This window comes from Aliiruegeria lutimaris (assembly GCF_900099935.1).
Taxonomy (GTDB): domain Bacteria; phylum Pseudomonadota; class Alphaproteobacteria; order Rhodobacterales; family Rhodobacteraceae; genus Tropicimonas; species Tropicimonas lutimaris.
In genome coordinates this window covers 1-54,707 of record NZ_FNEK01000004.1, presented here as the reverse complement: position 1 = coordinate 54,707, position 54,707 = coordinate 1, and the positions used below count along the sequence as shown (strand labels likewise).

The window sequence follows — 54,707 nt, the reverse complement described above, 5'->3', positions numbered from 1 at the left end:
ATAGGATGAGCCCATCAGCGCATATTGCAGCAGGTCGCTTTCATCGGCGCGGATATCGGCGCCGACATCGAGCATCACCGCATATCCGGAGTCGCTTCGCGACGGCCACAGGCACGCGATCGCGGGGCGGTTCACGCCGGGCAATTTGCGCAGGCGCACCATCGAGAGCGCCATAAGCGCACCAGTATTGCCACAGGAAACCGCAACGGTCGCCTCGTGATGACGCACAGAATCGATGGCCGACCACATGGAGGTCCCCTTGCCGCGACGCATCACGACCGATGGTTTCGTCTCCATCGTGACCACATCAGGCGCATCCCGGATCACGCAGCAATTCTTCAAATGCCGCTTCGTGACCAACGGTTCGAGGATCTCGCGATTGCCATGCAGGATGAAGCCGATCTCCGGGTTCTTCTTTGCAGACATGGCACAGCCGGCTACCACGGCAGCCGGCCCATGGTCGCCGCCCATGGCGTCGACCGAAATCACGATTTTTCCCACGAGCTCCGAAGGAGTCGTTCCCGGCAGATCATCCTGCGCGTCTGTTCTCATGATCAAAGCGCCTGTGACTGCCGGTAGGGAGTGGTTCAGGCCGCGTCTTCGTCGAGATCGACATCCTCGACCAGCGCGACAACTTCACGGTCATCGTAATGGCCGCAGGCGCCACAGACGTGATGCGGACGCTTCAGTTCGCCACAGTTGGGGCATTCATTCGGGTTGGCGCCAGAAAGCGAATCGTGTGAACGGCGCTGACCGCGGCGCGAGCGGGTGATCTTGTTCTGAGGGACAGCCATGTCTCAACCTCGGTTTTGGCCGGATAGGCAACCCAAAGGACAGCCCGACGGCAAGTGTTTCATTCGTCGGCGCGTCATACGCCGGCTTCGCATCCCGTGCAAGGGTGTGTGGAAGATGCGAGAACATACGCAATTCGGAGCCGATTGCAAGTCTGCATGCGGCAGAATGGCCCGGCTTGCGCGATGGCTTCCTCCCAGATCAGTCTTCGAACTTTTTTTTCAACGCGGCAAGGCCGGCAAAGGGTTTCGCGGCATCTTCCGTCAGCGGCTCCGCGCCGGGCTCGGTGAAGACCGACTCGCCCAGTTCGACCCCTTCGGCACGCGGGAAATCGGGCAGGGCGATGGCCAGCGCCTCGCTCAGCACGTCCCACAGATCGACCGACTCGGGTAGAGGCTCGATGCTGTCATCCTCCGGCATTTCCGCTTCGGATTCGGTCGGATTGGATAAATCGGCCATGTAATAGCGCAAAACGGGCGTGTCGATCCGGGTGGTCACCGGCGCAAGCGTCACCGAACAGGGCTGCACCGCCGTGGCGCCCAGCATCGCGTCCAGCTTCCAGTCGCGCCCGCCAACGGGCACAAACCGTCCCTCAAGGCGCACCTTTCGTAGCCCCAGAAGGTTCAGCTCCTGCTTGAGCCGATCGAGTCCGGCCTCTTCGGGAACCAGCCTGAAGGGCGTCGGCTCGCCCGTCTGCAGCCGGGCCAGGACGAAACGAGTCGGATTATCGGTCGCATTCATTCAACTCTTCCTTTCTTGAAGAAAAGGATGCCCTTGTTATAAGCCGGAAAGCAGTTCGACGAGCAAGAGGCGTGAGGGCAGTCATGGGCAGGCAAGGCCAAGGAAAATCTGGACGCTTTATGCGTGCCCTGTGCGTGGGACTGGGATTGCTGGCAATCTCGGCCTGCGAGCCGCTCTACGACTATCATGGCTACGTGCCAAGCGATGACCAGCTCGCCGAGATTATCGTGGGCAAGGATACCCGGGAATCCGTGACCCAGCTGATCGGGTCGCCGGGCTCCTCCGGCGTGCTCAAGGACTCGGGCTACTATTACATGTCGATGCGCAAGAGCTCCTATCTCTACCGCGCGCCGGAAGTGATCGAACGCGAGGTCGTCGCGATCAGCTTCGATGACAAGGGCGTGGTCACCAATATCGAGCGCTTCGGCTTGCAGGATGGCAATGTCGTCGCGCTCTCGCGTCGCGTGACCGCCAGCAATATCGAGGGACTGAGCTTCCTGCAGCAGCTCTTCGGCAATATCGGCAGCCTCGATATCGGCAGCAACATCTAGAGGGAGACCAGTTGCGCGGAGTGCTTCAATCCTCTTCCGGCTCGAAGCGCAGCGCGACCCCGTTGATGCAGTAGCGCAGGCCCGTCGGTGCGGGCCCATCGGGAAAAACGTGCCCCAGATGGCCATTGCAGCGGTTGCAATGAACCTCGGTGCGAACCATGCCATGGCGGCTGTCGCGGCTTTCGCCAATGGTCTCGTCCGCGAGAGGCCGGGTAAAGCTCGGCCAGCCGCAGCCCGCGTCGAACTTGTCCTCCTGCACGAAAAGCGGCTCGCCACAGCCCGCGCAGCGAAAGGTTCCAGCGCTCTGCGGAAAGTCGTCATGGCTGAAGGGGCGTTCGGTGCCGTGATTGCGCATGACCTCGTATCCCAACGGACCGAGTTCCGCGCGCCACTCTTCTTCTGTCTTGGCAATCTTGTCGGCCATGTGCGCGTCCTCCTGCGATGATGTCTCCTCAAGCTAAAGCGCTTTTCACGCCAGGGAAGCCTGTGACGGATCACGTTTTCAACAGTTTCGACAAAGCCATGCATGCGAATCCGCCACGGCCCCGCGGGGCTATGCGCGCGCGGGTAGAAATGTCAGATTTCCGTCACGCCTCGCGTGGTAGCCGGTCGGGCAAAAGATTCGCCCCGGAAGCCGGTTGAACCCGCGGGCTGAGGCAAGGAGCCGATCATGTTGAACCTGCGCCGCGGCCATTACCAGGCCCGCCTGGCCGAAAGCCGCGCCGATCTCGAACGGGCGCTGGATTTGCGCGCGCTCTGTTTCCGCAGCGGCCGGCCGGATGAAGACGCTTTCGATGCCGCCTGCCAGCACATGTTGGTCGAGGAGAGCCGTAGCGGAACGCTGGTCTGCACCTTCCGGCTGCTGCCGTTGAGCGCCGGGGCCGATATCGGTCAGAGCTATTCCGCGCAATATTACGAACTCTCGGCGCTTCGCGATTTTGAAGGGCCGATGATAGAGATGGGCCGGTTTTGCATCCATCCCGATTGCAAGGATGCCGATATCCTCCGCGTCGCTTGGGGGGCGATGACCGCCCATGTCGACGCGCAGGGCGTGGAAATGCTCTTTGGCTGCTCTTCTTTCAAGGGCACCGAGGCCGGGGAATACATGGATGCCTTCGCGCTCCTGAAGGAACGCCACCTGGCGCCGAAACGCTGGCTGCCGCTGGTCAAGGCGCCAAATGTCTTCCGCTTCGCCCAAAGGTTGCGCCGCAAGCCGGATCTCAAACGCGCCATGCTCGGCATGCCACCATTGCTGCGAACCTACCTGCTCATGGGGGGGTGGGTGTCGGACCACGCGGTCGTGGACCGCGACCTCGGAACACTGCATGTCTTCACCGGGCTGGAAATCCGCGCCATTCCTCCTGACCGCAAGCGGCTGCTGCGCGGGGTGGCCGGGTAGGAAGGGGGGCGCTGCCCTTCCCGGAGGAGCGCGCCGAAGGCGTGGTCACGGATGGTCCGCAGGCTGGCGGCACGAAGGACGCTTGATCTTGGACCCACGCTGGCATAGCTCGCGCCCATGGCACGTGCACCCCTTCTCCAGCTTTCCGATATCGCGCTGACCTTCGGCGGCGACCCTGTGTTTTCCGATCTCGGCCTTGTCATCCAACAGGGCGACCGGGTCGCACTCGTGGGCCGCAACGGTTCGGGCAAATCCACGCTCATGAAGGTCATGGCCGGGCTGGTGGAGCCGGATACGGGCGAGCGTATCGTGCCGCCCGGCGTGCATGTCGGCTACATGGAGCAGGATCCGACCATGGAGGGCCATGCGACGCTCGGCGATTTCGCCGCCTCTGGTCTTCCCGAGGGAGAAATCTACAGGGTGGAAATGGCGGGTGAAGGGCTCAAACTGGATCTGTCGCGCCCGGTCGAGACCGCATCGGGCGGCGAGCGGCGGCGCGCGGCGCTGGCCAAGCTGCTGGCCGAGGCGCCGGAACTGATGCTGCTCGACGAGCCCACCAACCATCTCGACATCCAGGCGATCCAGTGGCTCGAAGAGCAACTGGCCGAAACCCGCACGGCCTTCGTGCTGATCTCGCATGACCGGGCTTTTCTCAAGCGTTTGACGCGCGCGACCCTGTGGCTCGACCGCGGCGAGGTCCGGCGGCAGGAGCATGGTTTCACCTCCTTCGAGGAGTGGCGCGACAAGGTCTGGGCAGAGGAAGACGAGGCCCGTCATAAGCTCGACCGCAAGATCAAGGCCGAGGCGAAATGGGCCGTCGAAGGCATTTCAGCACGCCGCACCCGGAACCAGGGCCGTGTCCGCGCCTTGAAGGCATTGCGCGAGGAGCGTTCGGCGCAGATCCGTCGGCAAGGGACGGCGGACCTGGCGATCGACACCGGCAAGGCATCGGGTAAGCTGGTTGTAGAAGTTAAAGATATTACAAAAGCTTATGACGACAACCTCATCCTGAGGCCGTTCTCCATGCGCATCCAGCGCGGCGAACGCGTGGCGCTTGTCGGCCCCAATGGCGCGGGCAAGACGACGCTTTTGAAAATGCTGATCGGGCAGGAGCCGGCCGATAGCGGCAAGATCCGGCTCGGCACCAATCTCGACCTCGCCGTGTTCGACCAGAGCCGCGCCCAACTCGACCCGGACGTGACGCTCTGGGAGAGCCTGACCGGTGACAAGGCGCTGCGCGTGCAGGGACGGGGCGGCGATCAGGTGATGGTGCGCGGCACGCCGAAACATGTCGTGGGGTATCTCAAGGACTTCCTGTTCAACGAGCAGCAGGCCCGCGCGCCGGTTCGCTCGCTCTCGGGCGGCGAGAAGGCGCGGCTGCTGCTGGCCAAGATCCTTGCGCAGCCTGCGAACCTGCTGGTGCTCGACGAACCGACCAACGACCTCGATATCGAGACGCTAGACCTGCTGCAGGAGCTTATCTCGGATTACGACGGCACCGTGCTGCTAGTCAGCCACGACCGGGATTTCCTCGACCGGATCGCCACGACCACGGTCGCCATGGAGGGCGATGGCCGGGCGGTGCTCTATGCCGGCGGTTGGAGCGATTACCAGGCGCAGCGCGCCGAAAGGCTTGGGGCAGCGCCCGCGAAGGCGAAACCCGGCGGCAATTCTGCGAAGCCGTCGCCCCGGGAGGCAGAGAAGCCCGCCGCGCCCGCCGCGGCTCCAAGCAGGCTGACATTTACCGAGAAGCACCGGCTGGAGGCGCTGCCGGCCGAGATCGAACGCCTGGAGGCCGAGATCGCGAAGCTGGAGGAATTCCTTGCCGATCCCAACCTGTTCACCGAGCATCCGGTGAAGTTCCAGAAAGCCTCGGAGGCGCTGGTCGAACGCCAGCAAGCCCTGGGGGCCGCCGAGGAAGAGTGGTTGGAACTGGAAGAGAAGGCTGCGCAGTAGAGCGCGAGAATCCGGAATTCAATGATGGCAATTTGCCATCGCGGCGCATTTATTAATATTTCCTAAAGGTATGCGAACGGTTTTTCTTGTGACCAAGGCGTAGTTCTCCAATCCTGGCACGGATGGTTGGAGCGCGGTTCAGGGTGCCTAGATCTGCCATGCCTCCGCTTCAAGGGAGGCAGAATGGCTACATGAGCAGCCCAACCCCAAAAGGGAAACCGATGAAGAATTTCTCCTCCCGCGCCATCGGCGCCACCCTCGCCCTGACACTTGCCGCACCCGCCTTTGCCGGCTCGCTGGACCCGGTCGCGATCGAACCGGCCCCGACACCGATCCCCGTGCAAACAAGCTCCGATTGGACGGGCGGGCATGTGGGCCTGCAACTTGGCTACGGGGAGTTGACCGACGGTCTGGAGGGCGACGACATGATTGGCGGCGTCTCGGCCGGCTATGACTGGGATCTTGGAGACTGGGTTGTCGGTGTCCAGACGATGATCGGCGACACGATCAGCCTTACGGGTGAGATCGCCAAGCATCGCTTCGACGACTACCGCGATTTCGGAACGGTCAATGCCACCACCGCGACAGTGGGCGTGAATTACCGCTCCTGAGGCCTGACCGGCCTTGCGGCGCTAGATGTGCGCCAGGCTACGGGAGACGGGCTGGCCCTTGTCTTTGCAGGCAGAGGCCAGCCCGTTTGCCGTTATTGCTGCGCTCAGGACGCCACCGGCGCGCCGAGGTTCTTCTCTGCGCGCAGGTCGCTGATCCAGGGCTTGCCCATCGGCAGGACTTCGTGGCCGTAGACGTCTTTCAGGATGACCCCGATCATCATGTACCAGGCACCGAAGGCGCAGAAGAGCAGGTCGATCGCGGCCAGTGTATTGAAAGTGGGTGCGCCGAAATGGCCGATGACAAGGCCGACAAAGCCGATCAGCAGCGTCAGGAATGTGAAAGCCATCGCAGCGTGAATGCGGAAGGCGGCGATGCACATCATCACTGTGTAGATGGTCCACGCGGCCATGAACCAGCCGACATCGGTGGTGCTGGAGGTGAAGATGCCGAAATGGTTGGCCATCAGCAGCAGGCAGAGCGCGATCCAGAAGGCCCCGTAGGAGACGAAGGCGCTGTAGCCGAAGTGACTGCCGGTCTTCTGTTCCTGGAAACCCGCGATCATTTGTGCAAGCCCGCCATAAATCAGGCCGACCCAAAGCACGGGGCCGGCACTCATGAGTTCGAGATTGTGCAACTGCAAGAGGAAGGTGGTAAGTCCGAACCCTCCCAGGCCGACGACTGCGGGATTGGCGGCAGCGGTGCCGTTGTGGGACATGACGTTTACTCCAGTCTTGGAAGGGCGCGTTTTTCCTGTTGGCGCGCGTTTATTGGAATTTTTCCGGAGGAAAACCGGTCACCAGCGCCGCACCGGGCGTGATCGGCATGGGTGGCATGAAGGCGATGCATGGCACGCCGGCGACGAGTGTGGTCCCGCGTCATTGTACCGGTCCGGACCGGGCAATGAATTTCCTGGTCCAATGGCGGTGCCAAAGGTTGCCCCGGGATATTTTTTTGAAAGAGGAAGAAGGAGTGTCCCGTCACCCGGTCGAACGGCCCCCTGGGGCGCGTTCGTTCGGGTGCAAGGAGTGACACGTTCGCTCGCGGAGCACGTTGATTTCTGTGCGGCGCGACGGTTCGTTATTTGTCCGTATGCTGCCGATCGCTCCCTTGGGCCATGATCTCGGCCACCTCGCCGCCGGAGATATCCTGTCCGAGGGCGGTGAAGTCTCCGCTGCCGAACATCGCGAATGCGGCGTCGTGGATCAGCCGGTGTGTCGCCCGGGCCAAGGCCGAGCCGAGCGAGATCCGCGCCACGCCGATTGCGGCGAAGGCGTCGCGCGAGACGGCGGTGTAGGGACCGGCGGCCAGCGCGTTGACCGGCTTTTGGGTGGCGGCGCAGATTTCCGCGAGGTCGTCCATACTGGCCGGCAGCGGCACGTAGAGCCCATCGGCCCCGGCCATGTCGAAAGCCCGGATACGCTTCAGCGCTTCCTGCTGGCCATAATGTCCGTTCATGATGCCGTCGGCGCGCGCCAGCAGGAAGAAATCCCGCGGCAGGGCGCGTGCGGCGGCGGCCGCTGCGCGAATGCGCTCGACGGCAAGTTCGAACGGGTAGGCGCTGTCGCCGGGGAGTGCGGCATCTTCGATGGAGATACCCGCCAGTCCGGCCTCGCAGGCCAGGCGCACCGTCTCGGCGACCGTCTCGGGAGCATCGCCGAAGCCGTTCTCGAAATCGCCGGAGACTGGCAGCGGCGTGGCGGCAACGAGCGCCTCGGCATGGGCCAGTGCCTCGTCGCGGCTTACCTGTCCGCCATCGGGTCGGCCGAGCGTGAAAGCGTGGGCGGCGGAAGAGGTGCCAATCGCCTCGGCGCCCATGCCGGCCAGCAAGCGTGCCGAGCCCGTATCCCAGGCATTGGCGAGGATGAAGGGCGAGCCGGGGCGATGCAGGGCGCGAAAGCCGGGGCCGGGATCGTGGCGCATCTCAGGTCTCCTCGTAATTGGTCGGGGTGCCGCTCGGGCAGGTTTCGGCAAAACGGGCCAGTCGGGCGAGTGCCTCGGCAAAGGCCTCATCCTCGATTGTCATGGCGACGCGGACATGGCCTGCCGCCGCGTGTCCGAAGCTCTCGCCCGGCATGACAGCGATGCCTTCGGCCTCAAGGAGCGCTTCGGCGAATGCGCTGCCGCTCAGGCCAGTCGGTCGGATGTCGAGCATGAGATACATGGTGGCATCCGAGGGCAGGGCGCGGATCCGGTTGTTGCCGGCCAGCGCCTGTTCGGCCAGCGCGCGGCGGCGGCGGAAGGGGGCGGAAACCTCCGCCTCCAGATCCGGGCCCTGTTGCAGCGCCCAAAGCGCGGCGGCCTGCACGAAACCGGGCACGCCATAGGTGGTGTGCGTGGCGAGGTCGGCCATATGGGCGATGATCTCGGCCGGGCCGACGACCCAGCCGATGCGGCTGCCGGTCATGGCGTGGCTCTTGGACATGGAGCCGACAACCAGCGTCCGCTCGGCCATGCCGGGCAGCGCGCGCGGGCTGAGATGGGCGCCCTTCCAGACCTGCGTTTCGTAAACCTCGTCGCTGATCAGCCAGAGGTCGTGGGCGATGCAGGCCTCGGCGATGCCCTCCAGCGTCACGCGGTCATAGATCTGCCCGGTGGGGTTGTTGGGCGTGTTGATGAGCAACGTCCGCGCGCCGGGCGCGGCTTCGGCCAGCGCATCCCGGCTCGGGCAAAAGCGGGTCTCTGGCCCGGTGACAATGGCGCGCGGCAGCCCGCCCGCGCCCCGGATCGTGCCGGGATAGGTGGCGTAGTAGGGATCGACAAAAAGCGCGGTGTCGCCGGGATCGAGCGTCGCGATATGGGAGGCGAAAAGGCCGGCCTGTCCGCCCGGCACGATTAGCACGTTTTCTTCGGCTGTCGCGGTTCCTGTCATGCGCTCGATACGCTCGGCCACGCGGGCGCGCAGGGTGTTCTGCCCGGGCACCGGGGCATAGCCGGTCAGGCCGCGTCGGGCGGCGGCGTCCATGGCGTCGAGAATGGCCGGCGCGGTTCCGATATCATGTTCTCCGATAGTGAGCATCGTGACCGGCATGCCGGCGTTCTGCCGGGCCAGCGCCTTGCGGTAGAGGTCCCAGCCGTCATTACCGTCGGGCAGCAGAGTGGAGAGGCGTGCGGAAGCTTTCATGGGCCGCATCGGGCATCGGAGCCGGAAGATTGTCAAATCGGATGATCCGCGCCCGGCCAGCATTGGCCGACGCGAAAGGTCGCAGCCCGGCGGATTGTCGTCGCCGCCCGGGAGTGCTCTTTTGCCGGGCGAAATTGGGAGTCCGGAATGTTGCGTTTCACTGCTGACGAATTCGAGGTCGCCTCGGAACTGGTTCACCGTCTTGTCCCGCCCACGCCACAGCGGCATTGGCCCCTTCTGTCCAACCGTGTCGGGGCGGAGGTCTGGGTGAAGCATGAGAACCATGCGCCGACCGGGGCGTTCAAGGTGCGCGGGGGCATTACTTTCATCGACTGGCTCAAGCGGAGTCAGCCGGACTGCCCGGGCATTTGCACCGCGACGCGCGGCAATCACGGCCAGAGCCAGGCGCTGGCGGCGCGGGCGGCCGGGATGCGGGCGCTAGTCTATGTGCCGGAAGGCAACTCGGTCGAAAAGAACGCCGCCATGGAAGCCTTTGGCGCCGAGCTGGTCGTGCATGGCAGCGATTTCGATACGGCCAAGGAAGAAGCAATGCGCGTGGCCGAGGCCGAGGGGCTCGCGGTTGTTCCGCCTTTCCACCCGGAGCTTGTGCGCGGCGTGGGCACTTATGGCTGGGAATTGCTCAACGCATTGTCGGATCTCGATACGGTTTACGTGCCCATCGGCTGTGGCTCGGGGATCTGCGGTACGATCCTGGCGCGGGACGCGCTTGGGCTGTCGACGCGGATCGTGGGTGTCGTCTCCACCGAAGCCGCCTGTGCGCAGCTGTCGGTTGCGGCCGGCAAGCTGGTCGAGACCAACTCGGCGGCGACTTTTGCCGACGGCATGGCGGTGCGGGTGCCGGTGGCCGAGGCCTTCGAGATCTACGTGCGCGGCGCCGACCGGATCGTGACGGTAAGCGACGACGAGGTGGCCGCCGCCATGCGGCTCTATTTCGAGACCACGCATAACCTGTCCGAAGGGGCCGGCGCGGCGGCGCTGGCCGCGCTCTGCCAGGAGCGGGAAGCGATGGCCGGGCGCAAGGTGGGTGTGGTCCTGTCGGGGGGCAATGTGGATACGGATGTCTTCCGGACCGTGCTGGAAGGGCGGACGCCGTTGGTTTGAGGCAACGTGCCGATGGGGCAGGCGTTTGTTGCACCATGGCTGCAACTCGTGCGCCGGCGGGTTTGACTGGTGTCCTGGCGGAACTTGCAGGATAGATGTTCGGAATAGGCAATTGCAGGGCACGGGACATGGGCAAAACAGTTGAACAGCAGCGCGTCGGGGTGGCGCTTATCGGTGCCGGCATGATCGCGAAGACCCATGTGGCTGCGCTGTCGGCTGCGCGCGACGTGGCAAAGCTTGAAGCGATCGTCTCGCACCATCCCGAGCGTGCACAGTATCTCGCGGAGTATTACGCGGGTCAGGCGCCCCAGTTCACCTCTGATCTGGCCGCGGTCGCTGCGGACCCGTCGATCCAGATGGCAATCGTCGTGACCCCGCCGAGTGTACGCAGCGAGGTCATCGACGTGCTGGCCCGCGCAGGCAAGCACATCCTTCTCGAGAAGCCGGTCGGACGCACCACCGGCGAAGCGCTGGAGGTCGTTGAAATCTGTGAGCGCGCGGGCGTCATCCTCGGGGTGCTCTTTCAGCACCGGTTGCGCGCGCCGGCGATCGCGGCGGCGCAACGTATCGCGAGCGGCGAGCTCGGCAAGCTGGGCCTCGTCGAGATCGCGGTGCCGCTGTGGCGCGATCAGTCCTATTACGACGAATTGGGTCGCGGCACCTATGCCCGCGATGGCGGCGGCGTGATGATCACCAACGCGATCCACTCCATCGATCTCGCGCTCAGCCTCACCGGGCCGGTCGTTGGCGTTCAGGCAATGACAGCGACAACGCCCCTGCACCGGATGGAGGCGGAGGATTTCGCCATCGCGGGCTTGCGGTTCGCCTGCGGCGCGGTGGGATCCTTCGTCGCCAGCACGGCGATGTTCCCGCACCGGACAGAGACGATCACGCTTCACTTCGAACAGGGATCGTTGCAGATGGACAAGGATACGCTCGAGGTGAATTGGCGCGACGGGCGCAGGCAGGTCGAGGCGGGGACCGGACCCGCCGTGGAAGGTGAACACCTGACCGGTCGGCACGAGTGGCATCAGGCCGTGATCGAAGACTTTATCGATGCCCTGCACAATGGACGTGCACCGATTGTCACTGGGCGCGAGGCACTGGTATCGCACCGGCTGATCGAGGCAATCGAGACATCGTCGCGGACGGGCCAATCGGTCAACATTCCGTCCTGATCCACGAGGTCTGAAAGGGCGGACGATCTGGCCGGTTTGCTTCGTCCGCCGCGATTCAGGACCTTTTCGAGACAGGAACCGCCCCAACCGCCGCTCCAGCGGGCAGGGCGCTTGCCCGCGCTCCTCGATGCCTGCGGCATCTCCGGGCATTGGGCGGTGGCGCGCCTTTGGCGCGTGGGTGTGGCCATGCAAGTCCGGGTTGCGTTTGCGGCTGTGGCGGAAAGATTGACTTGGCTTTTAGCGGGGCATAGTGGCCCCCCGTGTTCCTTTCCCAGTGCAGGCTGCGTGCTGTCTGCCCGTTGTCCGGAGAAATCTCATGAATGATGTGCAAGTCCCCCGCGAACCGCGTTTGACCTCGCTCTCCCACGGTGGCGGCTGCGGCTGCAAGATCGCGCCGGCGGTTCTGTCGCAGATCCTGCGCGAGACGACGCCGATGCAGCTGCCCGAAGAACTGCTGGTCGGCACCGAGAATGCCGATGACGCGGCGGTGTACCGGCTGAACGACGAGCAGGCGCTGGTGGCGACCACCGATTTCTTCATGCCCATCGTCGATGACCCGTTCGATTTCGGCCGCATTGCAGCGACCAACGCGATCAGCGATGTCTACGCGATGGGCGCGCGGCCGATCATGGCGCTGGCGCTGGTCGGCATGCCGATCGACAGGCTCTCGCAGAAGACCATCGGGCGGATCCTCGATGGCGGGCAGGCGGCTGCGCGGGCGGCCGGCATTCCGGTCGTGGGTGGGCATTCCATCGACTCGGTGGAGGCGATTTATGGCCTTGTCGCGCTCGGCATCGTGCATCCCGACCTGGTCAAGAAGAACGCCTCGGCCCGGCCGGGGGACATTCTGGTGCAGGGCAAGCCGATTGGCGCCGGGGTGTTCTCCGCCGCGCTCAAGAAAGAGCAACTCAGCGCCGAGGGTTACGCCCGGATGATCGAGGTCACGACTCAGCTCAACACGCCCGGCCCCGAACTGGCCGCGCTGGCGGGCGTGCACGCGATGACCGACGTGACGGGGTTCGGCCTTGCCGGACACATGCTGGAGATGATGCGGGGGTCAGGCTGCACCGCGAGGCTCGACTGGGCATGCGTGCCCTTCCTGCCGGAGGTGCGTGCCATGGCAGAGAGCGGCCACGTCACCGGGGCCTCGGGTCGCAACTGGGCGAGCTATGGCGCGGAAGTGGTTCTTCCAGAAGGGTTTTCTGATATTGACCGCGCGTTGCTGACGGACCCGCAGACCAGCGGCGGCCTACTGGTTTCCTGCGCACCTACGGCGCTGGACGAGGTGCTGGCCGTTTTCGCGCGCCACGGTTTCGCGCAGGCGTCCATGGTGGGAGAGGTGCTGGAGACGACCGAGTCACCCCGGATTGTTCTGGGCTGAAGCGCGGGGGCGTCAACCTTCCGGTGCGAATGCCTCGTTGAGGCTGCACACGCGTATCAACCAGTTTCCGTCTTTCTGACGTTCCAGCAGGTTCAGGGAGGTCCCCTCATCGGTAGTGGCATCTTCGCGGAACTCGGCCAGGCACCATGCCAGATCGCCCGACATGCCGGCTTCGAGAACGACAACCTCCTTTCCACTCACATCGTCTGACGTCCAGTCGCGGTGCACCGCCTCGATCTCGGAACGGCCATGCGCGGGCGGCGCATAGGGCGAGTGCATCTGCGCATTCTCGGTGAAGAGGGCGGCGCATCCGGCCGCATCGCCGGAGCGATAGGCCGCGACATAGCGGTCAAAGAGGCTCTGAAACTCTGTGATAGGGTCCATGAGGCATGTCCTTTCCTTGCGGTTCTCACAATGGCCCAAGGCTGGCCTGAACCTTTTTCGGCAGTGCCGCGCGGATGTGCTGATAGGAAGCCCGAATGCGGTGTTCCGCCTCGTCCCGTTCCACGCCATCGAAAGGCACAAGGACCCAGGAGCGGTGGAAATAGGGTGCCTTTTCGAACGGACCGGCCTCGCGCAGCATTTCGGCGGTCTCCACATCTGCACATTTGACCGAGACGCCACGGTTCTCCGCGCCAAGCGCCGCAAAAACCTTGCCGCCCACTTTCCAGATGTCATGCCCCGGCCCGAAGGGCTCGCTGACCTCGGCACCCGGGAGCGCCGCGCAAAAGGCGTTGATGCTGTCGCGATCCATGCACGCACTTTGCCTGCGCCGAGCGGTCGCGGCAAGGGTGGACAGGAAAGGGCTTGGCGGCACGGGGCGGGCAGGCTATGAGCGACGCTATGAACCATCGCAGCATCAACATTTGCATCTGCATTACCTGCTGACATCGTCAGGCGGGCCGGTTCCTTCATTTCCTTTTCAGATCGAAGTTGCTAGACCCGCCGCGCGCGCAACGCGAGGAGTGATCATGGCCGAGATAAGGCTCTGGAATACAAGGACCCGCAGCAAGGAAGTGCTGCAGCCGATCGACCCCGACAACGTGCGGATGTATGTCTGCGGGCCGACGGTCTATGACCGCGCGCATATGGGCAACGCGCGCCCGGTGATCGTCTTCGATGTGCTTTACCGGTTGCTGCGCCATGTCTACGGGCCGGAGCACGTGACGTACGTGCGCAATTTCACCGACGTGGATGACAAGATCAACAAGCGCTCCCAGGAGAGCGGGCGGCCGATCTCGGACATCACCGAGGAGACCATCCGCTGGTATCACGAGGATATGGGCAAGCTTGGGGTCATGGTGCCGAACCACGAGCCACGCGCGACGGCCTATATCGGCGAGATGATCGCCATGATCCAGGGGCTGATTGCAGATGGCTATGCCTACGCGAAGGAAGGGCATGTCCTGTTCCGCGTGCGCGAATACGCCGATTACGGCAAGCTATCCGGGCGCTCAGTTGATGACATGATCGCGGGAGCAAGGGTCGAGGTTGCGCCCTACAAGGAAGACCCGATGGATTTCGTTCTGTGGAAGCCGTCGACGGACGACCTGCCGGGCTGGGAAAGTCCCTGGGGCCGTGGGCGGCCCGGCTGGCACATAGAGTGCTCGGCCATGAGCCTTGCGCTTCTGGGCGAGAGCTTCGACATCCATGGCGGAGGAAACGACCTGATGTTTCCGCATCACGAGAACGAGATCGCCCAGAGCCGTTGCGCCCATCCGGAGGGGAAGTTTGCGAAGATCTGGATGCATAACGAGATGCTGCAGGTCGAAGGGAAGAAGATGTCCAAGTCCCTGGGCAATTTCTTCACCGTGCATGACGTGCTGGAGCAGGGCATTCCGGGCGAGGTGATCCGGTTTGTCTATCTTCAGACGCATTACGGAAAGCCGATGGACTGGACCGCTGAAAAGGCGCGGCAGGCGCAGGCGACCTTGCGTAAGTGGCGAGGACTCGTCGAGGGCATCGAGCCCTCTCCGAGCCCTGCGCCCGAGGTGATCGCCGCGCTCAGTGACGACCTGAACACGTCGGGCGCGATTGCCGCGCTGCACAAGCTGGCCGGCGAAGGCGATCTGGCTGGTCTGAAGGCTTCGGCCCAGTTGATGGGGCTGCTGCTCGACGAGATGGGCGATTGGGTGGCGACTCGCTTCGTTGATTCTGGCGGATTGCAAGTCGGGGTAAATGCAGAGGTCGCCAGCATGATTGACGATCTAGTCGAGGCCCGCACGAAAGCGAAGGCGGCGAGAGATTTCGCAGAAGCCGACAGAATTCGCGATGGATTGTCTGCGGCCGGGATCATCTTGAAGGACGGAAAAGAAGGCACTGTTTGGGAGTTTGGGGAGCTCGTCGATCTCCAGAAGCTGGAAGAACTGCAGTGACCGCCCACTCAAACACCACCAGGGGCGCGTGCGTCCCGAGCAGCGTCCTAACCGCCCCCCCGGGGCGGGCGCTTCTCGCCCACCCCACGGTTCGGGCACTGCCCTCCGTACGGTTCGGTACATGGGGGACTGAAAGAATGCAAAAGGGAGAGGGTGTGGCATGAGCAAGGAACGGCTTTACCTGTTCGACACCACCCTGCGGGACGGACAGCAGACGCAGGGCGTGCAGTTCAGCCTGGAGGACAAGCACGAGATTGCGCTCATGCTGGACGAGTTGGGCATCGACTATGTCGAGGGCGGCTGGCCCGGCGCCAACCCGACCGACAGCGAGTTCTTCGAGAGCGCGCCGAAGCTGAAAAACGCCACCTTCCTCGCTTTTGGCATGACCAAGCGGGTCGGCCGTTCGGCGGCCAATGACGAGGTCCTGGCTGGCGTGGTGAACGCGGAAACGCCGGCGGTCTGCCTTGTCGGCAAGAGCTATGATTTCCACGTTACCAAGGCGTTGGGGGTCGAACTTGAAGAGAATATCGCCGCAATCGCGGATTCGATCTCGCACCTTGTCGGGTTGGGGCGCGAGGCGATGTTCGATGCCGAGCATTTCTTTGACGGCTACAAGGCCAACCCGGAATACGCGCTGGCCTCTCTGCACGCTGCGTTGGAAGCGGGCGCGCGTTGGGTCGTGCTCTGCGACACCAATGGCGGCACGCTGCCGGCGGAGGTCCACGAGATCACCAAGGCGGTGATCGCCAGCGGCATCCCCGGCGACAAGCTTGGCATTCACACCCATAACGACACCGAGAACGCGGTGGCGAACACGCTGGCCGCGGTCGACGCAGGCGCCCGCCAGGTGCAGGGCACGCTGAACGGGCTGGGCGAGCGCTGCGGCAATGCCAACCTGATCTCGCTGATCCCGACGCTGCTGCTCAAGGAACCTTATGCCAGCACGCTGGAAACCGGTGTGAGCCGGGAAGGGCTGGCCAGCCTGACCCGTGCTAGCCGGATGATGGACGACATCCTGAACCGCGTGCCCCTGCGCTCGGCCCCCTATGTCGGCGCCTCGGCCTTTGCCCACAAGGCAGGGCTGCATGCGAGTGCGATGCTCAAGGACCCGTCGACCTATGAGCATGTAGACCCGTCCGTGGTGGGAAACGAGCGGATCATCCCGATGTCGAACCAGGCCGGGCAGTCCAACCTGCGCAAGCGGCTCAGCGATGCCGGGCTGAAGGTGGATAAGGGCGATCCGGCACTGGCGCGGATCCTCGACCTCGTGAAGGCGCAGGAATCGGCGGGCTACACCTATGACACCGCGCAGGCGAGCTTCGAGCTGCTGGCACGGCGCGAACTGGGCCTGCTGCCGCAATTCTTCACCATCGACCGCTACCGGGTGATCGTGGAGCGGCGCAAGAACCGGCTGGGCGAGACGATCACGCTCTCCGAGGCGGTGGTCGTCCTTTTCATCAATGGCGAGAAGGTGCTTTCCGTGTCGGAATCGCTGGATCCGGGCGGCTCGGACCGTGGACCTGTCAACGCGCTCAGCCGGGCGCTTGCCAAGGATCTCGGACCCTTGCAGCCCTATATTGCCGACATGAAACTGGTCGATTTCAAGGTGCGCATCACCAATGGTGGCACCGAGGCGGTCACCCGTGTCATTATCGACAGCGAAGATTCCGCGGGGCGGCGCTGGTCTACCGTTGGCGTGTCGCCGAACATCGTGGACGCGTCATTCGAGGCGCTTCTGGGCGCGATCCAGTGGAAGCTGGTCCGCGATGGGGCGCCGGCAAAAGGGAAATAGGCAAGGCATGGATTTGACAGCATTTTTCACGCTTCACAAGGATCTGCCCCGAGAGGGGCCAGGGCTGCCGGAAGATGTGCGATGGGCTGTCGAGCTTGCCGGGACGCATGGCGAGGCGCGCATCTGTGATGCGGGCTGCGGGCCGGGCGCAGATACTGTGACGCTGGCCGAGATGCTGCCGGAGGCGTGGATCGACGCGCTCGACCTGCATGCGCCCTTCGCCGAGGCCACGGCGGCGCGTTGTGCGCGGTTCGGCCCGAGGGTCAAGGCGTGGGCCGGCTCCATGGCCGAACTGACCGGGCCCTATGACCTGATCTGGTGCGCCGGGGCGATGTATTTCCTCGGCGTGACCGAGGCGCTTTCGGCATGGCGGAAGGCGTTGACCCGCAGCGGAAAGGTCGCGTTTTCCGAGCCGGTCTTGCTGGGTGGCGACGAGCCGCAGGCGGTTCGGGATTTCTGGGCGGACTACCCCGGGATCACCGAGGAGGCCGGGATTGTCGAACGGGTCGAGCAGGCGGGGTACCGGGTGCTCGGCCGACGGCTGATCATTGGCGAGCCCTGGGAGGCGTATTACGCGCCGATGGAAGCGCGCATTGCCGAACTTCGGGCTGAGCCGGTTTCGGAGGCGCTGGAGGGCGTTCTGGCCGAGGGCGAGGCGGAAATCGCCCAGTGGCGGGCGGCGCCGGAGCGCATCGCCTATCTTCTCTGCGTGGTTGCCCCCGCATGAGCATTTCCGACTGCGCGGCGATCGTCGAGAAGGGCGATCCGGATCGGTTCCTGGCCACGATGGCGGCCCCGGTTGCCGCGCGCGAGGTGCTGTTCCCGCTCTATGCCTTCAATGTCGAGGTCACGCGCATTCCCTGGGTGAGCCAGGAGCCGATGATCTGCGAGATGCGGCTGCAATGGTGGCATGACGTGCTGGGCGAGATCGCAGCAGGTGAGCCGGCGCGGGCGCATGAGGTCGCAGAACCACTGACGGAGATGCAGCGGGTGCGGGCCGTGCCGGTGGAACCCTTGCAGGCGCTTGTCGAGGCGCGACGTTGGGACATTTATCGTGACCCTTTCGAGGATGAAGCGACGTTTCGCGCCTATATCGAGGCGAGTGCGGCCGGGCTGATGTGGGTTGCGGCGCTAGCGCTCGGCACGCCTGTCGAGGCCGAGAAACCCGTTCGCGACGCGGGTTGGGCCGCCGGTCTGGCGGCGTTCCTGCGGGCCGTTCCCGAGCTGGAAGCGCGCGGACGGCGCCCGCTCCACGATGGTCGGCCGGAGGCTGTTATGGCGCTGGCAAACAAAGGGCTGGTTCGATTGAAAGACGCGCGAAAGGCCGGGCCGCCGAAAACGGCGATCCCGGCCCTGCGCGCTGGCTGGCGTGCGCGGGCAACACTCGAAAAGGCGGCTGCCGATCCGTCCCGCGTGGCCGAAGGCGCGCTGGAGGAAAGCCCGTTCGCCCGGCGTTTCACCCTGCTGCGCAAGACCATGATCGGAAGCTGGTAGGCGCGCGCTTGCGGCCGCGCCCGGGTTTCAGACCATCATTTCCTTGGTTGCGCTGAGCTTCAGCTCAGGGAAGTCGCGCTCCACCCGGTCGATATCCCATTGCAGGCGGGTCAGGTAGACGAGGTCGCCGTCATTGTCATGGGCCATGTGGCCCTTGTTGGCGGCGGCAAAGGCTTCGACCTTGTCCTTCGGCCCGGTGAGCCAGCGGGCGGAGGTGAACTGCGTTGGCTCGAAACGCACCGGCAGGCCGTATTCCAGCTCGATCCGGCTCGCCAGAACTTCGAACTGAAGCTGGCCGACGACGCCGACGATGAAGCCGGAGCTGATGACCGGCTTGAACACCTTTGCTGCGCCTTCCTCTGCGAATTGCATCAGCGCCTTTTCCAGGTGCTTGGCCTTCATCGGGTCGCCCGCGCGGCAGGTCTGCAGCAATTCCGGCGCGAAACTCGGGATACCTGTCACCTTCAGCGCCTCGCCCTCGGTCAGCGTGTCGCCGATGCGCAGCTGGCCGTGGTTGGGAATGCCGATGATGTCGCCGGCCCAGGCCTCCTCGGCCAGCTCGCGGTCCGAGGCGAGGAAGAGCACGGGGTTCGACACCGCCATCTGCTTTTTCGTGCGCACATGGGTGAGCTTCATCCCGCGCTTGAAATGCCCCGACGCCATGCGGACAAAGGCAACACGGTCGCGGTGCTTGGGGTCCATGTTGGCCTGCACCTTGAAGACGAAACCGGAGACCTTTGTCTCCTCGGGCGCGATCGCACGCGGTTCGGCGCGCTGAACCTGCGGTTCGGGGCCGTATTTGCCGATCCCGTCCATGAGTTCCTTCACTCCGAAGGAATTGATCGCAGAGCCAAACCAGATCGGGGTCATATGGCCTTCGAGCACGCTTTGCGGGTCAAGCTCCGGCAGAAGCTCCTTCGCCATTTCCAGTTCTTCTAGGAAGGTTTCCAGAAGGTGGGCGGGCACCAGCTCGGCGAGTTTCGGATCGTCCAGCCCCTCGATGGAGACGCTCTCGGCCACCTTGTTGCGGTCCGCGCGGTCCATAAGTTCCAAGCGGTCGCGCAGGATGTCGTAGCAGCCGATGAAATCCTGGCCCTTGCCGATAGGCCAGCTCGCCGGCGTCACGTCGATGGCCAGGTTCTCCTGGATCTCGTCGATGATGTCGAAGGTGTCCCGGCTCTCGCGGTCCATCTTGTTACAGAAGGTCAGGATCGGCAGGTCGCGCAGACGGCAGACCTCGAAAAGCTTCTGGGTCTGGCTCTCCACGCCCTTGGCGCCGTCGATCACCATCACCGCCGCGTCCACCGCCGTCAGCGTGCGATAGGTGTCTTCGGAGAAGTCGCTGTGGCCCGGCGTGTCCACCAGGTTGAAGCGAAACTCGTGGAAATCGAAGGACATGGCCGAGGCCGAGACGGAGATGCCGCGATCCTTCTCCATCTGCATGAAGTCCGAGCGCGTCCGCCGTGCCTCGCCCTTTGCGCGCACCTGTCCGGCCATCTGGATGGCGCCCCCGTATAGGAGGAATTTTTCCGTCAGCGTCGTCTTGCCGGCGTCGGGATGCGAGATGATCGCGAAGGTCCGGCGACGGGCAATCTCGGGCGGCAGGGCGGGGCGGTTTGTGGCGGTGTCCAACATGCGCGTCCTATAACGATGGTCCGGGCGGGGCGCAATCACGGCCAAGTGCATGGCGGAGTTCACCGCCTGATCGTGAATTCCGGCTTCCGGGGAAGCCGTGCCCGATTGAGCAATTTTTTTGTTTTGCGAGGCTATATGGCGTTGACAGGGGCTTTGCCCCCCGCGCTCTCGCGAGCGCTCCCCCCAGGATATTTGGGGAAAGATGATGGAGAGGCCGTCTGGTTTCATATTTCCGTGAAATATCCCCGCCGGAGGCACGATCCACAGGATCGTTCGCGCCCGCGAAGCGCGCGCTTTCCTTTTTGCGAAGCTGGGTTGCAGCGTCACCCTTGCGTGGAATCAGGCAAAAGCCTCTTCCGACGTGGCCAGCGCCAGCCCGTCGACGATGGCGGTGAAGGCATCGGAGTGGCGGATCCCGGCGAAGGGGCAGGTGGCCTCGATGACGGATCCGACCAGGGACATCAGGCTGGAACCGCCGACGAAAATCGCCGTTTGAACCTCGCCCGGCGGCGTGCCGGCGGCAACCAGCGTAGCCATGACCGCTTCGCGCAGGCGGTCGGAGAAGCCCGATAGGCAGGCATTGAGCGAACCTTGCGTGATGCGCGCCGTCAGGCCGGCCTCGATCGGGGTCATGTCGATTCTCGCCGGGGCGGTGCTGCCATTGGCGGCGATCTTGCCCGCTTCCACGGCAAAGGCGAGGTCATGGCCGAGCCGTTCGGTGATCACCTGTTCCAGCCGGCCGATCTTTTCTGTCTCGACCGCGTGGGCCAGCATGTCCGCCACCTGCCGCTCGGTGTTGCGGGCATAGAGAAACGGGATCTTTGCCCAGCTTGCCAGATCTCGATAAATCGCGTTGGGCACCGGCAGCCGTTCATCCCCGAAGCTGCGACGCAACTCGCCACCATGACCCAGAAGTGGCATCGCATGGGCCATGGAGACCTCGGTGTCGAAATCCGTCCCGCCCAGGCGGATGCCGTGGCTGGCGAGGATCTCGATGCCCTCGGCGCCATTTCGGAACAGCGTGAAATCCGACGTGCCGCCGCCGATATCGACGATCAGCCCCGTCTCGCCCGCGCCCGACAGGCCGACACTGGCCCGCGCCGCCGCTTCCGGCTCATAGAGAAAATCGACCCGCTCGAACCCGGCCGCTTGATAACAGCCGCGCAGATCTGTCTCGGCGCGGGCATCGCGGTCGTCATCGGTCGAGTGGAAGCGTACAGGGCGGTCCGAAAGCACATGGTCGAACCGCTTGCCGGTCTCTGCCTCGGCCTTTTGCCGGATGTCGATGAGAAATGCGGTAACGATATCGGACAGCTTGCGGCGTTTGCCGCCGATGGGGCGCTCCTCGTGAAAAAGGGTCGTTCCGAGAATGCTCTTGAGCGCGCGCATGTAGCGCCCTTCCTCGCCCGCGATCAGCGCCTTTCCGGCGGCGCTGCCGATCAGCATGCGCCTGCCCTCGGTGGGAAAGAACACCGCCGTTGGCAGCGTGTCCGCGCCCGGTTCGACCGCGATGCGGCGAATGGTTCCGCCATCCAGAAAGGCGGCGGCTGAGTTGGAGGTGCCGAAATCGACGGCAAACGTGTGGGCACACATGATCGGACTCCTCGGGCGGGGAAAGGCGCCCGGATAACCAATCGCCGCCCGGCTCGCAAGCGGCGATCGGCTATGCCCGATCAGAGTACGCGGACCTGCGTACCGATCTCGACCAGCGGGTAAAGCTGTGCCACCTGCTCGTTATAGAGGCCGAAACAGCCCGAGGAGGAGGGCCGGCCGATCTTGCGCGTGTCATGCGTGCCGTGGATCAGGTAGGCGGGCCAGTCGAGATACATCGCGTGGGTGCCCAGCGGGTTTTCCGGCCCCGGCGGCACCGATTCCGGCAGGTTCGGGTCGCGTTCGCGCATCGAGGCGGTCGGGGTCCAGGTGGGCCCTTCCTTCTTGCGCACGACCTCGGTGTAGCCGCGGCGCGTCAGTTCCTCGGTCAGGGGCACTGAGGTCGGGTAGACCCGGAAAGTGCCATCCGGTCCCCAATAGGAGAGCGCGCGGCTGTCCACGTCGCAGACGATGGCGCCCACGCCGAGCGTGTCGAAATGGTCCTGCCAGTTCCGGGTGGTGAAGCTGGAGATATTGCGCTGCGCTCCGGTCACGGGACGGTCCAGCGCGCCGAGCCCCTGCGCCCGCGACAGAGCGGGGGCGGAAAGGACGGGGAGGGCGGCCAGGCCAGCGATCACGCGGCGGCGCGAGAATGGGGTGGTCATTTTGCTCAACTCGATTGGTATGCCTGTTTGAGCGTGATTTGACAGAAGTCGCGAAACCGGTCCAGCCCGGCCAATGGGTCACACGCGGACGTGATCCGCGATGTGGCTATTCAGACAGCCCGGCGGCGGCTTTTTGCCCATTGGGCGTCAGCGCATAGATGCCGCGTTCGACCCGTTCGAACCATCCGTAATGGTCGTCCGCCATCATCCGCGTGGCGTTCTCCACGCCGGTCGCCCGCGCCACCTCGGCGCCACGGCTCGGACCATGCGTGCCCAGATGGGCGGCAATCCGCATAGCGTCCTGCCGATAGGCGGTGACGAGGCCACGGCGGGTGGAGCCGCCGGTATTCGGGTCGCCCTCGCGGCGGGCAAACTCGCGCAGCAGGCGCGATTTGCTCCGTGGCGATTTGCGTGGGCTGTAGGGGGCCGGGTCCAGATGCAACTGCACATGTCCGTCCTGCAGCCGGACGGTGATCAGGCCCAAGCCGAGACGCCGACAGAGCGTGATATTCTCCTTCAGTGAGCGTTGAAACCGGCGGCCCGTCACATGCGGCACGGCGAGGTAAACCACGTCGCTCACCGATTGCCGGGCGACGCCCTGGTGAAAGAGGGTGAGCGAGAAGCCGGTTTTCAACTCGACCACCAGCGGTTCGTCCTCGCCGGGGCGGCAGGCCACGACATCGGCCGCGCCGATCTCGGCCTTCACCTCGTAGCCCTGGCTTTCGAGCAGTGCCTTTACCGGGGCGTAAAGATCAGCTTCGCGTGGCTTCGCGCTCATGCGCCGCCGCTCCGGGTCAGGCCAGCAGCACGAGACCGAGCAGCGCCAGCCCGGCCCAGCCCGTCATGATGGGAAGAACAATCCAGTAGTCGCGCTCCTTTGGCAGCGACCAGCCCGGCGCGCCGCGCGCCGCGGCCACCGTCGCGAGGCTGGCAATGGGCCAGTAGACCGTCACACCGAGCGCCGCGGCCAGCACCGGAACTGCCCAGCCTGTTCCGAGCGCCTGCCCGGCCAGGCCAAGCCCGAGAAGCGGCGTGTAGAAAACCAGGTCCGCCAGCGCCAGCCCCCACCAGAAAGCCCTGCCGACCGGTGTGATCAGCGCCTCCGGCTCCTGCGTTCCCAAGAGCACACCCCATTCGTAGCGGATCGCCGCTGGGCATTGGGCATAGGCGAGATAGAGAAACAGCGCCCAACCTGGAAGCTGGATGAACCAGAAGAGCAGGTTTTCGGCCATTGGGACACCTCCGGGCGACCGCCCGATCCTCATAGCCGCCACCGGCGTTTCTGTCGTTGTTGCAGGTCAAGGTCGCGCTACAGCCCGTCGTGAAAGGCGTCGATCAAGTACCGGACAACAGCCCGGGTCGCCGCGTCGTCCGTATCGCCCGCCGCGATCCGTTCCTTGTAGACGGCGCGCTGATGGTCGGCCGAATTGCCGTTCCGAACCAGGTTCAGCACACCCTCGACCTCGGCTTCGCAGTCAAGCGCAGCAGCATCCTCCTGCAGCAGTTCGCACATCTCCTCGGCCAGCACGGCGAAGGGAACGATCTCGCGCTGGCCGAAATCGATCATGCCCTCGTTGAGCCCGTAGCGCTGTGCGCGCCAGCGGTTCTCGCCGATCAGGACGTTGGAATAGAGCCGCCAGCGCTGGTTGCGCGCTGCCAACCGCCAGAGCATGCGGGTGAAGCACTGCGTCAGAGCGGCAATGGTCAGCGTGTGCTCAAGTTTCGTGGGCACGTCGCAGATCCGCGTCTCGATGGTCGGGAAACGCGAGGAGGGGCGCAGATCCCACCAGATCTTGGAGCTGTCCTCGATGATGCCGAGATCCACCAGAGCGCCGGTCATCCGCTCGAACTCGGCCCAGGAGTTGAGCTGCGGCGGCAGGCCGGTGCGGGGCAGGTTGTCGAAGACGGTCAGCCGGTAGGAGGCGAGCCCCGTATCCTGTCCCATCCAGAAAGGCGAGGAGGCCGACATGGCCAGCAGATGCGGCAGGAAATAGGTGAGCTGGTTCATCAGATCGATCCGCTGCGCCGGGCTCTCGATGCCCACATGCACATGCATGCCGCAGATCAGCAGCCGCCGGGCCACGCCGGCCAGTGCCTGTTCCAGCTCGTTATACCGGCTCTTGTCGGTATGCATCTGCTTCTTCCAGTCGGCGAAGGGGTGGCAGGACGCGGCAATCGGCGCCATCCCGTGCCGCTTGGCGCAACGGGCCACGGTGGAGCGCAGCCGCTTGATCTCGTCGCGCGCGGCGCTGATGTCCTGGCAAACCTTGGTGCCGACCTCGATCTGGCATTGCAGGAACTCGGGCGAGACCTGCCCCTGCATCGCGCCCTGGCATTCCTCGATCAGCGCCGTGGGGGCATTGGCAAGTTCCAGCGTCTCGGCATCGACGAGCAGGTATTCTTCCTCGATTCCAAGCGTCAAGGCGGGGGCTGTGCGCGACATGACTTTCCTCCCTCTGCAGCCTCAGCGTGGCAGAGCGGTCCACGCGGCGCAAGCCGTGAGACGCTTGGAACGATTGGGTAAACAGGATATGGCGGGCGCGAATGCGAGAGCAGGAGAGTTCAATGCGCGTTGCAATCGGGGCGATCACGCGGCGGCGGCCGAAAATGTTCGGCGAATTGCTCGACAGTTTCGCGGCCATGCAGCGGCCCGAGGGCGTGGAGGTGATCTTCCTTTTCGCCGAGAATGACGAGGCGCATCAGGCCGCCGAGGTGGTCGAGGCTTTCCGGAAGCGGGTGCCCGAGCCGGTGCAGCTTGGCCTGGAGCCGCGGCAGGGTATTCCGATGGGGCGCAACAAGGTGCTGGACATGGCGCTCGAGGAGGGTGTCGATTTCCTGACCTTCGTCGATGACGACGAGGTCGTGGCCGCGGACTGGCTGGTGACGCTCATGGAGGGCGTGACGGCGCGCGGGCTGGAGTTGGCCGGCGGGCCGGTGCGGCTGGTGGCGCCGGCGGGCACGCTGACGGGGTGGAACCGGGCGGTCCTGAAACATCTTCAGAAACGCGCGGAAGGTCGGATCCGTTCCAAGAGCCGCCGCGCGGAGGGGGGGCGCGACGGCGCGATCGACATCTACACCAATAATTGGTGCCTCTCGTTGGACGCGCAGCGGCGCACGGGCGTGCGTTTCGACGAGGCGCTGCAATTCACCGGCGGTTCCGACACCAAGTTCAGCCGCGATTTCCTCGCCGCGGGCGGCCGGATCGGATTTGTTCCCGCCGCCTATGTCGACGATCCGATGCCGCAGAAACGGCTGACGCTCGGGTATCATTTCAAGCGGGCGCGGGACCAATCCAATAACGCTGTGGTTCTGGGACAAAAATCCAAGTTGTCCTGTATCGGACAGGCCTTTCTCAGGCTGCTTGACGGGCTGCTGAATTTTCTGACTGTCCCGCTCACGGGCCGTTATGGCGTGGTCAAGGCGGTGCACAAGCTCGGTATTGCCGCGGGGCGTCTGCGTGGCGCCTTTGGAGCAAGGTCGAGCCATTACGGCACGGAATCGGCCCAATTCCACACTGAGAAACGCGGATAACGCTGCCGCGCTCGTTGGGCATCCTAGCCGTTTCGGAATAGCGGATGCCGCCGAAATGGGGGGCTCTGCCCCCCCGCGCTCTGGCGAGCGCTCCCCCCGGGATATTTGGGGAAAGAGGAATGGGAGGATGTCGTACCTGTTCATCTTTCTGAAAAATACTTCCGCCGGAGGCACGATCCGCAGGGTCGTTTTTCCTGCGGACTATGCAGATCGGCTGAATGCCGCGAGTCCCGGCCGAGACACCGCATTGTGAGGCATTTGAAAGGTTGCGAGGCTTGATTCGGCAACCGGCGTTGTGCGAAAGGACGCGGAGTTGATTGTTTCTTGGCCCCCAAAGGAGTTTTCCAATGCTGACCCGGCGCCACTTCATCATGTCGTCCGCCGCACTGTTCTCGGCCCCGATCGGGCTGCCGGGCGTTGCGAATGCGGCGGCGTCGCAATGGTCTGCTTGGGATGCGCAGGTAACACCGGCCAATTACGACCCTGCGGTCTCCAACCCCTGGGGCATTCAGCAGCGCTTCCTTCCGCGCGTGGTCGAGGCCAATCCCGGGCTCACCCCGGGCGAGATTCACGTGGATGCCGTGGCGCGCTATCTCTATCACATCCAGGATAACGGCACCGCCATGCGTTATGGCGTGGCAATCGGGCGTGGCAATCTCTACGAGCCCGGAACCTACACGATCAAGCGCAAGGCGAAATGGCCGTCCTGGACGCCGACGGCGCATATGGTCGAGCGCGAGCCCCATATCTATAAGAAATTCGAGGATGGCCGTGAGGGCGGGCCGAGCAACCCGCTCGGATCGCGCGCGCTTTACCTCTATGTCGGCAGTCGCGACACGATGCTTCGGATCCATGGCACCCCCTTGGCAGGGTCCATTGGCAGCCGCGCCAGCTCGGGCTGCGTTCGGATGGTGATGGCCCATATCATCGGGCTGTATGACAACGTGGCGACGGGCTCGAAAGCCGTTCTTTATCCCGGAGAGAATTACGTCACCGCCGCCAACTGATCGCGTCGGAACGGATCGCCACGAAATGGAAAAGGCCCCGGGATTCGGGGCCTTTGTCATATCTGGACCGGGTTCTTGCCTGCGGCCGTAATCAACCGCTGGTTTGCGCCGTTTCCGGTGCGCGCGAGCAGATCGGGCGGCCATCCCTTGCGCGCAGCGGCAGGTAGGTCGTCTCGACCGGGCCGGAATAGCGGTACCAGTAGCAACCGTCTTCGGGCTGGATGCGGACCGTGGTCAGGTCCTGGTTCGGCGCGGCCAACGCGATCACGCCCTCAGGCACATCCTTCAGCGTGGCGATGTCGCCCTCGGGGCCCGTGGTAATGGTTGTTTCCGCGCAAGCGCCCAGGGCCAGCAGGGCCAGGATCGCGGGGACAATCTGTCCGGTCTTCATACAGGGTACTCCACATTTTCCGCTTCTGCCCTGTTCCCTTTGCCCTGTCCGGCGCCTTTGCTGCGTTATGCGGACAGATCAACCGGAAACCGGCGTGTTGGTCTCATCTGTAGAGAACTTGGTCCGGGTGGTGCAAGGGGCTTGCCCGGCGCGGCGGGTTGCGTCGTTGCGGTTTGTATATACAATGTAGATACAAAAATATGCATGGGCGCCATGTCGGGCAGTAGCAGGAAAATGAAGAACGATGGGCAACTCCTGATCCGGATTCCGGTCTCGGACAGGGAACGATTCGTAAAACTTTGCGAGGATCTCGATACCTCGGCGGCCCGAGAGATACGGCGCTTTATCAAGCAATTCCTGGATAGCAACGAGAAACCCGAGGAGGGGGAGAGCAGATGAAGACGGTGTTGATTGCCAATCGCAAGGGGGGATGCGGCAAGACGACCACCGCGATCACGCTTGCCGCTGCCCTGGCCGATGGCGGCTGGAAAGTGGCGCTGGCGGATGCCGATTTGCAGAAATCGACCACGCGCTGGCTCAAGCGCCGGCCGAAGAATGTCGCCAAGATCACCCATCTCGACTGGTCCTCGCACAAATCGCTGGGCGAGGTGCCCAAGGGGATCGACTGGGTGGTGATCGACGCACCCGGCGCGCTCTATGACGACGATTCCCAGATGCTCGTGGCCGAGGCAAAGGCGGTGATCTGTCCGGTCATGCCCTCCTTCTTCGATGCGGACAGTTCGAAGCGGTTCCTGAAGGACCTGCAGGACATCAAGCGCATCCGCAAGGGCAAGGTGGGGATCGAGCTTCTGGCCAACCGTCTGAAACCGCGCGGGCGGGCCAATGCGCGGCTCGATGACTTTTTCGAAAAGGTCGGCCAGCAGCCGGTCGCGCGGATCTCGGAGCGGGTTGCCTATGGCGATCTGGCCGAGGAGGGGCTCTCGATCTTTGACAAGCCGCAGGCGGCCTTTCGTGCAATGCGTGCGCAATGGACGCCTTTGATAAAGAGCCTGGTTTGATCGCAAAAAATTAGCGCTAGATCAGCGGCTTGAATTGCGTTCCTTAAGCAATTTCTCAAGCGTTGCCTGGGCGGTGCTGCGGTCCGCCTCGGTTCCGACATGCGGCGCGTGGTCCAGATCGGGAAGCGCCTGGGCGATGTCCTCGGGAAGCGCCGGCCGGGTGGCGGCGTTCACTTCTAGGCTCTCCACCGGGATGCATTCGGCATAGATCACCTCGTGATGGTCGAAGACCAGCGTGAAGAAATCCGAATACCCACCCGGACGCAGGAAGACCTTTTCGTTATCAACGAGATATCCGGCCTTTATCAGCATTTCGGCGGTATCGGTCAGCCGGTCGGACTCGCGTTGATAAATGAAGAGCCGCTGCTGCTGCGACAGGATAAGGTCGCCATCATTGCCGAACGTATCGCGCGGGATCACGACTGGGGCAAAGGGGCCGACGGCGCGCACGGTGCGGCGCAGGATCTGCCGCAACGGCTGGGCTCCGTGATCGCGTGTCAGGATGCGGGCGCCGATTTCCAGCGCTTCGACGGGAACCTGCCGGCCATCGGCCAGCGTGATATGGGTGCCGCGCCCGAAGGCGAGCGAGGTGATATCGGCCAGTCGCACCGGCTCGGGGGTCGGGTCGATGCCGATCAGCGTGTGATCGCGGCCCGGCTCGACCGGTTCCAGCGGCAGGGCGGCAAAGGCGTCTCCTTCCGGCGTTGACAACGCCAGCAGCAGCAGGTCGACCTGGTGGCCCTCGGGGGCGAGGAAGGTCAGCCGGGCGGAAAGCTGCAGCATGGCGCCGGGAAGCCCGAATTCGCTGCCCTTGGCGAGGCGCTGGTGGCCATGGTCTGCCCGCAGGACGCGGCCTCCCTGGCTGCCGGAATCGGCCACGGCGATCTGCAGCGCCTGTGCCCGGGGCGAGAGGCGGTAGACGTCGCCGGGGCAAAGCTCCCCAACTCCTAGCAGGGGATCGCCGAGGTTGGCGCCGGAAACCACGGAAAAGGCGGTGCCCGCAAAGACATGGCAGTGGTAGTCGGCTTGAGGCAGGGCTGCGTCGGTCATGATGTCCGTCTGGGTCGGGTCGGATGCTCCCCGATAGCGCTCCGAACGGGGGCGGGTCAATCGCCACGGGGTTGCGGGGCGCCGCGATGCGCGGCAGTCTCGCCGCCAAGACCCATCCGCGAGGAGGGCGCAGACAAGGAAGGAAAGACGATGGATCTTGGAATCGCAGGTAAGCGGGCGCTGGTGACGGCTTCCTCTAAAGGGCTGGGGCGCGGGTGTGCGGAGGCGTTGGCCGCGGCCGGAGTGGAACTTGTGCTGAACGCGCGCGGGTCCGAGGCGCTGGAGGAGACGGCAACGGCGATCTGTGCCGAATACGGCGTGTCGGTCGAAGCGGTTGCGGCCGATATCACCGATGAGGCGGGGCGTGCAAAGGTTCTGGAAGTGGCAGGCCAGGTAGACATTCTGGTGACCAATGCCGGCGGGCCGCCGCCGGGCATGTGGACGGACTGGGAACGCGAGGATTTCATCAAGGCGCTGGATGCCAACATGCTGGCGCCGATCGCGCTGATGAAGGCAATGGTGCCGGGCATGATGGAGCGCGGCTGGGGAAGGGTGGTCAATATCACCTCCGTGTCGGTCAAGGCGCCGGTTCCGGTGCTGGGCCTGTCCAACGCGGCGCGCGCGGGTCTGACCGGTTACGTGGCCGGCACGTCGCGTCAGGTGGCGCCGAGCGGCGTGACCATCAACAACCTGCTGCCGGGCATTCACGCGACGGATCGGATGATCAACCTTGATGCATCTGCTGCAAGGCTGGCCGGTACAACTCCGGAGGAGGAGAGGAAGAAACGGCTGGGCACGATTCCCGCGGGAAAATATGGCGACGCCAAGGATTTCGGGGCAACCTGCGCGTTCCTTTGCTCCCAGCAGGCGCAGTTCATCGTCGGGCAGAATATTCTGCTCGATGGCGGCGCGACCAACCTGTCGATGTAGGCGCTGGCGCTTGGGCCGCTCCCGTAGGGGCGGCCCGGCTCGGAGCGACAAGCGCGCGATTTTCCCGGGCAACGAGGCGCGGGGTTTCGGCCGGGGCTTCAAGCGCCTATATCCGCGACCATGAACATTCTGAAATTCGCCAATCTTTCGCTCCTGATCCTCTATCCGGTGGCGTGGTTCGCGCCGCTGATGCGGGCGGGCTTGCTGCCGCTTTTCGGGATGAGCGAGATTTCGGTGATCTCGGGGCTGCAATCGCTCTGGCGGAGCGATGTGCCGCTGGCGCTGGCTGTGACCTTTTTCGCGCTTTTCGCGCCCTACATGAAGACGGTGGGGCTGGCGCTGGTGCATTTCGGCATCGCGCGGCGGCGTCGGCTGCTCGGGCCGCTGCATATCCTTGGCAAGCTCGCCATGGCGGATGTGTTCCTGATCGCGCTTTATATCGTTCTGGCCAAGGGGGTTGGCGTTGGCTCGGTCGAGACGGCCTGGGGGCTGTACCTGTTCACGGCCTGTATCCTGGCCTCGCTGGCAATCGGGTTTCTGACCGAGAAACGCAGCCCGTCGGCCTGACGCCCGCTCTTGTCCTGCCGCTTCGGCTGGGGCAGGTAGAGGCATGGCAAAAACCAAGTCCTTTACCTGTTCGTCCTGTGGCGCGACCCACCCACGCTGGTCGGGGCGTTGCGACGCCTGCGGCGCCTGGAACACCATCATCGTAGAGGCGCCGCTTTCGGCCGGACCCAGCAAGAAGACGCTGGGCGGCAAGGGACGCTCCATCGAGTTGCTGGATCTCGCGGCAGAGGAAGCGCCGCCGCCGCGCACCTGTTCGGGCATGGACGAGTTGGACCGCGTGTTGGGCGGCGGGCTGGTGCCGTCCTCGGCGACGCTGGTGGGCGGCGATCCGGGCATCGGCAAATCCACGCTGCTCTTGCAGGCGGCGGCGAAGTTCGCCGGGGCGGGGCTATCGGTTGTCTACGTGTCGGGCGAGGAGGCGAGCGCCCAGGTTCGGATGCGCGCGCAGCGGCTGGGGCTGGGCGACGCGAAGGTCCGGCTCGCGGCCGAGACCAACCTGCGCGACATCCTGACGACGCTCGACAGGGAACGCCCGCAGCTCGCCATCATCGATTCGATTCAGACCATGTGGGCCGACAATGTGGAGGCCGCGCCGGGGTCCGTGAGCCAGGTTCGCTCGGCCGCGCATGAATTGGTGAGCTTTGCGAAAAGACGCGGTACATCGGTTGTGCTCGTCGGTCACGTCACCAAGGATGGCCAGATTGCCGGTCCGCGCGTGGTCGAGCACATGGTCGACACAGTGCTTTATTTCGAGGGCGAGCGCGGCCACCAGTTCCGTATCCTGCGCGCGGTGAAGAACCGGTTCGGGCCGGCCGACGAGATCGGCGTTTTCGAGATGACAGGGCGCGGGCTGGCCGAGGTGGCCAACCCTTCGGCGCTGTTCCTGTCGGACCGGGAGACGCGGGCGCCGGGGGCTGTGGTCTTTGCCGGCGTCGAGGGCACGCGCCCGGTTCTGGTGGAATTTCAGGCCCTTGTCGCGCCCTCGCCCACGCCGCAGGCCCGTCGGACGGTGGTCGGCTGGGATGGCAGCCGGCTGGCGATGATCCTCGCGGTGCTGGAGGCGCGCTGCGGCATCCCCTTTGCCGGGCTCGATGTCTACCTGAACGTCGCGGGTGGTTTGCGGGTGAGCGAGCCCGCCGCGGACCTCGCCGTTGCGGCGGCTTTGCTGTCGGCGCGGGAGGATGCAGCCCTGCCCGCGGACATGGTCGTCTTCGGCGAGATCAGTCTCAGCGGCGCCCTGCGTCCGGTCAGCCAGACAGAAAACAGGTTGAAAGAGGCGCAAAAACTTGGTTTCTCGCAGGCGACGTTACCGGAACGGTCTGCCGGATCCATTCCGAAGGGCGTTATGGTCTGCCAGATGAACGATCTGGCAACCTTTGTGGGTGAAATATTCGGCGCGGGCTAGGCGTCGCAAAAGAAACTGTCTCGGGGCAGGAAGGCAAGCGCATGGAAGGCTTCACTATCGTTGACGGCGGCGTTGCGGTCATCATTCTCTTCTCGGCGATTCTCGCCTATTCGCGTGGCTTCGTCCGCGAGGCGCTGGCCATCGCCGGCTGGATCGCCGCGGCCGTGCTCGCCTATATCTTCGCACCGCAAGCCGAACCGCTCGTGCGCGAGATCCCGGTGCTCAGCGATTTCCTCGACAATTGCACGGCTTCGACCATCGCGGCCTTTGCCGGCGTCTTCGCCCTGGCGCTGATCGTCTTCGCACTCTTCACCCCGGTCTTTTCCTCGCTGGTGCAACGCTCGGCGCTCAACGCGATCGACCAGGGGCTCGGATTCCTCTTCGGCGTGCTGCGCGGGATGCTGCTGGTGGTGATCGCGCTGGTGATCTACGAATTCGCCGTCGGCGCAGAGGGCGTCGACATGGTCGATCAGAGCCGCTCGGCGCAGGTCTTCGCCTCGATGAAGGACAGCGTGAGCGGCGAGATCGCGGATCAGGAGACGGCGCTTGCCTGGCTGACAGACAAGTTCGAATCGCTGATCGACCAGTCCTGCGGCGCCGGCAGCGCTCCTGTTTCCGAACCTGCGCCGACCAACGCGAACTGACCGATTCGACACATCGCGGAGATTTTACCCCCGGCTGTCCTTGGGCATGCCGGGGTTTTTCGTTCGGATTCCCCCTCAAATTATGGATTTGGAAAAGTCAGCCGGATGTTCTGGCCTCGTGAGCGGGAGCCCGCCGGTGGCCGTGAGGCAGCCTGCAGGCCGGGAACCATGACAAAGGGATGACACCTGAGGTATAAGCCCGTAAAGAGGCGGCGCACCTCACCGCCGGATTCGGAGCCCACCGTAAAATGTCTGACGCGCTCGAAAACGCGAAGCCGTTCCATGCCCACCCGTTCGATGACGACAAGCTCCGCGAAGAATGCGGCGTCTTTGGTGTCATCGGCGTGACGGATGCCGCCAATTTCGTCGCCCTCGGCCTGCATGCGCTGCAGCATCGGGGCCAGGAGGCGGGCGGGATCGTCACCCATAACCACGGGACGGGTTTTCACTCGGCACGCCGCTTCGGTTACGTGCGGGACAATTTCACGTCCGCCAAACTGATGGAGACGCTGCCGGGCGATCTCGGGATCGGCCATGTGCGCTACTCCACCGCCGGCTCGAAGGGGCGCACCGAGATCCGCGACGTGCAGCCCTTCTTCGGCGAGTTCTCCATGGGCGGCGCGGCGATTGCGCATAACGGCAACATCACCAATGCCGAGGCGCTGCGGCGCGAGCTGATCGACCGCGGGTCGATCTTCCAGTCCGGTTCGGACAGCGAATGCATCATCCACCTGATGGCCCGCTCGTTGCAGCGCGACATTCCCGAGCGGATGAAGGATGCGCTGCGCCGGGTCGAAGGCGCTTTCTCTGTCGTCGCCATGACGCGGACCAAACTGATCGGCGTGCGCGACCCGCTGGGCGTACGCCCGCTGGTGCTGGGCCGGATCGGCGATGGCTGGGTGCTCAGCTCCGAGACCTGCGCGCTCGACATCATCGGTGCCGAGTTCGTGCGCGAGATCGAGCCGGGCGAGATGGTCGTGATCTCGCCGGAGAAGGGCGTGACGAGCCATCGTCCCTTCGAGTCGCGCCAGTCGCGTTTCTGCATTTTCGAGCATGTCTATTTCTCCCGCCCCGATTCCATTCTCGGCGGCCGCTCCGTTTACGAGACACGCCGCCAGATCGGCGTGGAGCTGGCGCGCGAGAACCCGGTCGATGCCGATCTGGTTTGCCCGGTGCCCGATAGCGGGACACCTGCGGCGATCGGGTTCAGCCAGGAAAGCGGCATTCCTTACGCGATGGGGATCATCCGCAACCAGTATATGGGGCGGACCTTCATCGAGCCGTCCGAGCAGATCCGCAACATGGGCGTTCGGCTGAAGCTCAACGTTAACCGGGCGCTGATCGCCGGTAAGCGGGTGATCCTCGTGGATGACTCGGTGGTGCGCGGTACGACGAGCCGCAAGATCAAGGAAATGATCCTCGACGCCGGCGCCAAGGAGGTGCATTTCCGCATCGCCTCGCCGCCGACAGCCTGGCCCTGTTTCTACGGCGTGGACACGCCGAAGCGCGAGAAACTGCTTGCCGCAACCATGTCCGAGGAGGAGATGCGCGAGCATCTCGCGGTGGACAGCCTCAAGTTCATCTCCCTTGACGGGCTCTACCGGGCCGTCGGCCAGGGTGAAGGGCGCGACAGCAATTGCCCGAAATATTGCGATGCGTGCTTCTCGGGCGAATACCCCGTCGAGCCCTTCGACATGATCGAGCGCGGCTTCAAGCTGAAGACAGCGGCGGAGTGAGACCATCTCCGCTCGTTCAGGCGCGTGTTGGCGCCTGAGCTGCGCTGATCATCCAGCTGTCTGTCACAGCAAGCAAGCTTGCCGCCGAGCATGGCTCGTGCGGCGGTGGCAGCGCTTCGCGCTGTGTGCCTGTGGCACGGAGCTGTTGTTCCACTGCAGGCATTTTGCCGCCAGCGGCATCACACCACGCGCGCGAAGCGCGCGCCACCCCCAACGGGAGGAGCGCATCTTCGATGCGACGACGACGGGCGGGAGCACCTCGCTTTTGCTCCGAGGCCGGGGCCTTCAGAACGGAAAGATCACCGGGATCAGGAAAAGCGTGGTTGCAGCCACCAGTAATGTCATCGGCAACCCGCATTTCAGGAAGTCGATGAACTTGTAGCCGCCCGGGTTGACCACCAGTGTCACCACGGGCGAGGAGACCGGCGAAGCGAAGCCGGCGGACCCCGCGACGAGCACCGCGATGGCCATTGGCAACGGCGACACCCCCATCGACAGCGCCGCGTTAACCGCGATGGGCGCCACGAGCACCAATGTTGCCGTGTTGGACAGGATCCAGCTCAGCGACATGGTCAGGACGAACATGGCGAACATCACGGCGCGCGGGTTTTCCTCGCCCGCCATGCCGATCAGCGCGTTGACGATCATGTCCGTGCCGCCCGTCTTGTCGAGCGCGGTCGCCAGCGGCAGCATGCCCGCGATCAGCACCAGCGTGTCCAGCTTGATCGAGCGATAGGCCTGGTTGGTCGTGACCGTGCCGGTCAGCACGGCGGCGATAGCGGCCAGGATAACGGCGATGGTGATCGACATGCCACCGAGCGAGACCCCGATCATCGCAAAGAGGATGATCATGGCGATCCAGAGCTTGTTCGAGTTGGGCACCGAGAGCGAGCGTTCATGCGGCTCCTCGAGGATCACGAAATCGCGGCTGCGGCGGTTGATCCGGTCGAGCCGCGTCCATTTTCCGGCCACCAGCAGGCGGTCGCTCTTGCGCAGCTTCTCTTCCTCGAAATCCAGAACCGGCTCGGAGCCGCGCTTGAGCGCCAGCACTTCCAGACCATAGGTGGAGCGGAATTCCAGGTCCTCGATGGTCTGGCCCAGAACGCTCGCCTCGGGGTGGATCATCACTTCCATGATGCCCAGCGTGTCGATCCAGGCATTCATGTCGTCGTAGAAGCTGCAGACATGATCGAGGCCGGGCCGGTCGCAGAAGGAGGCGATCTCTGCCTCCGATCCGGTCACCACGATCAGGTCGCCCGGCTGGAAATCCATCCCCGCCGAGTAGAGTGAGGTATTGGCATTGCCGCGCGGGCCGCGACGGCGGCGGGCGAGGATGCGTGGCGCGGAGAGTTCGAACTCGCGCGCGGCGGCCCCTTCATAGGCCTGCGCGAGGCGGATCACCTCGACCCGCTCGACACCATGGTCGCGGTACATCTCGGCGAAGGAGCGGCTGCGGCTGCGCGGCTGGTCGCTGCCGTCAGCATATTTCGGCCCCAGCAGGTGTCGCCCGGCGAAGGCGAAAAACAGGACGGTTCCGGCCAACACGATCAGGCCCACGAGCGAGAAGCTGAAAAAGCCCAACGGTTCGCCGGTGGCATCGCGCAGCGCGTCGGATACCGCGAGGTTGCCGGGCGTGCCGATGAGCGTCAGCATGCCCGAGAGCAGTGCGCCATAGGACATGGGCATCAGCAGCCGCGCGGCGTTGATGTCGGTGTCGCGGGCGATCCGCATCACGATCGGGATGAAGATCGCCACCACCGCTGTCGAGGACATGACCGATCCCAGCAACGCCGCACCGACGCAGAGCGGGATCATCAGCCGTACCTCGTCGCCTTTGCCCTGTTTCAGAATCAGGTCGCCCACGGTGCGGGCCACGCCGGTCCGGTCGAGCATTTCGCCGACCACGAAGAGGCCCGCGACCATGATGATGATCGTGGCGCCGAATCCCGAGACCGCCTCGGTCGGGGTCAGGATGCCGGTCAGGGCGAGCGTGACAAGCACGATCAGCGCGATCAGGTCGTAGCGGACCTTGTTCGACGCCATCATGATCGCGGTTAGTCCGATCAGGTAGAAAACAAGCGTAGCATCGCCTTGCATAGGGGCCTCCATCGGCTGCCGCGGGCAGAAAACGGCGTGGGCTGTGCCGGGAGTCTTGTAGCGTGCGGGGGCCGAAAGGTCAGCCTTTCCGTAAGGGTGGTTTGCCGCCGCCCGGAACGCTCCGCCCGATCCCGCGCCTGCCCGCGCACGCGGCCTGCGCGACAAATCGCCCAGTCTGGCGCGCAGGCGGGCGGGTTCCGGCTCATCACGCGCCCCGCGCGATCTCGTGACTTCCAACTCCGGGCCGGGGCGAATACTTGCGCCGTAACCCCGCTTCAGCGCTGCATTCAGCGCGGCTGGGAAGTTTTTTCATCATCGCTTTGTCCTGTCCATCGTTCCTGCCTGATCAGGCGGTCGCTGGCTGGCCATTGTGCAACGAGGATCATGATGTCCGAGAACAAGACGGTCGCCACCGCGGCCACGCAGAAAAACGAGATCCAGCTGGACCGGCTTGCCCTGATCGGCACGTTCGGCACGGATGCCGAACGCCATGCGCTGGTGCGCCATTCTTCCGGCCGGATCGAGAAGGTGACGATGGGGGAGAAGGTCGCTGGACGCCGGATTGTCGCCATCGGCAATGGCGAGATGTTCCTGCAGACCGGATCGGGCACCAGAAAGCTGGAGATGCCCTCGGGCTGAGGCCGGCGCCCTTTCGCTTGACCTCCGCCCTTTGCGCGGTGCAGATGCGCGCATGACCAGACTTGCCCTCGTTACCGGCGCTTCCCGTGGCCTTGGCTGTGCCATGGCCGAGGCGCTCGCACCCGACTATCACGTCCTTGCCGTCTCACGCACCGTGGGCGGGCTTGAGGATCTCGACGACCGGATCAAGGCCCGGGGCGGCGAGGCGACGCTTGCGCCGCTCGATGTGACCGATGACGGCGCGATGCAGCATCTCTGCCGGTCCGTGCACGAGCGGTGGGGCGGGCTCGATCTGTGGGTGCACACGGCGATCTATGCCGCGCCGCTGACGCCCACGAATATGATCGAGGGCAAGAGCTGGCACAGTTCCGTGGCCGTCAATATCGAGGCGACACGCCGCCTGATCACCTTTGTTTCGCCGCTTCTGCAGGCACGCGAGGGCGCGCAGGCGGTGTTTCTCGACGATGATCGCGCCGGTCAGCCCTTCTTCGGCTGCTACGGGGCCACCAAGGCGGCGCAGATGGCGCTGGTGCGCAGCTGGCAGGCCGAAACCCGCCGCCACGGCCCGCGCGTGACGATCCTGCAGCCGCAAGCCGTGCCGACAGCGGTTCGGGCGCGCTTTTTCCCCGGCGAGGACAAGAGCGCCTTGGTCGAGATCCCGCGCGAAGGCGCGCGGCTGGTCGACCTGATCCGGCAGGCGGGCTGACCGCGCCCTTGCGCCTTGCAAAAAAGCGCAACGGCAACACTCCCGCACCGACGCAGCGTGCGCGGGGCTTTCCCATGCCCCGCAGCTTGCTCCTGCCTGCGTGCCGCTCTAAAGCAGAAAACAGAATAATCGAGGGCGGTTCATGCGCATTCTCATCACCAACGACGACGGAATCAACGCGGCCGGGCTCGATGTGCTCTACAAGATCGCGCATGAGGTCGCGGGGGCCGAGGGGGAAGTCTGGACTGTCGCGCCCGCTTTCGAGCAATCCGGCGTCGGCCATTGCATCAGCTACACCCACCCCACGATGATCGCCAAGCTGGGCGAGCGCCGCTACGCCGCCGAGGGCAGCCCCGCCGATTGCGTGCTGGCCGGGATCTATGACGTGATGACGGATGGCAAGCCGGACCTGATTCTTTCCGGCGTCAACCGGGGCAACAACTCGGGCGAGAACACGCTCTATTCCGGTACCGTGGGCGGCGCAATGGAAGCCGCCTTGCAGGGTCTGCCGGCAATTGCGCTGTCGCAGTTCTACGGCCCCGGCAATGTTGAGCTGGAGGATGAATACGAAGCCGCCACCGTGCATGGCGCAGCCCTTGTCCGCGACCTTCTGCAAAAGGGCGACTGGGGCGACAAGGGCGGTTACTGCACCTTCTACTCGGTCAATTTCCCGCCCTTGCCGGCCGCCGAGGTCAAGGGGCGCGCCGTCACCGCCCAGGGCTTCCGGCCCGGCACGCGTTTCTCCGTCAAGCCGACCCGCGCACCCAACGGGCGGCGTTTCCTGTGGGTCGAGGGCGCGAAGCAGGACGTAGCCACCGGGCCGGGCACCGATGTGCAGGCCAATATCGACGGCTATATCTCGATCACGCCGATGCGGGCGGACCTGACGGCACATGACCAGCTCGCAGGGCTGAAGGCCGTGCTGGAATGAGTTGGACCGCCGAACAGAAGATGCGCCTGCTCTTCGCGCTCAGATCCAAGGGCGTAACGGACAAGGCCGTGCTGACGGCGATGGAGAAGGTCGACCGCGGGCTCTTCGTGCAGGGGATCTTTGCCGATCGCGCCTATGACGACACGCCGTTGCCGATCATCTGCGGGCAGACCATTTCCCAGCCCTCCGTGGTGGGGATCATGACCCAGGCTCTCGAAGTCGGCCCGCGCGACAAGGTGCTGGAACTGGGCACCGGCTCGGGCTACCAGGCCGCGATCCTGTCGCAGCTTGCCCGACGGGTCTATACCGTGGACCGTTTCAAGCGGCTGACCCAGCAGGCGCAGGGGCTGTTCGACCAACTCGGGCTGACCAATATCATCACCTTCTGCGCCGATGGCAGCCACGGATTGCCCGAACACGCGCCTTTTGATCGTATTATTGTGACCGCTGCCGCCGAAGACCCGCCGGGGCCGCTCTTGGCGCAGCTGCGGATCGGCGGTATCATGGTCCTGCCCGTGGGCCAGTCCGACGCCGTGCAGAGCCTGATCCGGGTGCGGCGAACGGAGGAGGGGTTGGACTATGACGAGCTTCTCAAGGTCCGTTTCGTGCCCTTGCTGGAAGGCCTCGGGCGAGAGTGAATGTTTCCGGCGGCCGGGTTTGGCCGCCACCCAGATTGTCCCGGAGGCTCCGTGAAGAGGGCCCGGCATACGAGGAGCCAGAGCAGATGCGGACCTTCATGACCCTTTGTGCGAGTGCATTGGTGCTGGCAGCCTGTGATACGACCGGGTTGGATCTGGATATGCGGGATCTCGGCCAGGGGTTCGACACAACCTCGGCCCTGCAGCCGGTGACCGCGCCGAAACCGCAGCCCGACGCACGCGGGGTCATTTCCTATCCCAGCTACCAGGTGGCCCTGGCACGCCGTGGCGATACCCCGGCGGAGGTCGCCGGGCGGATCGGCATGTCGGCCGACGATCTGGCCCGTTACAACGGCATACCCGTCGATGCCGTGCTCAACGAGGGCGAGGTGCTGGCCTTGCCGCGCCGCGTCGCCGAAAGCACATCGTTGCCGGCAACCGGCGGCGTCGATATCGCGACGCTTGCGGGCGATGCCATCAACCGCGCGTCTCCTGCCGCCGCACCCGCCGCGGGCACCATCTCGACCCAGGTCGGCGAGGAGCCGGTGCGCCACAAGGTCGAGGCCGGCGAGACGGCCTATTCCATCGCGCGCCTCTACGGCGTTTCCGCCAAATCCATCGCCGACTGGAACGGGCTCGGCCCGGACCTCTCCGTGCGCCAGGGCCAGTACCTGCTGATCCCGGTGGTGGTGGCCCAGCCCGCGAGCCCCGAGACCGAAACCTCGACCACCGAGCCCGGCGAAGGCAGCCCGACGCCCACGCCGCCGAGCGCCTCCGAGCCGCTTCCCGACGAAGATACCGTGCCGCTCGCCACCGATACGGGCGAGGCGTCAGGCGTGCCGGAATCGCCCGATCTGGGCGCCGATGCGACCGTCGCGGCCTCCAACAGCGCCCGCATGAGTATGCCGGTCCAGGGCTCTATCGTGCGCGACTTCCGCAAGGGCAAGAATGACGGAATCGACATCTCCGCCTCTCGAGGCGCGAGTGTCTCCGCCGCCGCTGCCGGCACCGTGGCCGCGATCACCGAGGATACCGACCAAGTGCCGATCCTCGTGCTGCGCCACGAGGGCGGGCTGCTGACGGTCTATGCCAATGTCGACAACCTCAAGGTCCAGAAAGGCCAGAGCGTCTCGCGCGGGCAGGTCATTGCCACGGTGCGCGCGTCCGACAACCCCTATCTGCATTTCGAGGTGCGCGATGGTGTCGAGGCTGTCGATCCGTCCGACTATCTCAAGTAATTGCCCCGGCGTGCGGTTCTCGACACCATGAATGCGGCGCGCGATCTTGTCCTGATCATGGGCAGTGGCCCGGGCGCACTGGTTACGCGCGACTGGGCCGCGCATCCTTTCGATGCGGTGGTGGCGATCAACAATGCCTGGCAGATCCGCCCGGACTGGACCCATCACATCCACCCCGAAGATTTTCCACCCGAACGTGGGCCGGAAACGCGGCGCCCGGGGCAGGAAACGGTGCTCTACCGCGAATATGTACCGTCGAATAACCGTTTCGGCGGCGTGTTCTATGCCGGTGGCACGATGGCCTTTACCGCCGGTTACTGGGCGCTGGATTGCCTGCGCCCGCGCGTGCTGGCCTTCGTCGGCTGTGACATGGTGTATCCGGCGACGGGCAAGACGCATTTCTACGGCAGCGGCACCGCCGACCCGCTGCGGGCGGACCCGACGTTGCGTTCACTGGAGGCGAAGGCGGCGCGGCTCTGGTTCAAGGCGGCCGGGCAGGGATGCGCCTGCGTGAACCTCTCGCAGGACGAAAGCCGGCTGGTCTTCCCGCGCACGACTCTGTCCGAGCTGGGACAGGTCGATCTGCCCGCGTTTCCCGAGGCCGCCCCGGCTACGGCCGAACGGTTGGAGCGGGAAGCAGACTACAACGTGCCCTCGGGGCGCTATTGGGAGCAGGCGGAGAGGTTCGATCCGGACCGGATCGATGCGATCGACGGCGCCTGGCGGGATGCCTACGACGCGATGCGGGCGGGCGTCAGATCCTGACGCCGTGCCGCCCGGCAAGATCGACGAAGAACTGCCACGCCACCCGGCCGGACCGCGAGCCGCGCGTCGCCTGCCATTCGATGGCCTCGGCGCGCAGCGTTTCATCGGCAATCCTGAGCCTGTAGGCGGCGCAATATCCCCGGATCATGTCGAGATACTCGTCCTGCGAACAGGGATGGAAACCCAGCCAGAGACCGAAACGGTCGCTGAGCGAAACCTTTTCCTCGACCGCCTCCGACGGGTTGATGGCCGAGCTGCGCTCGTTCTCGATCATGTCGCGCGGCATCAGGTGGCGGCGGTTGGAGGTGGCGTAGAAGAGCACGTTCTCCGGCCGACCCTCGATGCCGCCATCCAGCACCGCCTTGAGCGACTTGTAGTGTTGGTCGTCATGGCTGAAGGAGAGGTCGTCGCAGAACAGCAGGAAGCGTGTGTTTGGCGCCGAGCGCAGCAGCGTCAGCAGCCGTTGCAGCGTCGGCAGGTCCTCGCGCTGCAATTCCACGATCTTCAGATCTTTGCCTTCCGCACGAATTTCGGCGTGTACCGCCTTCACAAGGCTCGATTTTCCCATGCCGCGCGCGCCCCAGAGCAGGGCGTTGTTCGCGGGCAGGCCACGGGCGAACTGGCGCGTGTTTTCCAACAGGATGTCACGGGCGCGTTCGATGCCGATCAGAAGCGACAGGTCCACCCGGCTCACCTCGGCCACGGGCGCCAGCCGGTCGGGCGCGGTGTGCCAGACAAAGGCCTCGGCAGCCGCGAAATTCGGCGTGGCGGCAGGTGGCGGGGCGATGCGTTCCAGCGCCGCGGCGATACGGTCGAGTTCCTCGGCGGTGAAATCCATCAGGCCGTCTCTTTGTTTTCCTCGTCGTCGTCGAACTCGTCTTCATCGAGCAGGCCCATCTTGCGAAGCTCCTCGTTGCGCTTCTTCTCGACCCGGGTGACGAGGAAAATCGAGATCTCGTAGAGCGCGTAGACGACGGTGAAGAGAATGATCTGTGTCACCACGTCCGGCGGGGTGACCAGCGCGGCCAGCGTCAGTATGCCGACAATGGCATATTTGCGCACGTTGCGCAGGCCCTCGGCCGAGACCAGCCCGGCCTTGCCCATCAGCGTCAGCAGCACGGGCAGCTGGAAGCACAGGCCAAAAGCGATGATGAATTTCAAGGACAGGTCGAGGCTCTCGCGTACAGAGCCGAGAAACACCGTGCGCAGCTCTGCGTCCTGCACGTTCTCCGGGATATTCTCGCCGCTCAGCATGGCTGCGAGGGCCGGGATCGCGTCGGAGAAGCCGATGAAGAAGTTCATCGCCAGCGGGGTGACGACAAAATGCGCGAAGGCCGCGCCGCACATGAACAGCAGCGGCGAAGAGATCAGGAAGGGCAGGAAGGCGTTCTTTTCGGACTTGTAGAGGCCGGGCGCGACGAAACGCCAGAGCTGGTAGCCGATATAGGGGAAGGAGAGCGCGAGACCGAAGATCATCGAGATCCGGATCAGGACGAAGAATTTCTCCTGCGGAGCGGTGAAGATTAGCTGCGGGTTCTCACCGCGGGCGCGCAGGATCTGGGCGATCGGCTCGACGAGGAAATTGAGGATCGGCTGGGCCACGGTGAAGCACAGGATCATCGCCACGGTGAAGGCCAGCACAGAGTGGATCAACCGCGTGCGCAATTCCGCCAGATGCTCGATCAGCGGGGCGGAACTATCTTCGATGTCGTCTTCTTCGGGACGGTCGCTCATGCGGTTCAGCTCATGCCTTGGGGGTGTCGGCCTCAGGCGCCTTGGCGGGTGCCTGGGCAGCTTCGGCCTCTGCGCGGGCGGCGGCCTCGGCTTCGAGCCGCGCGGTGGCCTTGGCGGCAGCACTTTCGCGGATCTTGCGGGCGGCCTCGGCGCGTTCCTCAGTCAGTTTCGCGGTTTCGGGGCCACGGGCAGGTTTGGTCGCGGCCTCGTCGGCAACCTCGTCATCCTCTCCGAATGGGTCGAAGTCGAGATCAGCGGCATCTTTCAGCGCGTCCAGCCCCATGGATTTCGGATTGGTCGCCTTCTTGAGATCCTTGGCGATATCCTTGACCCCAGCCTCGTCGGCGGCATCCTCCATCGCGCGGGTGAAATCGCGCGCCATCGCGCGCAATCGCGCGGTGAACTTGCCCAGCGTGCGGAACATCACCGGCAGGTCCTTCGGGCCCACCACGATCAGCGCCACGATGCCGATCAACAGCAGTTCGGTCCATCCGAGATCAAGCATCGCCTGTCAGCCTCGTTTGCATTCCCGTGCCCGGCAGGGCCCGTGTCAGGCCTTGTCTTTCTCGGCGGTCTCTTCGGGGGCTGCGTCCAGGGACTCCGGCGTCACGTCGAGCGCGGCCTCGGCCTTTTCCTTTTCGATCTCTTCCTTGCCCTCGCTCACGCCCTTCTTGAAGGCAGTGATGCCCTTGCCAACCTCGCCCATCAGCGAGGAGACCTTGCCCCGGCCGAAGAGCACGATGACGACCACGGCGATCAGCAGGAGGCCCATGGGGCCGATATTGTTCAGCATTCCTTTTCTCCTTGACTGCGGACCACGGCAACGGGTCCGGCTGTCGCAAACGTTCCGCTTCTGGATTTACTTATGGGTTTCGGAGGGGAGAGCAAAGCCCCAAACGCGTCAAAGAAGTGAATTTTTCTTGCGGCGCGGGGAAAGAATTTGAAATGGAATTGCGTAGTTCTGGGTATTTTCCCAGGTGGTTTGGTGGAAAACCTTCCCTGACAAGCGAATCCGAAGGACTGCCGCCGGGCAGAGCCCGAGCGGCGGTGGCGCCGCTGGCGCGGCGTGGGACATTTCGCCGGCACGGGGCGCGGCTGCAAGCTGCATTCTGATTTCTGGCGGCTGCGTCAGGGCTGCGGCGGACTCAGGTGTTTGCAGAGCGGTCTTCCTCGCTCTCTTGTGGGGTCAGCATGGACTCGGAAAGGGTGGTCCAGATTGTCACGAAAAGACCCGCCACCACCGGGCCGAGGATCAACCCCACCGCACCGAACATGCCCAGCCCCCCGAAGGTGCTGACGAGAATCAGGATGTCATGCATCTGTGTGTCGCGTCCGACGAGGATGGGGCGCAGGATATTGTCGATCGTGGTCACCACCAGCCCGGCCCAGAGGCCAAGCCCGATGGCGGCGCCGGTATGGCCGATGGCCGCGAGATAGATCACGCCTATCGCCAGCACGAGGCTCGGCCCGATGCCGGGAATGATCGAGAGGATGCCCATGACCACGCCCCAGAAGGTAGGCCCCTGGATGCCGGCAAGGTAGAAGCCGATTCCGCCCAGAACGCCCTGGACCACCCCGATTACCAACGTGCCCTTGATCGTGGCGCGGCTGACCGAAACGGCGCGATCCGCGATCTTGCGCTGCATGGTCGGCGTCAGGCCGGTGAAGCGCAGGATCTGTTTCATTACCGGCGTTTCCATCTGCAGGAAGAAGAACAGCGCGTAGAGGAAGATGAAGGTGTCGAGAAAGAACAGCGCCGTGCCTCGCGTCAGCTGGGAGAGCGTGCTCACCGTAAAGCGGGCGAGCGCGGTAACGAGGTCGGCGATCTTGTTGGCAATCTCGGGACCGAGCTCGTCGAGGCTGTCCTGGTAGGGCACCCAGTCGGGGATTGTAACGCTGGCCGCGTTTTCGGTCACCGTGTTGACGATATTGACGATGGAACGGGAGAGGGCAAATGCCTGTTCGGCCGCCACGGAGGCGATGAAAACGACCGGGATGATCACCAGCACGATGACCAGCAGAACGGTCACGGCGGCTGCCAGGTTGCGCCGGCCCCAGAGGCCCGAGCGAATGCGCCGGTAGAGTGGGCGGGACAGTTCCGCAACGATCGCCGCCATGACGAGCGAGATCAGGAAGGATCTTATCATGCCGAAGAACATCAGCGTGATCAGAACAGTCACCAGGATCAGGGCCGACCAGCGGAGCGTGTCCGGACTGAGAAAGGTCGGTCTGTTTGCGGGTTCGGGCATACGGCCTCCGGCGTTGCCGCGAGCGTAGTTCGAAATGCATGGCAGAAGAAGCCCCGGTGGATGCCGGGCGCAGGCTAATCAGACCTAGAATAGGGGGAAGAGACGGTCCGGCATGGGCAAGGATGCTCCTCGAGGTGCTCCTGGTGAGCCCTCGAACAAAGCAATATCGGAAGATAATGGGGTGATAGCGGAGATTGGGGGCGCTGCCCCCAAGCCCCCGGGATATTTCCGGTCAGAAGAAGGAAGAGCGACGTCAACAGCTTCTTCTGACTGAAAATATTTCCGCCGGAGGCACGATCCGCAGGATCGTACGCGCGCAAAGCGCGCCCGCGAACGGAGAATGAGTTCGAATATCTCTAGAATTCGCACCTCTGTGAAGGCACCGGGCAATTGGCAGGACGCTCCTTCAAGGCATGCTGACAAGCCGTCTTAGTTGGGCTACGTCGCACGTGCGCGATGTGCGAAGCGCGGCAGCATGGCCGAGAAATCCTTGCCCGCGCCGTCCTCTTGTTCCACGAAAGCCGCATAGAGCGCGGTGGCGGCCTGTCCCAGCGGGGTGTCTGCATCTGCCATCTCTGCGGCCTGTTGGCTCAGGCGCAGGTCTTTCAGCATCAATTCGGAGGCAAATCCGGGCTGGTAGTCGTTATCGGCGGGCGATTGCGGCCCGACGCCCGGCGCGGGGCAATAGGCGTTCATGACCCAGGAATAGCCGGAGGAGGTGGAGACGACGTCGAACATCTTCTGCCGGTCGAGGCCCAGCTTGTCGGCCAGCGCAAAAGCTTCGCAGGTGCCGATCATGGTGATGCCGAGGATCATGTTGTTGCAGATCTTGGCCGCCTGTCCGGCACCGGCTTCGCCACAATGCACCGCCTTTTGCCCCATTACGTCGAAAAGGGGCGCGACGCGGGCGAAGGCCTCTGGCGTGCCGCCGGCCATGAAAGTGAGCGTGCCTGCCGCCGCGCCGCCGACACCGCCCGAGACGGGCGCATCGACCGCGTCGAGCCCCGCCACGTTGGCGGCATCCGCCACCGCGCGGGCGCTCTCGACATCGACCGTGGAGCAATCGAGATGTACCGCGCCGGGCTCCATCGCGGGGTGGATCTCCTCGGCCACAGCGCGCAAAATTGCTCCGTTGGGCAACATGGTCACTACCACGTCGGCGCCGGAAACGGCTTCGATCGCGCTTGCGGCCTTCGTCACGCCTTCAGGGCAAGGGGCGACAAGATCGAAGCCGACGACTTCATGTCCGGCCGCTGCCAGATTGGCCGCCATCGGCGCGCCCATATTTCCAAGTCCAATAAAACCGACCTTCATGGCATGTCCTCCCCCGCCAGTTCGTCCTGTTCGTCGTCGAATGTGAGTGCCTCGTCGCCGAGCGGTAGCAGCATCTGGCTCACCATGACGCTGTTCACTTCGTCAAGCGCATGGCGCCATTTCGGGTTTCGATCCTTGTCGATGATGGCGGCGCGGATGCCTTCAAGGAAATCGGAATGCTCCATGGCGCGGTGCGTGAAGCGGTATTCCATCCCGAGCGCCTGCCGGATCGTCGAGTCCGTGTTCAGCCTGTGGGCCATCTCGACCGTGCAGGCCATGGCCAGCGGCGAGTTCCGCTCCAGCACCGCCAGCGTTTCCCGGGCGAAATCGCCGTGCGCGTGGCGCAGCGAGCGCAGGATGTCGCCCAGAGTTTCGCCTGCGAAATGGGTGTCGATCTCGTCGTGCAACGCGGTCAGATTGCCGGCGGGAGACGTTTCGGCAGCGGCATCGATCAGGGTCCAGTCGCCCGCTTCTTCCAGCGCTGCGATCAGCTTCGGCCATTTTGCGGCAGGAATGAAATAATCGGCGAAACCGGCAAGGATCGCATCTGCCGGCCCCATGCGCGTGCCTGTCGTGCCGAGATATTCCCCGAGCCGTCCCGGCGCGCGGCCAAGGATCAATGAACCACCGACATCCGGGATCAGCCCGATACCGCATTCGGGCATGGAGATGCGGCTGCTCTCGCAGACAACGCGATGCGAGCCGTGGCAGCCAATGCCGACGCCGCCGCCCATGGTGAAGCCCTGCAGGAAGGAGGCCACGGGTTTCGGAAACTCAAAGAGCCGCGCGTTCATCCGGTATTCGTCCTGCCAGAACCGGCGGCCATAGGCGTAGTTGCCCGCCATGCCGGTGGCATACATCTCGGCAATATCGCCACCCGCGCAGAACGCCTTCTCGCCCTCTGCATCGAGCAGGATCATCGCGACCGTGTCATCCTCGGCCCAGTCTTTCAGTGCCGCGTCGATGGCGAGGCACATCTTATAGGTGAGTGCGTTGAGCGCCTTGGGCCGGGTGAGGGTGATGCGCCCCGTCCGGCCTTGTTTGCGAATGGAGATATCGCTCATCTGTTGCCTATCAACTGTCGCGCGACGATCACGCGCATGATCTCGTTGGTGCCCTCGAGGATCTGGTGCACGCGCAGATCGCGGACAATCTTCTCGATGCCGTAATCGGCAAGATACCCGTAGCCGCCATGTAGTTGCAGGCATTGATCGGCCACCCGGCTGCCGGCCTCGGTCACGAATTTCTTGGCCATGGCACAGAACTTGGTGGCGTCCGGCGCGCCGGTGTCGAGTTTCCACGCCGCCTGCCGCAGGAAGGTGCGGGCGGCCTGAAGCTCGATCTCCATGTCAGCGAGACGGAATTGCAGCGCCTGGAACTGGTCGATCGTCTGGCCGAAGGCCTTTCGCTCCGACATATATTGCAAGGTCGCGTCAAGCGCGGCTTGGGCGGCGCCAAGAGAGCAGGCGGAGATATTGAGCCGTCCGCCATCGAGCCCGGCCATGGCATAGGAAAAGCCCTTGCCTTCTTCGCCCAACAGGTTGTCGGCGGGCAAATTGACACCATCCATCTGGACTTGACGTGTTGGCTGGCTTTTCCAGCCCATCTTGGCCTCGAGCCCACCGTATGAGAGCCCTTGCGCACCGTCCTCGATCACCAGTGCCGAGATGCCTTTCGCCCCGTCGCCGCCGGTGCGCGCCATGACGATATAGGCGTCCGAATAGCCGCCGCCGGAGATGAAGGCCTTAGTGCCAGTGAGCATGTAGCCGTTCGCCGTGGCTTCGGCTTTCGTCTTGAGCGCCGCGGCGTCTGATCCCGATCCGGGTTCGGTCAGGCAATAGGAAAAGACTGTCTCCATCGAGAGCGCGCCGGGCAGGAAGCGTTCCTTGAGCGGATCTGAGCCGAAGCTGTCGAGCATCTTCGCGCACATGTTGTGGATCGACAGGAAGGCCGCGACGGAGGCGCAGGACATCGACAGCGCCTCGAAGACCAGAGTTGCATCCAGTCGGCCTAGGCCGGAGCCACCGGAATCCTCGCTCACGTAAAGCCCGCCGAAGCCCAGTTCGGCCAGTTTGGGCCAAAGCTCCTTCGGGATCGTGCCCGCGTTGTCCCAGTCTGCTGCATAGGGCGCGATATGTTCTTCGCCAAAGGCGCGGGCCATGTCGAAGATTGCCACCTGTTCCTCGGTGAGCGCGAAATCCATGAGCTTCCTCCCCAAAGCCGCTGGAAATTGAATATCCGTTCAATTTCTACATGCGCCGGGAATTTGGCAAGAGGAAATGCCTCGAATTCCTGTTGCCGAGACAGGGGAGTTCGAGGTTATGGGGCTTTGCCCCCGCGCTCTGGCAAGCGCTCCCCCAGGATATTTTTCGTCAGAAGAAGGGCAAGCGCGCCTCCCCATCATCTTTCCGACAAATATCCCCGCCGGAGGCACGATCCGCAGGATTGTTCGGGACGCCGGCAGAAGAGAAGACCCGGCCAGATCGACCGGGTCATTCGTTTTCCTTGGGACGGGTCGGGTCAGTCCATTGCCTTGAAGTTCAGCGCCGCGCCTTCCTTGATGCCCGAGGGCCAGCGGGCGGTAACGGTCTTGGTGCGAGTGTAGAACTTGAACCCGTCCGTGCCGTGCTGGTTCAGGTCGCCGAAGCCGGATTTCTTCCAGCCGCCGAAGGAGTGGTAGGCCAGCGGAACCGGGATCGGAACGTTTATGCCGACCATGCCGATATTGATCCGGCTGGCGAAGTCGCGCGCGGTGTCGCCATCGCGGGTGAAGATCGCGGTGCCGTTGCCATATTCGTGGTCCATGGCGAGCCCGATGGCCTCCTCGTAGGTCTCGGCGCGCACGGTGGACAGGACCGGGCCGAAGATCTCGGTCTTGTAGATGTCCATGTCCTCGGTCACGCGGTCGAAGAGATGCGGGCCGACAAAGAAGCCGTCCTCGTAGCCTTGCAGCGAGAAGTCACGCCCGTCGATGACAAGCTCGGCGCCCTGGTCGATGCCTGTCTGGACCAGGCGCTGCACGTTCGCCTTGGCGGCGGCGGTCACCAGCGGACCGAAATCGACATCGTCACCGGCGGTGTAGGGGCCCACTTTCAGCGACTCGATGCGCGGCTTGAGCGCGGCGATCAGGCGGTCCGCCGTCTCGTCGCCCACCGGCACAGCCACGGAGATCGCCATGCAGCGCTCGCCCGCGGCTCCATAACCCGCGCCCACCAGCGCATCGGCGGCCTGTTCCATGTCCGCGTCGGGCATGACGATCATGTGGTTCTTGGCGCCGCCGAAGCACTGCACGCGCTTGCCGTTGGCACAGCCGCGGCTGTAGATATATTGCGCGATCGGCGTGGAGCCGACGAAGCCGATGGCCTGGACGGTCTCGTTGTCGAGGATCGCGTCCACCGCTTCCTTGTCGCCGTTGATGACCTGGAAACATCCGTCAGGCAGACCGGCTTCCTTGAATATCTCGGCCAGCATCAGCGGCACGGAGGGGTCACGCTCCGACGGCTTCAGGATGAAGGCGTTGCCGGAGGCGAGCGCCGGGCCGGCTTTCCATAGCGGGATCATGGCGGGGAAGTTGAAAGGCGTGATGCCGGCCACGACGCCCAGCGGCTGGCGCATGGAATACATGTCGATGCCGGGGCCGGCGCCGTCGGTATACTCGCCCTTGAGCAGATGCGGCGCGCCGATGCAGAACTCGATCACTTCCAGGCCACGCTGCACGTCGCCCTTGGCATCGGGGAAGGTCTTGCCATGCTCGCGCGAGAGCGCCTCGGCCAGCTTGTCCATGTCGCGGTTGAGAAGGTCCACGACCTTCATCATCACGCGGGCGCGGCGCTGCGGGTTGGTGGCTCCCCATGCGGGCTGGGCGGCCGCGGCCTTGGCGACGATCGCGTCGACCTCGGCCTTCGAGGCCAGCGCGACCTGTGCCTGAACTTCGCCGGTGGCCGGGTTGAAGACATCCGCCGTGCGGCCGGACGCGCCGGAGACGCGGGCGCCGTTGATGTAATGACCGATTTGATCCATGGGGTCCTCCTTGACTGTTGGCGCCAGAATACCCTTGCGCAAATGCAGTGAGAAGCGGCAGGTTGCCAAAATCATTTTGCATTTTTGCAAGGGGCGGGAGATGGCGGCAAGTTGGGACGATCTGCGCGTGTTCCTCGCTGTGGCGCGGCAGGGAAGCCTGTCGGCGGCGGGCAATGCGCTGAAACTGGATCCGGCGACGGTCGGGCGTCGGGTTTCGCGACTAGAAGACGGGCTGGGCGCGGCACTGTTTCTGAAATCCTCCAACGGATACGCTTTGACCGGGGCCGGCGAACGGCTGCTGCCGCACGCGCAGGAGGCCGAGCAGGCCATGGCCCATGCCGAGGATGCCGTGCGCGGGCAGGGGGACCGGCTCTCGGGCGTGGTACGGATCGGGGCGCCCGATGGCTGCGCCAATTTCCTGCTGCCGAAGGTCGTCTCGCGGATCGTGGCGACCCATCCCGAGTTGGAAGTGCAGATCGTGGCGCTGCCGCGGCTGTTCAATCTCAACCGGCGCGAGGCCGACATGGCGATTGGCGTCAGCCGTCCCGAGGCCGGCCGGCTCACGGTGCAGAAGATCGTCGATTACCAGCTCGTGCTGGCGGCGGCGCGCGATTACCTGGCCTCGACCGCGCCGATCGAGACGCTGGAAGATCTCAAGGCGCATCGGCTGATCGGCTACATCCCCGAGATGATCTTCGACAAGGAACTGGAGTATTTCCACGACCTCGGCGCAGATCGCCCGGTGCTCGCCAGCAACTCGGTTGCGGTGCAATACCAGATGGCACGGCAGGGCGCCGGCGTTGCCGTAACCCATGATTTCGCGCTGCCCGGCGACCATATCCTCGAACGCGTCCTGTCGGAGGCTTTCGCGCTCACGCGCAGCTTCTACCTTATCCGGCACGCCGATGATGCCCGTGTCCAGCGCCTCTCGGCTTTCGCGGAACTGCTCGTGGGCGGAATGCGCCGGGAAATGATCCTCGTGCGAGAGGCATTGACAGGAAGCGCTCCCTCGGAGGACGCTGGGGAAAGGGAAACGTAAGGCATTCGCAGGGAGGACACAGCAATATGATTGTTCAGCAAATTCTTAAGTCGAAGGGAACCGAAGGCGTCATTACCGTCGCTCCCGGCACCAGCGTGGAGGCCGCCGCCGCCGTGCTCTCGGAGAAGCGGATCGGCTCCGTCGTGGTGTCTTCGGATGGTTCGAGCTTTGACGGGATCCTGTCGGAACGCGATATCGTGCGTGAGCTCGGCAAGCGCGGGGCGAACTGCATGGCCGACAAGGTCGACGACATGATGACGAAATTGATCGAGACATGTGGGCTGGGCGATGAGGCGGAATCCATATTGGGCCGCATGACAGAAGGTCGTTTTCGCCACATGCCCGTGGTCGTGGATGGCAAGATGATCGGGATCATTACCCTGGGCGATGTGGTCAAGGCGCGGCTGACGGAACTTGCCATGGAGAAGGATGCGCTCGAAGGCATGATCATGGGGTACTGACAGGGGTGCTTCGGAAGAGGGGGCCGGCCGGCTCCCTAGGCAAGTCGGTTTGCCCATTCGGGTCGGTTTGCGAGCCCCCCCGACCCGGAGCCCCATAGCAGCTTCGGAACGGAAAAATCCAATCGGAATAAGCCTGTTGCAAGCTTGGAACCTTCCGTCACTCCGGGGAAGATTGGTCTAGATCGCTGCAATGCGGCATGTTAAGGCCACGCGAGAGATTCGCAGGGTTCCGTTTTTGGCCAAAAGGAGTGGTCGGGGCGGGACGGAGGAGATCAGGAGCCATGGCGATGCGCATCGGACTTTACCCCGGAACTTTCGACCCGGTCACGATGGGCCATATCGACATCATTCGCCGGGCCACGGTGTTGGTGGATCGGCTCGTCATTGGCGTCGCGATCAATCGGGACAAGGGGCCGCTGTTCAGCCTGGAAGAGCGCGTCAGCATGATCGAGGCTGAGTGCACCCGCATCTCCGAGGAAACCGGCTGCGAGATCGTGGCGCATCCGTTCGAGAACCTGCTGATCGACTGCGCCCGCGATGTCGGTGCCAGGATGATCATCCGCGGCCTGCGCGCGGTGGCCGATTTCGAGTATGAATTCCAGATGGTTGGAATGAACCGCCGGCTGGACGATTCCATCGAGACCGTGTTCCTCATGGCCGAGGCCCAGCACCAGGCGATCGCCTCCAAGTTGGTCAAGGAGATCGCGCGACTCGGCGGCAATGTCTCGAAATTCGTGCCTCCGGACGTCCGCAGCGCCCTTCGGGAGAAGCTCGGCACGGATTGCTGAGCTTTCAGTGCATTAGCGCCAGAAGGCCATCCATTCGATCAGCCCGTCGAACTTCCGGCCGAGAAAGATGTGCATCTGCCATCCGAAAAGGAAGTTGAGCCCGAGCAGGGCGGCGATGACAAGGGCCAGAATGAACCAGCTGCGATTGCTCATGGGGGCTTCCTTGTCAGAGATCTGCTGCGGTCGGCTTAACGGCTGCCTTGGGGGAGTTCAATTCTCCAGCGCAATTGGGCTGTTTCTAAACCGGGAGGAATGGCTGTAACCTGCGGTTGACCGGATCAGGCCGAATGAGGTTGTCATGAGTGGATTGCTTGCGCTTCTGGACGATATTGCAGCACTTGCCAAGGTCGCGGCGGCCTCGGTGGACGATATCGCGGGGCAAGCGGCCAAGACCACGGCCAAGGTGGCCGGGGGGGTGATCGACGATGCGATGAAGGCCGGCACCAAGGCCGCCGGCGCGGTGATCGACGATGCCGCCGTGACGCCGAAATACACGATGGGCTTCTCCGCCGAACGCGAATTACCCATCGTTGGCCGCATCGCCTTCGGGTCGATCAAGAACAAGCTGCTGATATTGTTGCCCGCTGCACTGCTGTTGAGCAACTTTGCGCCCTGGACCATCGCGCCGCTTCTGATGCTTGGCGGGGGGTATCTGTGTTTCGAGGGGGCGGAAAAGGTGCTGCACTGGCTGATGCCGCATCACCATGACGCGGGCCATCTGGAGCAGCTGGAAGACGCGGCCGGGCTGGAGGAAAGCCGGGTCGCCGGCGCCATCAAGACAGATTTCATCCTCTCGGCCGAGATCATGACCATCGCGCTCTCTGCCATCCCCGATTCCGGCTTCTGGACCGAGGCGCTCACCCTGGCGCTGGTCGCGGTGGGCATTACCGCGCTGGTCTATGGCTCGGTTGCGCTTATCGTGAAGGCCGATGACATTGGCGTTGCCATGGCGGACCACGGCCGGCTGGGTGTGACACGCTCCATCGGGCGCGGGATCGTGCACGGCATGCCCGGGTTTATGAAACTGCTGACGCTTGTCGGAACTCTGGCAATGCTCTGGGTCGGTGGCAGCATCGTCGTGCACGGCCTTGAGGAAATCGGCTTCGGGCTCATCGGACACGAGATCCACGATCTCGCCTATGCCGCCGCACATGCTGTCGCCGAGAGCTGGGCCGGCTTCGTCAAATGGCTGGTGACGGCGGTGCTGGACGGTATCTTCGGCCTGCTGCTGGGCCTGTTGCTGGTTCCGGTGGCGGCCTACGTCTTTGTACCGATCGTCAGCCTGTTCTCGGCGCAACAAGAAAAGCCGCACTAGAGCGTGTCGCGTTTAATCGGCCTCATAGCCTGCGGCTTTGAAGTAGTTGTAGCATTCTTCGTCCGAGAAGAGGTTGCAGACCTGTCCGA

The 54,707-nt window shown here is 64.2% G+C and carries 57 protein-coding genes (1 of these 57 running past the window's edge); 29 read left to right on the top strand and 28 right to left on the bottom strand.

The features are described from left to right. The 3 genes from plsX to BLR85_RS03270 all read right to left on the bottom strand — a co-directional run. A protein-coding gene (gene plsX / locus BLR85_RS03280) for a phosphate acyltransferase PlsX (protein WP_093149428.1) crosses the window boundary here: on the bottom strand, positions 1–552 show its 5' portion. 540 nt of this gene lie to the left of the window's left edge; 552 of the gene's 1,092 nt are visible here — the first part of the coding sequence; the start codon lies at positions 550–552; its stop codon lies off the left edge, out of view. A gap of 35 nt (positions 553–587) precedes the next feature. Continuing rightward, complete coding sequence (gene rpmF / locus BLR85_RS03275) at positions 588–794, bottom strand: 50S ribosomal protein L32 (protein WP_068309344.1); 207 nt, start codon at positions 792–794, stop codon at positions 588–590. A gap of 199 nt (positions 795–993) precedes the next feature. Continuing rightward, positions 994–1,533: a YceD family protein gene (locus tag BLR85_RS03270; protein WP_093149423.1), complete on the bottom strand. Its 540-nt coding sequence runs from the start codon at positions 1,531–1,533 to the stop codon at positions 994–996. A 119-nt stretch (positions 1,534–1,652) separates the two neighbouring features. Between BLR85_RS03270 and BLR85_RS03265 the strand changes: the two genes are divergently transcribed. After that, on the top strand, positions 1,653–2,084 hold the full coding sequence (locus tag BLR85_RS03265) for an outer membrane protein assembly factor BamE (protein ID WP_244520592.1): 432 nt from the start codon (positions 1,653–1,655) through the stop codon (positions 2,082–2,084). A gap of 25 nt (positions 2,085–2,109) precedes the next feature. Here the strand turns inward: BLR85_RS03265 and msrB are convergent, their stop codons facing one another. Continuing rightward, positions 2,110–2,508 carry a peptide-methionine (R)-S-oxide reductase MsrB gene (gene msrB / locus BLR85_RS03260; RefSeq protein ID WP_093149415.1) on the bottom strand — a complete coding sequence of 133 codons (399 nt, stop codon included), beginning with the start codon at positions 2,506–2,508 and terminating at the stop codon, positions 2,110–2,112. A gap of 246 nt (positions 2,509–2,754) precedes the next feature. Between msrB and BLR85_RS03255 the strand changes: the two genes are divergently transcribed. From BLR85_RS03255 to BLR85_RS03245, 3 genes are all read left to right on the top strand, one after another. Next, entirely contained in the window at positions 2,755–3,483 is a 729-nt protein-coding gene (locus BLR85_RS03255) for a GNAT family N-acetyltransferase (RefSeq protein WP_093149412.1), read from the top strand. Positions 3,484–3,600: 117 nt separating this feature from the next. Beyond that, complete coding sequence (locus tag BLR85_RS03250) at positions 3,601–5,439, top strand: ABC-F family ATP-binding cassette domain-containing protein (RefSeq protein ID WP_093149408.1); 1,839 nt, start codon at positions 3,601–3,603, stop codon at positions 5,437–5,439. A 191-nt stretch (positions 5,440–5,630) separates the two neighbouring features. Beyond that, on the top strand, positions 5,631–6,050 hold the full coding sequence (locus tag BLR85_RS03245) for a hypothetical protein (RefSeq protein WP_244520591.1): 420 nt from the start codon (positions 5,631–5,633) through the stop codon (positions 6,048–6,050). A 104-nt stretch (positions 6,051–6,154) separates the two neighbouring features. On the opposite strand, the gene BLR85_RS03240 is transcribed toward BLR85_RS03245, so the two are convergent. From BLR85_RS03240 to BLR85_RS03230, 3 genes are all read right to left on the bottom strand, one after another. Then, the gene (locus BLR85_RS03240; RefSeq protein ID WP_093149398.1) at positions 6,155–6,766 is read right to left on the bottom strand and encodes an acetate uptake transporter; all 612 of its coding nucleotides are present in this window, start codon (positions 6,764–6,766) and stop codon (positions 6,155–6,157) included. Positions 6,767–7,128: 362 nt separating this feature from the next. Further along, positions 7,129–7,971: an isocitrate lyase/PEP mutase family protein gene (locus BLR85_RS03235; protein ID WP_093149394.1), complete on the bottom strand. Its 843-nt coding sequence runs from the start codon at positions 7,969–7,971 to the stop codon at positions 7,129–7,131. 1 nt (position 7,972) lies between these two features. Beyond that, a complete protein-coding gene (locus BLR85_RS03230; protein ID WP_093149796.1) occupies positions 7,973–9,172 on the bottom strand; it encodes a pyridoxal phosphate-dependent aminotransferase in 1,200 nt (399 codons plus the stop codon). Positions 9,173–9,319: 147 nt separating this feature from the next. Between BLR85_RS03230 and BLR85_RS03225 the strand changes: the two genes are divergently transcribed. The 3 genes from BLR85_RS03225 (at position 9,320) to selD (ending at position 12,853) form a co-directional block, all read left to right on the top strand. After that, complete coding sequence (locus tag BLR85_RS03225) at positions 9,320–10,294, top strand: threonine dehydratase (protein ID WP_093149390.1); 975 nt, start codon at positions 9,320–9,322, stop codon at positions 10,292–10,294. A gap of 128 nt (positions 10,295–10,422) precedes the next feature. Beyond that, complete coding sequence (locus BLR85_RS03220; RefSeq protein WP_093149385.1) at positions 10,423–11,472, top strand: Gfo/Idh/MocA family protein; 1,050 nt, start codon at positions 10,423–10,425, stop codon at positions 11,470–11,472. A 316-nt stretch (positions 11,473–11,788) separates the two neighbouring features. Continuing rightward, positions 11,789–12,853 carry a selenide, water dikinase SelD gene (selD, locus tag BLR85_RS03215; RefSeq protein ID WP_093149380.1) on the top strand — a complete coding sequence of 355 codons (1,065 nt, stop codon included), beginning with the start codon at positions 11,789–11,791 and terminating at the stop codon, positions 12,851–12,853. A 12-nt stretch (positions 12,854–12,865) separates the two neighbouring features. Here the strand turns inward: selD and BLR85_RS03210 are convergent, their stop codons facing one another. Together BLR85_RS03210 and BLR85_RS03205 are read right to left on the bottom strand one after the other, a co-directional pair. Continuing rightward, on the bottom strand, positions 12,866–13,237 hold the full coding sequence (locus BLR85_RS03210; RefSeq protein ID WP_093149376.1) for a YybH family protein: 372 nt from the start codon (positions 13,235–13,237) through the stop codon (positions 12,866–12,868). 25 nt (positions 13,238–13,262) lie between these two features. After that, positions 13,263–13,607 (bottom strand): MmcQ/YjbR family DNA-binding protein, encoded by a 345-nt coding sequence (locus tag BLR85_RS03205; RefSeq protein WP_093149371.1) that lies wholly within the window; start codon positions 13,605–13,607, stop codon positions 13,263–13,265. Between the two features lie 217 nt (positions 13,608–13,824). Here BLR85_RS03205 and cysS point away from each other — a divergent pair, with 217 nt between their 5' ends. From cysS to BLR85_RS03185, 4 genes are all read left to right on the top strand, one after another. Next, the gene (cysS, locus tag BLR85_RS03200) at positions 13,825–15,228 is read left to right on the top strand and encodes a cysteine--tRNA ligase (RefSeq protein ID WP_093149364.1); all 1,404 of its coding nucleotides are present in this window, start codon (positions 13,825–13,827) and stop codon (positions 15,226–15,228) included. A gap of 160 nt (positions 15,229–15,388) precedes the next feature. Continuing rightward, positions 15,389–17,020 carry a citramalate synthase gene (cimA, locus tag BLR85_RS03195; protein WP_093149360.1) on the top strand — a complete coding sequence of 544 codons (1,632 nt, stop codon included), beginning with the start codon at positions 15,389–15,391 and terminating at the stop codon, positions 17,018–17,020. 7 nt (positions 17,021–17,027) lie between these two features. After that, the gene (locus tag BLR85_RS03190) at positions 17,028–17,747 is read left to right on the top strand and encodes a class I SAM-dependent methyltransferase (protein WP_093149356.1); all 720 of its coding nucleotides are present in this window, start codon (positions 17,028–17,030) and stop codon (positions 17,745–17,747) included. Next, on the top strand, positions 17,744–18,514 hold the full coding sequence (locus BLR85_RS03185) for a phytoene/squalene synthase family protein (protein WP_093149352.1): 771 nt from the start codon (positions 17,744–17,746) through the stop codon (positions 18,512–18,514). Before BLR85_RS03190 ends, BLR85_RS03185 begins: the two co-directional genes overlap by 4 nt. A gap of 27 nt (positions 18,515–18,541) precedes the next feature. On the opposite strand, the gene BLR85_RS03180 is transcribed toward BLR85_RS03185, so the two are convergent. From BLR85_RS03180 to BLR85_RS03155, 6 genes are all read right to left on the bottom strand, one after another. Continuing rightward, positions 18,542–20,149, bottom strand: coding sequence for a peptide chain release factor 3 (locus tag BLR85_RS03180; protein ID WP_093149792.1), 1,608 nt, complete (start codon positions 20,147–20,149; stop codon positions 18,542–18,544). 339 nt (positions 20,150–20,488) lie between these two features. Next, on the bottom strand, positions 20,489–21,742 hold the full coding sequence (locus tag BLR85_RS03175) for an Hsp70 family protein (protein WP_093149347.1): 1,254 nt from the start codon (positions 21,740–21,742) through the stop codon (positions 20,489–20,491). An 80-nt stretch (positions 21,743–21,822) separates the two neighbouring features. Continuing rightward, positions 21,823–22,404, bottom strand: coding sequence for a L,D-transpeptidase (locus BLR85_RS03170; RefSeq protein WP_170844443.1), 582 nt, complete (start codon positions 22,402–22,404; stop codon positions 21,823–21,825). 106 nt (positions 22,405–22,510) lie between these two features. Continuing rightward, the gene (locus BLR85_RS03165; RefSeq protein ID WP_093149337.1) at positions 22,511–23,182 is read right to left on the bottom strand and encodes a DUF2161 domain-containing phosphodiesterase; all 672 of its coding nucleotides are present in this window, start codon (positions 23,180–23,182) and stop codon (positions 22,511–22,513) included. Between the two features lie 16 nt (positions 23,183–23,198). Further along, entirely contained in the window at positions 23,199–23,636 is a 438-nt protein-coding gene (locus BLR85_RS03160; RefSeq protein WP_093149332.1) for a hypothetical protein, read from the bottom strand. Positions 23,637–23,713: 77 nt separating this feature from the next. Continuing rightward, entirely contained in the window at positions 23,714–24,847 is a 1,134-nt protein-coding gene (locus tag BLR85_RS03155; protein WP_093149328.1) for a carboxylate-amine ligase, read from the bottom strand. 122 nt (positions 24,848–24,969) lie between these two features. Here BLR85_RS03155 and BLR85_RS03150 point away from each other — a divergent pair, with 122 nt between their 5' ends. Together BLR85_RS03150 and BLR85_RS03145 are read left to right on the top strand one after the other, a co-directional pair. Further along, on the top strand, positions 24,970–25,935 hold the full coding sequence (locus tag BLR85_RS03150) for a glycosyltransferase family 2 protein (protein WP_170844442.1): 966 nt from the start codon (positions 24,970–24,972) through the stop codon (positions 25,933–25,935). A gap of 347 nt (positions 25,936–26,282) precedes the next feature. After that, positions 26,283–26,942 (top strand): L,D-transpeptidase, encoded by a 660-nt coding sequence (locus BLR85_RS03145; protein WP_093149320.1) that lies wholly within the window; start codon positions 26,283–26,285, stop codon positions 26,940–26,942. Positions 26,943–27,033: 91 nt separating this feature from the next. On the opposite strand, the gene BLR85_RS03140 is transcribed toward BLR85_RS03145, so the two are convergent. Next, a complete protein-coding gene (locus tag BLR85_RS03140; RefSeq protein WP_093149316.1) occupies positions 27,034–27,333 on the bottom strand; it encodes a hypothetical protein in 300 nt (99 codons plus the stop codon). A gap of 395 nt (positions 27,334–27,728) precedes the next feature. Between BLR85_RS03140 and BLR85_RS03130 the strand changes: the two genes are divergently transcribed. After that, entirely contained in the window at positions 27,729–28,352 is a 624-nt protein-coding gene (locus tag BLR85_RS03130) for a ParA family protein (RefSeq protein ID WP_093149312.1), read from the top strand. Positions 28,353–28,373: 21 nt separating this feature from the next. Here BLR85_RS03130 and BLR85_RS03125 read toward each other — a convergent pair whose 3' ends face one another. Next, on the bottom strand, positions 28,374–29,402 hold the full coding sequence (locus BLR85_RS03125; RefSeq protein ID WP_093149307.1) for a Hint domain-containing protein: 1,029 nt from the start codon (positions 29,400–29,402) through the stop codon (positions 28,374–28,376). Positions 29,403–29,552: 150 nt separating this feature from the next. Between BLR85_RS03125 and BLR85_RS03120 the strand changes: the two genes are divergently transcribed. From BLR85_RS03120 to purF, 5 genes are all read left to right on the top strand, one after another. After that, positions 29,553–30,332, top strand: coding sequence for an SDR family oxidoreductase (locus BLR85_RS03120; RefSeq protein ID WP_093149304.1), 780 nt, complete (start codon positions 29,553–29,555; stop codon positions 30,330–30,332). Between the two features lie 126 nt (positions 30,333–30,458). Continuing rightward, the gene (locus BLR85_RS03115; protein WP_068309565.1) at positions 30,459–30,899 is read left to right on the top strand and encodes a paraquat-inducible protein A; all 441 of its coding nucleotides are present in this window, start codon (positions 30,459–30,461) and stop codon (positions 30,897–30,899) included. A gap of 43 nt (positions 30,900–30,942) precedes the next feature. Continuing rightward, positions 30,943–32,304, top strand: a complete 1,362-nt coding sequence (radA, locus tag BLR85_RS03110; protein WP_093149300.1) for a DNA repair protein RadA — start codon at positions 30,943–30,945, stop codon at positions 32,302–32,304. A 41-nt stretch (positions 32,305–32,345) separates the two neighbouring features. Beyond that, entirely contained in the window at positions 32,346–32,948 is a 603-nt protein-coding gene (locus tag BLR85_RS03105; RefSeq protein WP_093149295.1) for a CvpA family protein, read from the top strand. 248 nt (positions 32,949–33,196) lie between these two features. Then, positions 33,197–34,684 carry an amidophosphoribosyltransferase gene (gene purF / locus BLR85_RS03100; RefSeq protein ID WP_093149290.1) on the top strand — a complete coding sequence of 496 codons (1,488 nt, stop codon included), beginning with the start codon at positions 33,197–33,199 and terminating at the stop codon, positions 34,682–34,684. A gap of 285 nt (positions 34,685–34,969) precedes the next feature. On the opposite strand, the gene BLR85_RS03095 is transcribed toward purF, so the two are convergent. Next, positions 34,970–36,781: an SLC13 family permease gene (locus BLR85_RS03095; protein WP_170844441.1), complete on the bottom strand. Its 1,812-nt coding sequence runs from the start codon at positions 36,779–36,781 to the stop codon at positions 34,970–34,972. A gap of 387 nt (positions 36,782–37,168) precedes the next feature. Here BLR85_RS03095 and BLR85_RS03090 point away from each other — a divergent pair, with 387 nt between their 5' ends. From BLR85_RS03090 to BLR85_RS03065, 6 genes are all read left to right on the top strand, one after another. Then, positions 37,169–37,420, top strand: coding sequence for a hypothetical protein (locus BLR85_RS03090; RefSeq protein ID WP_093149281.1), 252 nt, complete (start codon positions 37,169–37,171; stop codon positions 37,418–37,420). 52 nt (positions 37,421–37,472) lie between these two features. Beyond that, complete coding sequence (locus BLR85_RS03085; RefSeq protein ID WP_093149277.1) at positions 37,473–38,126, top strand: SDR family oxidoreductase; 654 nt, start codon at positions 37,473–37,475, stop codon at positions 38,124–38,126. A gap of 142 nt (positions 38,127–38,268) precedes the next feature. Then, entirely contained in the window at positions 38,269–39,057 is a 789-nt protein-coding gene (gene surE / locus BLR85_RS03080) for a 5'/3'-nucleotidase SurE (protein WP_093149273.1), read from the top strand. After that, positions 39,054–39,695, top strand: a complete 642-nt coding sequence (locus BLR85_RS03075; protein WP_093149269.1) for a protein-L-isoaspartate(D-aspartate) O-methyltransferase — start codon at positions 39,054–39,056, stop codon at positions 39,693–39,695. Before surE ends, BLR85_RS03075 begins: the two co-directional genes overlap by 4 nt. Before the next feature lie 86 nt (positions 39,696–39,781). Then, positions 39,782–40,933 (top strand): peptidoglycan DD-metalloendopeptidase family protein, encoded by a 1,152-nt coding sequence (locus BLR85_RS03070; RefSeq protein WP_093149264.1) that lies wholly within the window; start codon positions 39,782–39,784, stop codon positions 40,931–40,933. 27 nt (positions 40,934–40,960) lie between these two features. Further along, the gene (locus BLR85_RS03065) at positions 40,961–41,698 is read left to right on the top strand and encodes a hypothetical protein (protein ID WP_093149785.1); all 738 of its coding nucleotides are present in this window, start codon (positions 40,961–40,963) and stop codon (positions 41,696–41,698) included. Here the strand turns inward: BLR85_RS03065 and BLR85_RS03060 are convergent. The 9 genes from BLR85_RS03060 to BLR85_RS03020 form a co-directional block, all read right to left on the bottom strand. Continuing rightward, positions 41,688–42,536 (bottom strand): ATP-binding protein, encoded by an 849-nt coding sequence (locus BLR85_RS03060; RefSeq protein WP_093149260.1) that lies wholly within the window; start codon positions 42,534–42,536, stop codon positions 41,688–41,690. The genes BLR85_RS03065 and BLR85_RS03060 overlap by 11 nt on opposite strands. Then, positions 42,536–43,432, bottom strand: a complete 897-nt coding sequence (gene tatC, locus BLR85_RS03055) for a twin-arginine translocase subunit TatC (protein WP_093149256.1) — start codon at positions 43,430–43,432, stop codon at positions 42,536–42,538. The genes BLR85_RS03060 and tatC overlap by 1 nt, the downstream gene beginning before the upstream one ends. Positions 43,433–43,442: 10 nt before the next feature. After that, the gene (gene tatB, locus BLR85_RS03050; RefSeq protein ID WP_093149253.1) at positions 43,443–43,937 is read right to left on the bottom strand and encodes a Sec-independent protein translocase protein TatB; all 495 of its coding nucleotides are present in this window, start codon (positions 43,935–43,937) and stop codon (positions 43,443–43,445) included. A 45-nt stretch (positions 43,938–43,982) separates the two neighbouring features. Continuing rightward, positions 43,983–44,225, bottom strand: a complete 243-nt coding sequence (locus BLR85_RS03045; protein ID WP_093149248.1) for a twin-arginine translocase TatA/TatE family subunit — start codon at positions 44,223–44,225, stop codon at positions 43,983–43,985. Between the two features lie 352 nt (positions 44,226–44,577). After that, positions 44,578–45,681 carry an AI-2E family transporter gene (locus BLR85_RS03040; protein WP_093149244.1) on the bottom strand — a complete coding sequence of 368 codons (1,104 nt, stop codon included), beginning with the start codon at positions 45,679–45,681 and terminating at the stop codon, positions 44,578–44,580. A gap of 438 nt (positions 45,682–46,119) precedes the next feature. Continuing rightward, complete coding sequence (mmsB, locus tag BLR85_RS03035) at positions 46,120–46,995, bottom strand: 3-hydroxyisobutyrate dehydrogenase (RefSeq protein WP_093149240.1); 876 nt, start codon at positions 46,993–46,995, stop codon at positions 46,120–46,122. Beyond that, positions 46,992–48,059 (bottom strand): enoyl-CoA hydratase/isomerase family protein, encoded by a 1,068-nt coding sequence (locus BLR85_RS03030; RefSeq protein WP_093149236.1) that lies wholly within the window; start codon positions 48,057–48,059, stop codon positions 46,992–46,994. The genes mmsB and BLR85_RS03030 overlap by 4 nt, the downstream gene beginning before the upstream one ends. Continuing rightward, positions 48,056–49,198, bottom strand: a complete 1,143-nt coding sequence (locus BLR85_RS03025; protein ID WP_093149231.1) for an acyl-CoA dehydrogenase family protein — start codon at positions 49,196–49,198, stop codon at positions 48,056–48,058. Before BLR85_RS03025 ends, BLR85_RS03030 begins: the two co-directional genes overlap by 4 nt. 317 nt (positions 49,199–49,515) lie before the next feature. Next, the gene (locus tag BLR85_RS03020) at positions 49,516–51,015 is read right to left on the bottom strand and encodes a CoA-acylating methylmalonate-semialdehyde dehydrogenase (protein ID WP_093149782.1); all 1,500 of its coding nucleotides are present in this window, start codon (positions 51,013–51,015) and stop codon (positions 49,516–49,518) included. Between the two features lie 100 nt (positions 51,016–51,115). Here BLR85_RS03020 and BLR85_RS03015 point away from each other — a divergent pair, with 100 nt between their 5' ends. The 3 genes from BLR85_RS03015 to coaD all read left to right on the top strand — a co-directional run bounded on the left by BLR85_RS03015 (position 51,116) and on the right by coaD (position 53,303). Further along, entirely contained in the window at positions 51,116–52,054 is a 939-nt protein-coding gene (locus BLR85_RS03015) for a LysR family transcriptional regulator (protein ID WP_093149780.1), read from the top strand. A 26-nt stretch (positions 52,055–52,080) separates the two neighbouring features. Beyond that, the gene (locus BLR85_RS03010) at positions 52,081–52,515 is read left to right on the top strand and encodes a CBS domain-containing protein (RefSeq protein WP_093149227.1); all 435 of its coding nucleotides are present in this window, start codon (positions 52,081–52,083) and stop codon (positions 52,513–52,515) included. A gap of 287 nt (positions 52,516–52,802) precedes the next feature. Beyond that, positions 52,803–53,303: a pantetheine-phosphate adenylyltransferase gene (coaD, locus tag BLR85_RS03005; protein WP_093149777.1), complete on the top strand. Its 501-nt coding sequence runs from the start codon at positions 52,803–52,805 to the stop codon at positions 53,301–53,303. Positions 53,304–53,315: 12 nt separating this feature from the next. Here coaD and BLR85_RS29000 read toward each other — a convergent pair whose 3' ends face one another. Next, complete coding sequence (locus BLR85_RS29000; protein WP_170844440.1) at positions 53,316–53,456, bottom strand: hypothetical protein; 141 nt, start codon at positions 53,454–53,456, stop codon at positions 53,316–53,318. 145 nt (positions 53,457–53,601) lie between these two features. Here BLR85_RS29000 and BLR85_RS03000 point away from each other — a divergent pair, with 145 nt between their 5' ends. Then, a complete protein-coding gene (locus BLR85_RS03000) occupies positions 53,602–54,618 on the top strand; it encodes a DUF808 domain-containing protein (RefSeq protein WP_093149223.1) in 1,017 nt (338 codons plus the stop codon). Positions 54,619–54,707 lie beyond the last annotated feature (89 nt).

Coding starts and splice junctions, on each gene's coding strand:
- rpmF (WP_068309344.1), bottom strand. CDS start 794: ATGGCTGTCCCTCAGAACAAGATCACCCGCTCGCGCCGCGGTCAGCGC.
- BLR85_RS03270 (WP_093149423.1), bottom strand. CDS start 1,533: ATGAATGCGACCGATAATCCGACTCGTTTCGTCCTGGCCCGGCTGCAG.
- BLR85_RS03265 (WP_244520592.1), top strand. CDS start 1,653: ATGCGTGCCCTGTGCGTGGGACTGGGATTGCTGGCAATCTCGGCCTGC.
- msrB (WP_093149415.1), bottom strand. CDS start 2,508: ATGGCCGACAAGATTGCCAAGACAGAAGAAGAGTGGCGCGCGGAACTC.
- BLR85_RS03255 (WP_093149412.1), top strand. CDS start 2,755: ATGTTGAACCTGCGCCGCGGCCATTACCAGGCCCGCCTGGCCGAAAGC.
- BLR85_RS03250 (WP_093149408.1), top strand. CDS start 3,601: ATGGCACGTGCACCCCTTCTCCAGCTTTCCGATATCGCGCTGACCTTC.
- BLR85_RS03245 (WP_244520591.1), top strand. CDS start 5,631: ATGAGCAGCCCAACCCCAAAAGGGAAACCGATGAAGAATTTCTCCTCC.
- BLR85_RS03240 (WP_093149398.1), bottom strand. CDS start 6,766: ATGTCCCACAACGGCACCGCTGCCGCCAATCCCGCAGTCGTCGGCCTG.
- BLR85_RS03235 (WP_093149394.1), bottom strand. CDS start 7,971: ATGCGCCACGATCCCGGCCCCGGCTTTCGCGCCCTGCATCGCCCCGGC.
- BLR85_RS03230 (WP_093149796.1), bottom strand. CDS start 9,172: ATGAAAGCTTCCGCACGCCTCTCCACTCTGCTGCCCGACGGTAATGAC.
- BLR85_RS03225 (WP_093149390.1), top strand. CDS start 9,320: ATGTTGCGTTTCACTGCTGACGAATTCGAGGTCGCCTCGGAACTGGTT.
- BLR85_RS03220 (WP_093149385.1), top strand. CDS start 10,423: ATGGGCAAAACAGTTGAACAGCAGCGCGTCGGGGTGGCGCTTATCGGT.
- selD (WP_093149380.1), top strand. CDS start 11,789: ATGAATGATGTGCAAGTCCCCCGCGAACCGCGTTTGACCTCGCTCTCC.
- BLR85_RS03210 (WP_093149376.1), bottom strand. CDS start 13,237: ATGGACCCTATCACAGAGTTTCAGAGCCTCTTTGACCGCTATGTCGCG.
- BLR85_RS03205 (WP_093149371.1), bottom strand. CDS start 13,607: ATGGATCGCGACAGCATCAACGCCTTTTGCGCGGCGCTCCCGGGTGCC.
- cysS (WP_093149364.1), top strand. CDS start 13,825: ATGGCCGAGATAAGGCTCTGGAATACAAGGACCCGCAGCAAGGAAGTG.
- cimA (WP_093149360.1), top strand. CDS start 15,389: ATGAGCAAGGAACGGCTTTACCTGTTCGACACCACCCTGCGGGACGGA.
- BLR85_RS03190 (WP_093149356.1), top strand. CDS start 17,028: ATGGATTTGACAGCATTTTTCACGCTTCACAAGGATCTGCCCCGAGAG.
- BLR85_RS03185 (WP_093149352.1), top strand. CDS start 17,744: ATGAGCATTTCCGACTGCGCGGCGATCGTCGAGAAGGGCGATCCGGAT.
- BLR85_RS03180 (WP_093149792.1), bottom strand. CDS start 20,149: ATGTTGGACACCGCCACAAACCGCCCCGCCCTGCCGCCCGAGATTGCC.
- BLR85_RS03175 (WP_093149347.1), bottom strand. CDS start 21,742: ATGTGTGCCCACACGTTTGCCGTCGATTTCGGCACCTCCAACTCAGCC.
- BLR85_RS03170 (WP_170844443.1), bottom strand. CDS start 22,404: ATGACCACCCCATTCTCGCGCCGCCGCGTGATCGCTGGCCTGGCCGCC.
- BLR85_RS03165 (WP_093149337.1), bottom strand. CDS start 23,182: ATGAGCGCGAAGCCACGCGAAGCTGATCTTTACGCCCCGGTAAAGGCA.
- BLR85_RS03160 (WP_093149332.1), bottom strand. CDS start 23,636: ATGGCCGAAAACCTGCTCTTCTGGTTCATCCAGCTTCCAGGTTGGGCG.
- BLR85_RS03155 (WP_093149328.1), bottom strand. CDS start 24,847: ATGTCGCGCACAGCCCCCGCCTTGACGCTTGGAATCGAGGAAGAATAC.
- BLR85_RS03150 (WP_170844442.1), top strand. CDS start 24,970: ATGCGCGTTGCAATCGGGGCGATCACGCGGCGGCGGCCGAAAATGTTC.
- BLR85_RS03145 (WP_093149320.1), top strand. CDS start 26,283: ATGCTGACCCGGCGCCACTTCATCATGTCGTCCGCCGCACTGTTCTCG.
- BLR85_RS03140 (WP_093149316.1), bottom strand. CDS start 27,333: ATGAAGACCGGACAGATTGTCCCCGCGATCCTGGCCCTGCTGGCCCTG.
- BLR85_RS03130 (WP_093149312.1), top strand. CDS start 27,729: ATGAAGACGGTGTTGATTGCCAATCGCAAGGGGGGATGCGGCAAGACG.
- BLR85_RS03125 (WP_093149307.1), bottom strand. CDS start 29,402: ATGACCGACGCAGCCCTGCCTCAAGCCGACTACCACTGCCATGTCTTT.
- BLR85_RS03120 (WP_093149304.1), top strand. CDS start 29,553: ATGGATCTTGGAATCGCAGGTAAGCGGGCGCTGGTGACGGCTTCCTCT.
- radA (WP_093149300.1), top strand. CDS start 30,943: ATGGCAAAAACCAAGTCCTTTACCTGTTCGTCCTGTGGCGCGACCCAC.
- BLR85_RS03105 (WP_093149295.1), top strand. CDS start 32,346: ATGGAAGGCTTCACTATCGTTGACGGCGGCGTTGCGGTCATCATTCTC.
- purF (WP_093149290.1), top strand. CDS start 33,197: ATGTCTGACGCGCTCGAAAACGCGAAGCCGTTCCATGCCCACCCGTTC.
- BLR85_RS03095 (WP_170844441.1), bottom strand. CDS start 36,781: ATGCAAGGCGATGCTACGCTTGTTTTCTACCTGATCGGACTAACCGCG.
- BLR85_RS03090 (WP_093149281.1), top strand. CDS start 37,169: ATGTCCGAGAACAAGACGGTCGCCACCGCGGCCACGCAGAAAAACGAG.
- BLR85_RS03085 (WP_093149277.1), top strand. CDS start 37,473: ATGACCAGACTTGCCCTCGTTACCGGCGCTTCCCGTGGCCTTGGCTGT.
- surE (WP_093149273.1), top strand. CDS start 38,269: ATGCGCATTCTCATCACCAACGACGACGGAATCAACGCGGCCGGGCTC.
- BLR85_RS03075 (WP_093149269.1), top strand. CDS start 39,054: ATGAGTTGGACCGCCGAACAGAAGATGCGCCTGCTCTTCGCGCTCAGA.
- BLR85_RS03070 (WP_093149264.1), top strand. CDS start 39,782: ATGCGGACCTTCATGACCCTTTGTGCGAGTGCATTGGTGCTGGCAGCC.
- BLR85_RS03065 (WP_093149785.1), top strand. CDS start 40,961: ATGAATGCGGCGCGCGATCTTGTCCTGATCATGGGCAGTGGCCCGGGC.
- BLR85_RS03060 (WP_093149260.1), bottom strand. CDS start 42,536: ATGGATTTCACCGCCGAGGAACTCGACCGTATCGCCGCGGCGCTGGAA.
- tatC (WP_093149256.1), bottom strand. CDS start 43,432: ATGAGCGACCGTCCCGAAGAAGACGACATCGAAGATAGTTCCGCCCCG.
- tatB (WP_093149253.1), bottom strand. CDS start 43,937: ATGCTTGATCTCGGATGGACCGAACTGCTGTTGATCGGCATCGTGGCG.
- BLR85_RS03045 (WP_093149248.1), bottom strand. CDS start 44,225: ATGCTGAACAATATCGGCCCCATGGGCCTCCTGCTGATCGCCGTGGTC.
- BLR85_RS03040 (WP_093149244.1), bottom strand. CDS start 45,681: ATGCCCGAACCCGCAAACAGACCGACCTTTCTCAGTCCGGACACGCTC.
- mmsB (WP_093149240.1), bottom strand. CDS start 46,995: ATGAAGGTCGGTTTTATTGGACTTGGAAATATGGGCGCGCCGATGGCG.
- BLR85_RS03030 (WP_093149236.1), bottom strand. CDS start 48,059: ATGAGCGATATCTCCATTCGCAAACAAGGCCGGACGGGGCGCATCACC.
- BLR85_RS03025 (WP_093149231.1), bottom strand. CDS start 49,198: ATGGATTTCGCGCTCACCGAGGAACAGGTGGCAATCTTCGACATGGCC.
- BLR85_RS03020 (WP_093149782.1), bottom strand. CDS start 51,015: ATGGATCAAATCGGTCATTACATCAACGGCGCCCGCGTCTCCGGCGCG.
- BLR85_RS03015 (WP_093149780.1), top strand. CDS start 51,116: ATGGCGGCAAGTTGGGACGATCTGCGCGTGTTCCTCGCTGTGGCGCGG.
- BLR85_RS03010 (WP_093149227.1), top strand. CDS start 52,081: ATGATTGTTCAGCAAATTCTTAAGTCGAAGGGAACCGAAGGCGTCATT.
- coaD (WP_093149777.1), top strand. CDS start 52,803: ATGCGCATCGGACTTTACCCCGGAACTTTCGACCCGGTCACGATGGGC.
- BLR85_RS29000 (WP_170844440.1), bottom strand. CDS start 53,456: ATGAGCAATCGCAGCTGGTTCATTCTGGCCCTTGTCATCGCCGCCCTG.
- BLR85_RS03000 (WP_093149223.1), top strand. CDS start 53,602: ATGAGTGGATTGCTTGCGCTTCTGGACGATATTGCAGCACTTGCCAAG.